This window comes from Dorea sp. AF36-15AT, assembly GCF_003477705.1.
Taxonomy (GTDB): Bacteria; Bacillota; Clostridia; order Lachnospirales; family Lachnospiraceae; genus Claveliimonas; species Claveliimonas ammoniilytica.
In genome coordinates, this window is the sequence record NZ_QUDV01000007.1 from 114915 (window position 1) to 162537 (window position 47623).

Annotated in this window: 52 protein-coding genes and 2 tRNA genes (1 of these 54 running past the window's edge); 12 read left to right on the forward strand and 42 right to left on the reverse strand. The window is 44.0% G+C overall.

The window, feature by feature from the left end; genetic code table 11:
• On the reverse strand, window positions 1-826 hold the 5' portion of the coding sequence (locus DWZ93_RS10955) for a DUF1848 domain-containing protein (RefSeq protein ID WP_118452960.1). 101 nt of this gene lie to the left of the window's left edge; the window shows 826 of its 927 coding nt (coding positions 1-826); its start codon is at window positions 824-826; its stop codon lies beyond the left edge, outside the window.
• A gap of 12 nt (window positions 827-838) precedes the next feature.
• Complete coding sequence (locus tag DWZ93_RS10960; protein WP_118383374.1) at window positions 839-1378, reverse strand: HD domain-containing protein; 540 nt, start codon at window positions 1376-1378, stop codon at window positions 839-841.
• 183 nt (window positions 1379-1561) lie between these two features.
• On the opposite strand from DWZ93_RS10960, the gene ymfI reads away from it, so the two are divergent.
• Complete coding sequence (gene ymfI, locus DWZ93_RS10965) at window positions 1562-2296, forward strand: elongation factor P 5-aminopentanone reductase (protein ID WP_118452961.1); 735 nt, start codon at window positions 1562-1564, stop codon at window positions 2294-2296.
• Between the two features lie 47 nt (window positions 2297-2343).
• Here the strand turns inward: ymfI and DWZ93_RS10970 are convergent, their stop codons facing one another.
• The 12 genes from DWZ93_RS10970 to DWZ93_RS11025 all read right to left on the reverse strand — a co-directional run bounded on the left by DWZ93_RS10970 (window position 2344) and on the right by DWZ93_RS11025 (window position 10649).
• Window positions 2344-2874: an isochorismatase family protein gene (locus DWZ93_RS10970; protein WP_118452962.1), complete on the reverse strand. Its 531-nt coding sequence runs from the start codon at window positions 2872-2874 to the stop codon at window positions 2344-2346.
• Between the two features lies 1 nt (window position 2875).
• Entirely contained in the window at window positions 2876-3628 is a 753-nt protein-coding gene (locus DWZ93_RS10975; protein ID WP_118383371.1) for an exodeoxyribonuclease III, read from the reverse strand.
• Window positions 3629-3648: 20 nt separating this feature from the next.
• Window positions 3649-4383, reverse strand: a complete 735-nt coding sequence (gene truA, locus DWZ93_RS10980; RefSeq protein ID WP_118452963.1) for a tRNA pseudouridine(38-40) synthase TruA — start codon at window positions 4381-4383, stop codon at window positions 3649-3651.
• 12 nt (window positions 4384-4395) lie between these two features.
• Entirely contained in the window at window positions 4396-4866 is a 471-nt protein-coding gene (gene nrdR / locus DWZ93_RS10985) for a transcriptional regulator NrdR (protein ID WP_118383369.1), read from the reverse strand.
• Between the two features lie 33 nt (window positions 4867-4899).
• Entirely contained in the window at window positions 4900-5145 is a 246-nt protein-coding gene (locus DWZ93_RS10990; RefSeq protein ID WP_118383368.1) for a PRC-barrel domain-containing protein, read from the reverse strand.
• 59 nt (window positions 5146-5204) lie between these two features.
• Window positions 5205-6134 carry a carbamate kinase gene (gene arcC / locus DWZ93_RS10995; protein WP_118383367.1) on the reverse strand — a complete coding sequence of 310 codons (930 nt, stop codon included), beginning with the start codon at window positions 6132-6134 and terminating at the stop codon, window positions 5205-5207.
• A gap of 81 nt (window positions 6135-6215) precedes the next feature.
• Window positions 6216-7013: a 4-hydroxy-tetrahydrodipicolinate reductase gene (dapB, locus tag DWZ93_RS11000; RefSeq protein WP_118452964.1), complete on the reverse strand. Its 798-nt coding sequence runs from the start codon at window positions 7011-7013 to the stop codon at window positions 6216-6218.
• Between the two features lie 114 nt (window positions 7014-7127).
• On the reverse strand, window positions 7128-8348 hold the full coding sequence (locus tag DWZ93_RS11005) for a ComEC/Rec2 family competence protein (protein WP_243061274.1): 1221 nt from the start codon (window positions 8346-8348) through the stop codon (window positions 7128-7130).
• 156 nt (window positions 8349-8504) lie between these two features.
• Window positions 8505-8575, reverse strand: a tRNA-Gly gene (locus tag DWZ93_RS11010).
• A gap of 60 nt (window positions 8576-8635) precedes the next feature.
• Window positions 8636-9082 carry a D-aminoacyl-tRNA deacylase gene (gene dtd / locus DWZ93_RS11015; RefSeq protein ID WP_118383365.1) on the reverse strand — a complete coding sequence of 149 codons (447 nt, stop codon included), beginning with the start codon at window positions 9080-9082 and terminating at the stop codon, window positions 8636-8638.
• The gene (locus tag DWZ93_RS11020) at window positions 9083-9586 is read right to left on the reverse strand and encodes a CarD family transcriptional regulator (protein WP_118383364.1); all 504 of its coding nucleotides are present in this window, start codon (window positions 9584-9586) and stop codon (window positions 9083-9085) included.
• Between the two features lie 139 nt (window positions 9587-9725).
• The gene (locus DWZ93_RS11025) at window positions 9726-10649 is read right to left on the reverse strand and encodes a DMT family transporter (RefSeq protein ID WP_118452965.1); all 924 of its coding nucleotides are present in this window, start codon (window positions 10647-10649) and stop codon (window positions 9726-9728) included.
• Window positions 10650-10791: 142 nt separating this feature from the next.
• On the opposite strand from DWZ93_RS11025, the gene DWZ93_RS11030 reads away from it, so the two are divergent.
• The gene (locus tag DWZ93_RS11030) at window positions 10792-13011 is read left to right on the forward strand and encodes an alpha-galactosidase (protein WP_118452966.1); all 2220 of its coding nucleotides are present in this window, start codon (window positions 10792-10794) and stop codon (window positions 13009-13011) included.
• An 81-nt stretch (window positions 13012-13092) separates the two neighbouring features.
• On the opposite strand, the gene nrdG is transcribed toward DWZ93_RS11030, so the two are convergent.
• The 12 genes from nrdG to nrdD form a co-directional block, all read right to left on the reverse strand.
• Entirely contained in the window at window positions 13093-13617 is a 525-nt protein-coding gene (gene nrdG, locus DWZ93_RS11035) for an anaerobic ribonucleoside-triphosphate reductase activating protein (RefSeq protein WP_118452967.1), read from the reverse strand.
• Between the two features lie 131 nt (window positions 13618-13748).
• Complete coding sequence (locus DWZ93_RS11040) at window positions 13749-14906, reverse strand: MalY/PatB family protein (protein WP_118452968.1); 1158 nt, start codon at window positions 14904-14906, stop codon at window positions 13749-13751.
• Window positions 14906-15997 (reverse strand): NAD(P)/FAD-dependent oxidoreductase, encoded by a 1092-nt coding sequence (locus DWZ93_RS11045; protein WP_118452969.1) that lies wholly within the window; start codon window positions 15995-15997, stop codon window positions 14906-14908. The genes DWZ93_RS11040 and DWZ93_RS11045 overlap by 1 nt, the downstream gene beginning before the upstream one ends.
• Before the next feature lie 3 nt (window positions 15998-16000).
• Window positions 16001-16270, reverse strand: coding sequence for a (2Fe-2S)-binding protein (locus tag DWZ93_RS11050; protein WP_118452970.1), 270 nt, complete (start codon window positions 16268-16270; stop codon window positions 16001-16003).
• A complete protein-coding gene (locus DWZ93_RS15010) occupies window positions 16271-16702 on the reverse strand; it encodes a 4Fe-4S dicluster domain-containing protein (RefSeq protein WP_118452971.1) in 432 nt (143 codons plus the stop codon).
• Window positions 16675-17802, reverse strand: coding sequence for an NAD(P)/FAD-dependent oxidoreductase (locus tag DWZ93_RS11060; RefSeq protein ID WP_118452972.1), 1128 nt, complete (start codon window positions 17800-17802; stop codon window positions 16675-16677). The genes DWZ93_RS15010 and DWZ93_RS11060 overlap by 28 nt, the downstream gene beginning before the upstream one ends.
• Window positions 17793-18101: a (2Fe-2S)-binding protein gene (locus DWZ93_RS11065; protein WP_118452973.1), complete on the reverse strand. Its 309-nt coding sequence runs from the start codon at window positions 18099-18101 to the stop codon at window positions 17793-17795. Before DWZ93_RS11065 ends, DWZ93_RS11060 begins: the two co-directional genes overlap by 10 nt.
• A 1-nt stretch (window position 18102) precedes the next feature.
• Window positions 18103-19344 carry an LL-diaminopimelate aminotransferase gene (locus DWZ93_RS11070; protein WP_118452974.1) on the reverse strand — a complete coding sequence of 414 codons (1242 nt, stop codon included), beginning with the start codon at window positions 19342-19344 and terminating at the stop codon, window positions 18103-18105.
• 93 nt (window positions 19345-19437) lie between these two features.
• Entirely contained in the window at window positions 19438-20319 is an 882-nt protein-coding gene (locus tag DWZ93_RS11075) for a MetQ/NlpA family ABC transporter substrate-binding protein (RefSeq protein WP_118452975.1), read from the reverse strand.
• 48 nt (window positions 20320-20367) lie between these two features.
• A complete protein-coding gene (locus DWZ93_RS11080) occupies window positions 20368-21030 on the reverse strand; it encodes a methionine ABC transporter permease (RefSeq protein ID WP_118452976.1) in 663 nt (220 codons plus the stop codon).
• Window positions 21024-22052 (reverse strand): methionine ABC transporter ATP-binding protein, encoded by a 1029-nt coding sequence (locus DWZ93_RS11085; RefSeq protein ID WP_118452977.1) that lies wholly within the window; start codon window positions 22050-22052, stop codon window positions 21024-21026. Before DWZ93_RS11085 ends, DWZ93_RS11080 begins: the two co-directional genes overlap by 7 nt.
• 222 nt (window positions 22053-22274) lie before the next feature.
• Window positions 22275-24464 (reverse strand): anaerobic ribonucleoside-triphosphate reductase, encoded by a 2190-nt coding sequence (gene nrdD / locus DWZ93_RS11090; protein WP_118452978.1) that lies wholly within the window; start codon window positions 24462-24464, stop codon window positions 22275-22277.
• 303 nt (window positions 24465-24767) lie between these two features.
• Here nrdD and DWZ93_RS11095 point away from each other — a divergent pair, with 303 nt between their 5' ends.
• The 4 genes from DWZ93_RS11095 (at window position 24768) to DWZ93_RS11110 (ending at window position 26870) form a co-directional block, all read left to right on the forward strand.
• Window positions 24768-25106, forward strand: coding sequence for a hypothetical protein (locus tag DWZ93_RS11095; RefSeq protein ID WP_118384318.1), 339 nt, complete (start codon window positions 24768-24770; stop codon window positions 25104-25106).
• Window positions 25099-25815, forward strand: coding sequence for a TMEM164 family acyltransferase (locus DWZ93_RS11100; RefSeq protein WP_158574312.1), 717 nt, complete (start codon window positions 25099-25101; stop codon window positions 25813-25815). Before DWZ93_RS11095 ends, DWZ93_RS11100 begins: the two co-directional genes overlap by 8 nt.
• Window positions 25816-25975: 160 nt before the next feature.
• Window positions 25976-26046, forward strand: a tRNA-Trp gene (locus DWZ93_RS11105).
• An 86-nt stretch (window positions 26047-26132) separates the two neighbouring features.
• Window positions 26133-26870 carry a Fic family protein gene (locus DWZ93_RS11110; RefSeq protein WP_118452980.1) on the forward strand — a complete coding sequence of 246 codons (738 nt, stop codon included), beginning with the start codon at window positions 26133-26135 and terminating at the stop codon, window positions 26868-26870.
• Between the two features lie 64 nt (window positions 26871-26934).
• Here DWZ93_RS11110 and DWZ93_RS11115 read toward each other — a convergent pair whose 3' ends face one another.
• From DWZ93_RS11115 to DWZ93_RS11150, 8 genes are all read right to left on the reverse strand, one after another.
• Complete coding sequence (locus DWZ93_RS11115) at window positions 26935-28434, reverse strand: hypothetical protein (protein WP_118452981.1); 1500 nt, start codon at window positions 28432-28434, stop codon at window positions 26935-26937.
• A 62-nt stretch (window positions 28435-28496) separates the two neighbouring features.
• Window positions 28497-29048, reverse strand: coding sequence for a nuclear transport factor 2 family protein (locus DWZ93_RS11120; RefSeq protein WP_118452982.1), 552 nt, complete (start codon window positions 29046-29048; stop codon window positions 28497-28499).
• A 64-nt stretch (window positions 29049-29112) separates the two neighbouring features.
• Window positions 29113-29715: a hypothetical protein gene (locus DWZ93_RS11125; RefSeq protein ID WP_243061275.1), complete on the reverse strand. Its 603-nt coding sequence runs from the start codon at window positions 29713-29715 to the stop codon at window positions 29113-29115.
• Window positions 29716-29720: 5 nt separating this feature from the next.
• Complete coding sequence (locus DWZ93_RS11130) at window positions 29721-30554, reverse strand: metal ABC transporter permease (protein ID WP_199665940.1); 834 nt, start codon at window positions 30552-30554, stop codon at window positions 29721-29723.
• A complete protein-coding gene (locus DWZ93_RS11135) occupies window positions 30554-31261 on the reverse strand; it encodes a metal ABC transporter ATP-binding protein (protein ID WP_118452985.1) in 708 nt (235 codons plus the stop codon). Before DWZ93_RS11135 ends, DWZ93_RS11130 begins: the two co-directional genes overlap by 1 nt.
• A gap of 11 nt (window positions 31262-31272) precedes the next feature.
• Window positions 31273-32271, reverse strand: coding sequence for a metal ABC transporter substrate-binding protein (locus DWZ93_RS11140; RefSeq protein ID WP_118452986.1), 999 nt, complete (start codon window positions 32269-32271; stop codon window positions 31273-31275).
• Window positions 32272-32386: 115 nt separating this feature from the next.
• Window positions 32387-32686 carry a hypothetical protein gene (locus DWZ93_RS11145; RefSeq protein WP_118452987.1) on the reverse strand — a complete coding sequence of 100 codons (300 nt, stop codon included), beginning with the start codon at window positions 32684-32686 and terminating at the stop codon, window positions 32387-32389.
• Between the two features lie 22 nt (window positions 32687-32708).
• Window positions 32709-33137 carry a Fur family transcriptional regulator gene (locus DWZ93_RS11150; protein WP_243061276.1) on the reverse strand — a complete coding sequence of 143 codons (429 nt, stop codon included), beginning with the start codon at window positions 33135-33137 and terminating at the stop codon, window positions 32709-32711.
• Between the two features lie 169 nt (window positions 33138-33306).
• Here DWZ93_RS11150 and DWZ93_RS11155 point away from each other — a divergent pair, with 169 nt between their 5' ends.
• Window positions 33307-34014, forward strand: a complete 708-nt coding sequence (locus DWZ93_RS11155) for a phosphatase (protein ID WP_118452988.1) — start codon at window positions 33307-33309, stop codon at window positions 34012-34014.
• A 23-nt stretch (window positions 34015-34037) separates the two neighbouring features.
• On the opposite strand, the gene DWZ93_RS11160 is transcribed toward DWZ93_RS11155, so the two are convergent.
• From DWZ93_RS11160 to DWZ93_RS11170, 3 genes are read right to left on the reverse strand one after another with little or no spacing between them, the layout of a single operon-like run.
• The gene (locus DWZ93_RS11160; protein ID WP_118452989.1) at window positions 34038-34856 is read right to left on the reverse strand and encodes a DUF4097 family beta strand repeat-containing protein; all 819 of its coding nucleotides are present in this window, start codon (window positions 34854-34856) and stop codon (window positions 34038-34040) included.
• A gap of 4 nt (window positions 34857-34860) precedes the next feature.
• On the reverse strand, window positions 34861-35472 hold the full coding sequence (locus DWZ93_RS11165) for a DUF1700 domain-containing protein (RefSeq protein WP_118384333.1): 612 nt from the start codon (window positions 35470-35472) through the stop codon (window positions 34861-34863).
• Complete coding sequence (locus tag DWZ93_RS11170) at window positions 35469-35786, reverse strand: PadR family transcriptional regulator (protein WP_118452990.1); 318 nt, start codon at window positions 35784-35786, stop codon at window positions 35469-35471. Before DWZ93_RS11170 ends, DWZ93_RS11165 begins: the two co-directional genes overlap by 4 nt.
• Window positions 35787-35993: 207 nt before the next feature.
• Between DWZ93_RS11170 and DWZ93_RS11175 the strand changes: the two genes are divergently transcribed.
• The gene (locus DWZ93_RS11175; protein WP_118452991.1) at window positions 35994-36980 is read left to right on the forward strand and encodes a Gfo/Idh/MocA family protein; all 987 of its coding nucleotides are present in this window, start codon (window positions 35994-35996) and stop codon (window positions 36978-36980) included.
• A 133-nt stretch (window positions 36981-37113) separates the two neighbouring features.
• On the opposite strand, the gene DWZ93_RS11180 is transcribed toward DWZ93_RS11175, so the two are convergent.
• From DWZ93_RS11180 to DWZ93_RS11190, 3 genes are read right to left on the reverse strand one after another with little or no spacing between them, the layout of a single operon-like run.
• Entirely contained in the window at window positions 37114-37677 is a 564-nt protein-coding gene (locus DWZ93_RS11180) for an NUDIX hydrolase (RefSeq protein ID WP_118452992.1), read from the reverse strand.
• A 2-nt stretch (window positions 37678-37679) separates the two neighbouring features.
• Complete coding sequence (locus tag DWZ93_RS11185; protein WP_243061277.1) at window positions 37680-38339, reverse strand: DUF4125 family protein; 660 nt, start codon at window positions 38337-38339, stop codon at window positions 37680-37682.
• Window positions 38329-40083: a DUF4037 domain-containing protein gene (locus tag DWZ93_RS11190; protein ID WP_118452993.1), complete on the reverse strand. Its 1755-nt coding sequence runs from the start codon at window positions 40081-40083 to the stop codon at window positions 38329-38331. Before DWZ93_RS11190 ends, DWZ93_RS11185 begins: the two co-directional genes overlap by 11 nt.
• Before the next feature lie 318 nt (window positions 40084-40401).
• Here DWZ93_RS11190 and DWZ93_RS11195 point away from each other — a divergent pair, with 318 nt between their 5' ends.
• Complete coding sequence (locus DWZ93_RS11195) at window positions 40402-43419, forward strand: InlB B-repeat-containing protein (protein WP_118452994.1); 3018 nt, start codon at window positions 40402-40404, stop codon at window positions 43417-43419.
• Between the two features lie 85 nt (window positions 43420-43504).
• On the opposite strand, the gene DWZ93_RS11200 is transcribed toward DWZ93_RS11195, so the two are convergent.
• The gene (locus DWZ93_RS11200; protein WP_416810583.1) at window positions 43505-44197 is read right to left on the reverse strand and encodes an LrgB family protein; all 693 of its coding nucleotides are present in this window, start codon (window positions 44195-44197) and stop codon (window positions 43505-43507) included.
• Complete coding sequence (locus DWZ93_RS11205; RefSeq protein ID WP_118452996.1) at window positions 44194-44556, reverse strand: CidA/LrgA family protein; 363 nt, start codon at window positions 44554-44556, stop codon at window positions 44194-44196. Before DWZ93_RS11205 ends, DWZ93_RS11200 begins: the two co-directional genes overlap by 4 nt.
• A gap of 121 nt (window positions 44557-44677) precedes the next feature.
• On the opposite strand from DWZ93_RS11205, the gene DWZ93_RS11210 reads away from it, so the two are divergent.
• From DWZ93_RS11210 to DWZ93_RS11220, 3 genes are all read left to right on the forward strand, one after another.
• Window positions 44678-45529, forward strand: a complete 852-nt coding sequence (locus DWZ93_RS11210; RefSeq protein ID WP_118452997.1) for a delta-lactam-biosynthetic de-N-acetylase — start codon at window positions 44678-44680, stop codon at window positions 45527-45529.
• A 92-nt stretch (window positions 45530-45621) separates the two neighbouring features.
• Window positions 45622-46281 (forward strand): trimeric intracellular cation channel family protein, encoded by a 660-nt coding sequence (locus tag DWZ93_RS11215; protein WP_118452998.1) that lies wholly within the window; start codon window positions 45622-45624, stop codon window positions 46279-46281.
• 22 nt (window positions 46282-46303) lie between these two features.
• Window positions 46304-47323: an alpha-hydroxy-acid oxidizing protein gene (locus tag DWZ93_RS11220; protein WP_118452999.1), complete on the forward strand. Its 1020-nt coding sequence runs from the start codon at window positions 46304-46306 to the stop codon at window positions 47321-47323.
• The last annotated feature ends 300 nt before the right edge of the window (window positions 47324-47623 follow it).

Sequence of the window (47623 nt, forward strand, 5' to 3'; positions counted from 1 at the left end):
ACTGCGGATCATGCATACTGTGCTTCTTAACTGCGCTATCAAGACTTCCCGTGGCATAGCAATAGCCACACCCATGAATGCAGGTGTCATACATGCCAATATCTATGCTCTCTACGCACTTGCACACTTTCCGCTGTCCCTTATCCTTTTTCACATCCAGAGAATATCCGGCGATCCTCTCGACCTTCTCTCTGTCAATACATGCACCCGGATAAATGCCATACGGGATCAGATCTACTGCTTCCGCACAGGTATAAATAGGAAGATTATATGTTTTCGCAATAGCACCCAGTTTCTCTGCCAACCGAACGATTTCTTCCTGTTCCGGTTCCACAAATGGACAGCCTCTGTATTGATCCACAAAGCTGATAATACACCTTTCTGTATATTTATGCAACCACTCACACATCATCTCAAACTTCTCTGTATGATACTGCAGCGTATAAACATCATTTAAAATAATCGGGTCAAACCTCCAGTCTACCCGATCTCTTCCTATTCTTTCACTCAGCAAAAGAAACGTAGCCATACTCTCTTCCATAGTCGGAAGATTCGGCTCCAGATCTTTGCCATAATCTGTAATTGTCATTTCAAAATAATAAGGGAAGCCAAGCAGATCGATCATCTTGAGATAAGGCAGCATCGGCTCAGGGTTCTTCGTCCAGAACACAAAACAGTCCACCGTCTCCGGGGACAGTTCAATCCTGCTGACCTTTTTTCTGTTGTACGGATTCGGAACAAGTACTTCTCCTCCCACCAGTCGGTTCATAAACCACTCCGGATACAGGGCAGGAATATCTGTCCGTCTGCTAGCACTTATAATCATCTCTGGCTCTCCCTATTTACCAAAATTCGCTTCTACCAACCTGCAATATTCTTCATAAGCAGGCTCTCCGGCAAATACATCGCGAAGCGCATCCCGCACTCCTTTATAATACCAGCCAATCATACTCTTATCCTTCATTCGGAATCGATTCCAAAGTTCTTCCCCATATACCGGATAATCACGGTTAATGTCTCTCATATTAGACAACTTATCTGCCAGCGCAATCTTCTGTACATCCGGATCAGCTTCCTTAATGTGACATACTGTTCGGTTCTTACGCTCGATCCAGGTCTTGGACTTGTCCTCGCTCTCCTGCGCTACCAGCTTAGCCACCCGTTCTGAAAACTCTCTGGAAATGACCTCTTCCGTCACACCTTCGCAGTCTTCTATGGTATCGTGAAGATAAGCTGCACTGATGACTTCTTCATCTGTCGTCATAGAGCAGACGATATCTCCCACTTCAATCGGATGTACGATGTAAGGTCGTCTGGTTCCCTTTCGAAATTGTCCTCTGTGTGCCCTGGTTGCAAATTCGATTGCCTTATCGATCATGCTTTTGTACCTTCTCCTTGTATTCGCTTCTGATAGTTTCTGATAATTTCTGTTTTTATTATCCGGCAATTTTCTACTGTCGTCAACCCCCTCATTCCGTATGTTCACTATTCATTGCTTTTATTTTCATTCTGGATACGGTATACTATACTTACATCATTGTGATTGGAGCGCAATAATTCTATGAATCAGAAATATATACTAGTAACAGGTGCTTCCCGCGGAATCGGGCGGAGCATCGCCTTAAAATTCGCCAGAGAAGGATATCATGTTTTCTTAAACTGCCGAACTTCTCTGAATGAACTTGAAGAAGTACAAAATAAAATCCTGAGTATGCCCGGCGGAAGCTGTACTATAACTACCGGTGATGTAGGTGATCCGGATCAGGTGCGCCGGATGTTTCAGGAAATTCATAAAATATGTCCCGGCTTAGATGTACTGGTCAACAATGCCGGTATCAGCCATATCGGACTTCTGATCGACATGACTGATAACGAATGGGATCGTCTGCTGGCTTCCAATCTGTCGTCTGCATTCTACTGCTCCCGCGAAGCACTGAGAGATATGGTCTCTGCCAAATCCGGACGGATCCTGAATATCTCTTCCATGTGGGGAACTGTCGGTGCTTCCTGTGAAGCTGCTTACTCTGCTGTCAAATCCGGCATGAACGGACTGACCAAAGCACTTGCAAAAGAGTATGCTCCCAGCCATATTGCGGTAAATGCACTTGCATGCGGTGTTATTGATACAGAGATGAATCATCAGTTATCCGCCGAAGAACGCGCTGCACTTGCTGAAGACATTCCGGCAGGACGATTTGCTGACCCAGATGAAGTTGCAGATCTTGCATGGCAGATTATTAACAGTCCGGAATACATGACCGGACAAGTCATAGGAATAGACGGAGGGTATATCTGACAAACGTTAGATATACCCTCTTACTTTTCTTTTATGCTTCTTCTCTACTACTTTACAATCTTTAATATCTCTTTGCTGAGCGGCGTTCCCGCTTCTTTTAATAACTCAAATAATATCGCTTCACTGCTCGTAAGAACAGCACCTTCCTGTTCTGCTCTGCGGATCGCCATCTCGCGGTCACTCTCTCTTCTGCTTCCAATGCAGTCTGTCACAAGTACAGGCACATACCCTGCCCCCGCCAAATCGATCACCGTCTGCAATACACAACAATGTGCTTCCATTCCGCACACCAGAATATACTTCTTATCATGAATCTTCGGCTCTGCCACTTCCAGTGCACTGAAAGAAATCTTATCCAGATATTCTGTCTCTCCGGATGCTTCCCAGACCTCCGGCACAGACATCCCCAGTCCCTTTGTATACTGCTGTGTTACAGTCATCGGAATCTCTAATGCTTTTAAGCCCTGAAGCAGAATCCGCACGCGCTCCATCAATGCCTCATGGTCTGCAATCGCAGGAACCAGTCTCTCCTGAAAATCTACGATCAATGCTGCCGTATGTTCTCGTTCTATTCTCATATCACTTCATCTCCAGCACGACAGGACAATGATCCGAACCCATCACATCTGTCAGGATCTTCGCATCTACCAGTCTGTCTTTTAATGCCTCGGATACACAAAAATAGTCAATTCTCCATCCGGCATTCTTTGCTCTGGCACTGAACCGATATGACCACCAGGAATAGATGCCCTCTGCATCCGGATAGAAATAACGAAATGTATCGATAAATCCCGCATCCAACAGTTCGCCAAACTTGCCACGTTCTTCATCGGTAAAGCCTGCATTCTTACGGTTGGTCTTCGGATTCTTGAGGTCGATCTCTCTGTGAGCGACATTAAGATCTCCACAGAACACCACTGGCTTCGTCTCTTCCAGTTTCTTCAGATACGCCAGAAAATCCTCTTCCCATCTCATACGGTAATCCAGTCTCGCCAGCTCACTCTGTGAATTTGGCGTATACACAGTGATAAAATAATAATCTTCAAATTCCAGTGTGATCACTCGGCCTTCCTGGTCATGCTCCTCAATCCCAATGCCATAAGATACACTAAGCGGTTCTTTTTTTGTAAATATTGCTGTTCCTGAATACCCTTTCTTTACAGCGTAATTCCAGTACTGATGGTACCCCGGCATATCCAGCTCCAGCTGCCCCGCCTGCAGCTTGCTTTCCTGAATACAGAATACATCCGCATCCAGTTCCTGAAATACATCCACAAATCCCTTTTTCACGCAGGCACGGATTCCATTTACATTCCATGAAACAAACTTCATGTCTCATCCTCCATCTGTCTTTAGTAATATACTTTTCTGAGGAAAAGTCCTCTGGCCGGTGCAAGAAATCCCGCCATGCTTCTGTCTTTTGCTTCCAGCACAAGCGGAAGATTCGACGCTTCTCTCTTACCTGCCCCCACTTCGATCAGTGTACCGGTAAGAATTCTTGCCATATGATACATGAATCCCGATCCATAATAAGTTATGCGCACTTTATCTCCTGCCCGCACTACCTTGATACTGTAAATCCGTCTTATTGTATCTCTCGTCTCACGGTTATCTGTAAAGCTTGTAAAATCCTTCGTTCCGATCAGATAATCCGCCGCATCACGCATTGCCTCAATATCCAGCTTGACCGGATAATGGTAACAATACTTCCGGGAAAATACATCAGGTTTTTCCCGGCAGTCTATATAATATTCATACTTCTTTCCCTTGGCACTCTTTCTGGCGTGGAATCCATTGCGCACCAGTTCCACCCGGATGATACGTATATCTTCCGGCAGCGAACGGTTCAATGCATCCTTCAGGTCTTCCACATCGTACAGCTTCGACAGCTTCACGCTGGCCACCTGACCACGTGCATGCACGCCACTGTCCGTACGTCCGGAACCGTCTACCTGTACACGGTATCCTACCATACGTCCGATGGTCCATTCCAGGATATGCTGGATCGTATTGTCCGTCATAGCCTGGCGCTGCCATCCCTGATAACGTGTGCCGTCATAGGAAATGGTCATCTTATATGTTCTCATACATTACTCCGTCTATTTATCCCCCTTTGAACGATCCAACATCATCTTCTTAATCTCGTCCATAAAGGTGTTCACATCCTTAAACTCTCTGTATACAGAAGCGAAACGTACATATGCCACTTCGTCCAGTTCTTTCAGCTCATCCATAACGATCTCACCGACATCTGTACTGGAGACCTCTTTTGCTTCCAGATTAAAGATCTTAATCTCAATCCGCTCTACTGCCTTCTGGATCGCCTCAGCAGATACCGGACGTTTATAGCACGCACGGATAATGCCTCGTTCAATCTTGCTTCTGTTATACTGTTCTCGATTGTTATCTTTCTTAATAATGATAAGCGGAATCGTCTCTACCTTTTCATAAGTTGTGAAACGTTTTCCACATTCATCGCAGGATCTTCTTCTGCGAATCGCACTGCCATCCTCCGCTGGTCTGGAGTCAATCACTCTGGTGTCAGGGTGGTTACAATATGGGCACTTCATTATAAGTCTCTCCTCTTCTCAGTCTGCTGTACCTCAACACGGTTTCTTCTCATGCATTTCTACCAATATAATATCCGGGCCGATCCTTTTGATACACTGAAATGGTATCACAAGCTCTGTATCTTCTCCAAACAGGAAACAGAACCTGCCGCCCTTAGGCACTATGATTGCTTCGATACAGCCACTGCATTCATCAAATATCAAATCAGTCACATATCCGATCTTACTGCAATCACAGGAATTGATGACTTCCTTTTTCTGAAATTCACATAGTCGCATACGATCACCTCTCTACAGTATATGCAGTAAAAAGGTGATCGGCGCATCAGCTTCTTTAATTATCGGATAATAGTTCCTGTCTTTCCTTTCAACCCTTCCATCAATTTATCGTAAGATGTAATGATGGCTTCTCTTCCTTCCCGCTGCTCGATAAATTCTACCGATGCACGGAACTTCGGAAGCATGTTGTAGACACCAAAATGTCCCTCTTCCATGTACTGCTTTGCTTCCTCTACGGTAATCTCTCCGAGTTCTTCTTCATTCTCTTTACCCAGATTGATACATACCTTTTCAACGCTGGTCAGAATGATCAGTTCATCTGCGTCCAGTTCTTCTGCAAGCTTACCCGCTGCCAGGTCTTTTTCAATTACAGCACTGGCGCCTTTCAGACGGTGATCCTGTTCCAGTACCGGAATACCACCGCCTCCGCATGCGATAACTACCTGATCTGCATTGACCAGGGCCTTAATTGCCTCAATCTCAACAATACTGACCGGATTCGGTGCAGATACAACTCTTCGGAATCCCTTACCCGGTTCTTCTACTACATAATTACCTTTCTTACGTTCTGCTGCGGCATCCTCCGCCGACATATATCTTCCAAGCACCTTAGTCGGTGTATAAAATGCTTCATCATAAGGATCTACCGTTACCTGTGTCAGGATCGTACTGACAGTACGGAAAATGCCTCTGTCCAAAAGCTCTGTGCGGATTGCATTCTGAAGGTCATATCCGATATATCCCTGGCTCATAGCCGAACATACGGACATTGGGGCCTGTGTGTAATCGGTATGGCTTTTGCCAAACTCATTCAATGCTGTATGGATCATGCCCAGCTGCGGTGCATTACTATGTGTGATCGCTACCTGATATCCTTCTTCGATCAGATCTGCGATCATGCCTGCTGAGCGCTTAACTGCTTCCTTCTGCTCTGGAAGTGTTGTTCCCAGTGCTCTGTGTCCTAATGCTACAACCACTTTCTTCTTCATCTATCTGTCTCCTTTATCTTCATTAAAATCTATGCATTATGTATGTAGTAATAATAATATCTGCGATTATGAAATGCAAGCCTAAAGATTCAGCACATCCTGTACGCTATAGAGTCCAGGACCTTTATCTTCCAGATATGCCGCACAGTCGCAGGCTCCTCTTGCAAAACATTCCCAGTTATAGGTGTGATGTGTGATCTCCAGGCGTTCACCCATGCATCCGAAAAATACGGTATGGCTGCTCGGAATATTACCGGCTCTCAAAGAATGATATCCAATGGTTCCCTTCTCTCTCGGCGACTCACCTTCGCGTCCGTATACTGCGATATCAGAAAGCTCTTTGCCCATAGCATGTGCCATAATCTCTCCCATCTCTTTGGAAGTTCCGCTCGGAGCATCCTTCTTCCACTGATCATGCATTTCCAGAATCTCAATATCTGCATCTTCACCCAGTGTCTTAGTTACCATCTCCAGCAGCTTATTCATAATATTCACAAGCTTGGAAGTGTTCGCTGCATAAAGCATCGGGATTGTCTTCGCTGCTTCTTTAAATCTTGCAAATTCCTCTTCGCTGAAGCCTGTCGTACCACATACCAATGCCTTGCCATGCTTCACTGCCAGATCCAATACCTTCAGGGCATTCTCCCTGGTAGAAAAATCTATGATCACATCACAATCATCGATTACAGCCGCCAGATCATCTACTACCGGGACGCCGAGATTACGTCCGATCAATGCGACCATCCCCAGATCCTGTCCCACATAATCTCTGCCTGCCGGTGCAACCCCAGCCACCAGCTCCATATCGTCACGTTCAGCTGCCACCTGTGTGATCAGCTTTCCCATCTTACCTCTAGGTCCAATTACTATCACTTTCATAATACAGACTCCTTTCACATTAAATGAAACACCATATCTGGTATCTATCGATTCTCATGCGTTCAGTATAACACAAAAGAGTTGGTTTTGGGCAGTCTGAGACAGACTTTTTATTTAATAACACTTCTTACAAGGTGCTAATCCCTTTGCTTCTGCCTCCGAACGGGACATCTGTGTTGCCGCATCCGGGTTCATGGTGCCACAATTATTCCGGCTGTGGTACTTGCTGCCTGTAGCAGATACCCATACCTGATCTTCAGTACCTACATCCTGCGTATCTGCTGTCTGACTCTGTACTGCCTGACTTTGTGCCGATTCGCTGCTTTCCGCTTTGCTTTCTGATCCCACGGCCTGAGTTCCCTGATCCTCTGCATCTCCCGGCGTGTAATCATTACACGGCTCTGTACTCCATGTCAGATTTGTACCATCACTTGTGACTGTAATAGTTCCCTGTTTGTCTGTACGATACACCTGGATATCCATGCTTTCCAGTTTATCCATAGTATCTTTATCCGGATGCCCATACTGATTATCCTGTCCACAGCTTATGACTGCATATTCCGGAACTGTCTTCTGCAGAAAATTCCAGGACGTTGCTGTCGCTGATCCATGATGTCCCGGGACCAGCACATCACAGTCCAGATCAATCCCAGAATTACACATTGCTGCCTCACTGGATGCTTCCGCATCTCCTGTAAATATAAAGCTGTTGCTTCCATTTGTCAGCTTGATTGCTACCGAATTATTATTACTTCCATTCGGATCGGTTTCTGCCGGTGCCAGTATCTGGAATGAACCACTTCCAAAGGAAAATGTAGTTCCGACTTCCGGATGCTCCATTTCCAGTCCCTTCTCGTCCACCGTATTTACAAAAGAAGTATATAATTTACTGTCATGTACATAATCACTGGATATCACATGATCGACTTCAAATGCATTCAAACAACCAATTAATCCCGCCATGTGATCCGAATCATAATGCGAAGAGATCAGATAATCAATCTTGGATACATTCTGCTCCTTCAGATATGAAACCACAAAGCTTGACGTCGAACGGTCACCGCCATCATAGATCATCGTCTGTCCCTCTGACTGTACCAATATCGACAGACCTTGTCCTACATCCAGAAAATGTACCGTCATATCCCCTGCTTCGCTGTCATCCACAGACTTGTCTTCTGATGTATCATCCTGAGTTGATGAACTATCGGTCTCCTTACTTTCTTTTTGATATAGCTTCGTATCAGCTTTATCTGTGCCGCATGCGCCAAGCAGACACATCATAACCAGTGCCAGAATTGAAGCCATACATCTCTTTTTCATTCTGTTTTTCACATCTATTCCTCCCCAAATGAATATATACTGGTGTTTCAGGGTCTTGCATCCACTTATGCGCAGACTCATGTGGATTCAGGCCTTTTACCCATTACCATATATTATAACACTTTGACCGAATAGCGGAAATATCACAGATTTTTTTGCATATAAAAAAGCAGATAACGGGAGTCGAACCCGCCTCTCCGGCTTGGGAAGCCGGCGTTCTACCGATGAACCATATCTGCATGTGCCGTCTGTGCAGCACTTATATTCTTTATGAATTTGTTTGAAACTTTATGTCTAATCTATAACCGATCCGAATCCAACACAATCGTGAATGGTCCGTCATTGGTCAGGCTGACTTTCATGTCCGCGCCAAAGCTCCCTTTTTCTACTGTCTCTACGGATTCTTTACATTTGGCAATGATGTATTCATACATCTCATTAGCCATATCCGGCTTACCTGCTTCGATGAAGCTTGGACGGTTACCCTTTTTACAGTTAGCATACAATGTAAACTGTGATATCAGAAGCAGGCTTCCGCCTACCGCATCCAGCGACAGGTTGGTCTTGCCCTCCTCATCTTCAAATATACGCAGACCGATCATCTTCTTGATCATCTTATCTGCAATCTCCTTAGTATCGGAGTCAGCCACTCCGATCAATACCATGAACCCTTTCCCGATCTCACCAATCGTCTCTCCGTCTACTTTTACATCTGCATGTGTTACTCTCTGAATTACAAATCTCATTTACTGAACCTCTATCTTATCTATAATGTAGCCTTCCACCGCTTTGCGGTCAATACCGAGAGAGATTGCCAGTTCGCCGTAAAGATTGTCCTCCGCAGTGCGCAGGAAACGCTCATCACTTGCTGTAACCTTCTTTCCCTTCGACAGCCGCAGCTGCTTTCTGGCATACAGAGCCTTGAGTATCTTTACCCATTCTCTGTTGTCACAGGTCTTAAATGCCTGTTTAAATATATCGTCCTTACGCTTTTCATTGTCTATCTGAATCGGATCGATCTCTGTCATATGGGCGATCAGATCTTCTGCTTCCTCTTTCGTAATAACCGGACGCATGATAATCTTATCACTGTCAGCCGGAACATACAATACGCCTCCGCGAGAATACACCTGAGATAACGTATAATAATCCTTATTGCCTGAAGCCTCTGACAATTTTAGTTTCCCAATGTCTTCCACTCTGCACACACCATGCTGACCACATACAATATACGTTCCTATCTCAAACATTCTAATTCTCCTTTCTGCTATGTTTCGACTGATATCCTTTCTATATGTCCATTAGTTTCAGACAGGAAATTCCAGTTCCCGCCTTTATATACTATATTAGCAGATTTTTGTTTGTTTTGTAAGAACTTTTTTTCTTTTTTTATATTTCAACGCAATTGTCTATACATTTTCTTTCTGTATTTTTGGTCGGAATCTGTGCAAGTATGATTGCCACAAACATCAACACACAGCCAATTCCTTCTCTTGCTGTCAGCGTCTGTCCGAGGAGCACCCATCCTGAAAGTACGGAAATGCTGGATTCCAGGCTTAAGATCAATGACGCCACTGCCGGATTCATACCTTTCTGTCCAATGATCTGAACTGTATATGCAACACCACTGGACATAACACCGGCATAAAGGATCGGTCCCGCCGTTTTGATCACTGCATCAAAAGTCACGGTTTCCAGTATCAGCATAAATGGTACCGACAGCACACCTACTACCATAAACTGGATACAGGACATTTTCACATTGTCCGTCTTTGGTGCAAAATGGTCAATAACCAAAATATGCATCGTATATACTACTGCGCACAAAAAGATATAGATATCACCTTTTCCTAATGAGAATCCGTCAGTGATACATAAAAAATACAGTCCCACCACTGCAAGCGCTACTGCCATCCAGACTTTCCATCCAACTTTCTTCTTTAAAAAAATACCAAATACCGGCACAAGTACAATATAAAAAGCGGTAATGAATCCACATTTTCCCACACTGGTATACTGCATACCAATCTGCTGCAGGGTACTTGCCACAAACAGGCACAACCCACAGCAAATCCCTCCGATCCACAATACTTTTCTGTCTCTCTGCTGTTCGTTCTGTTCTACTGCTTCTGATCTGCGATTGATTTTATTTAATAAGAAAATGCACGGAAGCAGTGCCAGACTTCCGACAAAATTACGGATTCCGTTGAAGCCAAACGGTCCGAGATATTCCATGCCTACGCTCTGCGCCACAAACGCAGTTCCCCATATAAATGCTGCTGTGAATAATAATACAGCATTCTTTGTCTTCATATCGTCTCATTCCTCCTGTTATTTCTTTAATCCAATGCCATTCGTTCTATCTTACCATATCTGTATAAAAATACAAAGTATTACATTCTTTTATTTACATATCAAATCAAGTATAATAAACCTACATATGGAGGACATGCTTATGAACATTACATTTCACAAATCAACAGGTATTTTTCACTTATATAACAACGACATCAGTTACCTTATGATGATTCTGCCAAATGGTCAGATAGGGCAGTTATATTTCGGTGCAGCAATCCGAGACCGGGAAGATTTCTCGCATCTCTTAGAGACTTGCTACCGCACCAATTCTGCATACTATTCCGAGGAACTGAACACCATGTGTCTGGAACATCTAAAGCAGGAATATCCGGTATACGGCACTTCTGATTTCCGTGAGCCGGCAGTAGAAGTGATCCAGGAAAATGGCAGTCATCTGTCAGATTTTCAATATAAGGGATACCGCATTGAACACGGCAAACCGCATCTTCCGGGACTTCCTGCCACTTACACCGAAGATGATTCCGAAGCAATGACTTTGTTTTTGGTATTAAAAGATCCGGTGACCGGACTGATGGCAGAACTTCTTTATACCATTTTCAATCAGGGTGGCATTATCGCCCGCAGTGTACATTTTGTCAATCAGGGGACGGAAATTCTGCACCTTGGCCGCGCCATGAGCCTTTCTCTGGATCTTCCTGATTCCAATTATCAGTGGATGCAGTTCTCCGGTGCATGGGGCAGAGAGCGTTATCTTCATACCCGCGAACTGGTTCCGGGCACCACTTCCATTGGCAGCACACGTGGTGCTTCTTCCCATGAGCACAATCCATTTGTGATCTTAAAACGACCGCATACCGATGAACTCCAGGGCGAAGCCATTGGATTCAGCCTGGTATACAGTGGTAATTTTCTTGCACAGGCAGAAGTAGATAACCAGAACATTACACGAATCCTGATGGGTATTCATCCGGATACTTTTGACTGGAAACTTTCCCCTGGTGCTGACTTTCAGACACCGGAAGCTGTCATGGTCTACACCTCCTGCGGATTAAACCACTTAAGCCAGACCTTCCATAAGCTGTATCAGAAACGCCTTGCCAGAGGATACTGGCGCGACAGACCGCGTCCGATCCTGATCAATAACTGGGAAGCCACTTATTTTGACTTTACGGAAGAGAAACTGTTGGATATTGCCAGACGTGCCAAAGACTGTGGTGTAGAACTGTTCGTACTGGATGATGGATGGTTCGGGGCACGGAGAAATTCCTTTGCCGGACTCGGGGACTGGACACCTAACAAAGAGCTGTTACCGGATGGTATCGCAGGATTGTCCGCAAAAGTAGCGGCGCTCGGCATGAAATTTGGTCTCTGGTTTGAGCCGGAAATGGTAAATGCAGACTCTGATCTGTACCGTTCGCACCCGGACTGGCTGCTTAAGACACCGCATCGGCATTCTTCCCTTACCAGACACCAGTATGTATTAGATTTTTCCAGAAATGATGTCGTGGAACATCTCTATCAACAGATGTCAGAACTCCTCCGGAATGCACATATTTCTTATATCAAATGGGATATGAACCGTTACATTACTGAATGCTATTCTGCGCTTCTCCCGGCAGACCGTCAGGGCGAAGTCTTCCATCGGTATATTCTCGGTGTATATGCACTGTATGAGAAGCTAACATTAGAATTCCGGGAAGTACTGTTTGAATCCTGCGCAAGCGGCGGTTCCCGCTTTGACCCGGGTATGCTCTACTATGCGCCACAGGGATGGACCAGCGACAATACCGATGCCGTTGACCGGCTGAAGATCCAATACGGAACTTCCTACTGCTATCCGATCAGTTCCATCGGAAGCCACGTATCAGCCGTTCCTAACCATCAGCTTTTCCGGATCACTCCATTGTCCACCCGTGCAAATGTGGCATATTTTGGAACATTCGGCTATGAACTGGATCTGAACACCCTGACCGATGAAGAACAGGCTGAAGTCCGCAGGCAGACTGCATTTATGAAAAAATGGAGACACTTGTTCCAGTTCGGTACTTTTTACCGGATTGCAAGTCCATTTGACGGTAATATCACAAGCTGGATGGTTGTAAGTGATGATCAGAAAACGGCAATTGTTGGCTGGTATAAGATACTTAATCAGACCAATGCTCCATTCAGCAGGATCCGTCTTTTGGGATTGAATCCCGATCTGTGTTACCATTTGAAAGACAGTACGCAATCATTCTACGGTGACGAGCTGATGCATGCAGGACTTTCAACTTCTGACTCTATGTGTGGTGAACTCATGGGACGGAAACCAAGCTGCGACTTCGACTCCAGACTTTTTATCCTGCAGGCAGAATAACGTTCCGCCTGGCGGCTTATTGCACAAACTGGCAGACAAGTCATCCAGACTTATCTGCCAGTGTTATTTTACATTTTCTTTTTATCTCTTTACAAGCTCATCGTAGCGTCCGACATCTTTGCCGTCTTTCAGGCAGATCAGCCGCTGGTTTCTGCTACCACGGAATAAAAGTGTAATATCCTTTAATTCCTCTACAAACTCTCCGTCAACCAGCACATCAATATACGACAAAATCTCATCCGTCACATCTGTATGGACTTTGCCTCCCGGCTGCATATCCACATCGTACAGATATCCGGAATAACACCAGATATCTTTATTGGGATAAGTCTCTTTTACCCGCTTCATCAATCTCGCCACTTCCGGCTGATTCTCCGGTTCAAAAGGTTCCCCGCCAAGAACACTTAGTCCCTGTATATAATCCGGCGCCAGGCTCTTAATCAGTACATCTTCTGTCTCTTGTATGTATGGCTGTCCGTAATCAAAATTCCACGTCTCCGCATTGAAACACCCCTTGCAATGGTGCCTGCATCCTGATACAAACAGGCTCACCCGAACGCCTGGTCCATCTGCAATATCATATGTTTTAATATTTCCATAGTACATGCCTGTCATCCTCCATCTGCCTCTGTGTCTATTCATTATATCGATGTCGGGAAGATTGTGCAAGGTCTATCCCGTCAGGATATTGACATCCTTTATAATGCCCACGGATTGTTACGTGCTACGCACTGGCATCATACGTTTTTGCAGATTGCCTCCACCGCGATCTGTACATTCTTGAGAGAGGTTGCCAGATTCATACGGATGAATCCCTTGAACTGATCTCCGCCGAACCATTCGCCAAAGTCTACCGCGAGACGGCATCTCTTTTGGATCAGCTCTTTTGTCTTTTCCGGATCAATGCATGCACGCAGGTCGATCCAGCACAAATACGTTCCTTCCAACGGAGATACCACTGCTCCCGGCAGCTTTTCAGCAAATGTATGTTTCAGATATTCGTAATTAGACCATATCTGTTTCTTCACATCCTGGTACCACTCTTCGCCACCTTCATATGCAGCTTCACATGCCACATATCCGAACGCATTGCCGAACAGCACACGGATGCCATTGGTATATATATCCCATTTCTTGCGCAAGCCTTCATCCGGAATTACTACTAATGAGTTCTGTCCGCCTGCCAAATTGAATGTCTTGGATGGTGCTGTTACCATGATGATATTATCCCAGTATTCATTTCTGCCGAGTGTCGGCACATGATGTACACCTTCTGCCAGCAGATCATGGTGGATCTCATCTGCGATAATAAATACATGGTGCTTCTTGCAGATTGCAATGATCTTATCCAATTCTTCTGCTGTCCACACGCGCCCAACCGGATTATGCGGGGAACACATGATAAATAATTTTGCCTGATTCTCCACTATCTTCTGCTCAAAATCCTCAAAATCAATGGTGTATATTCCATGGTCATTGATTAGTTCTGACGTTACCAATGTGCGGTCATTATTTTCAACCGCGCGGAAGAATGGATAATATACCGGAGTCATAACGATCACCGCATCCTTTTTCTCTGTCATAAACTGAATGATCCAGTTAAATGCAGCGATTACGCCAGGCGAAAACCGGATCCAGTCTTTCTTTACTTCCAGACCGTGATGATTCTTTTCCCAGTTGATGAATGCCTGATAATAGTTATCACGAATGCTCATGTAACCAAATGCACCCATATCTACATACTCATGCAATGCCTTCTGTACACATACCGGCACTTTAAAATCCATATCTGCAACCCACATTGCATGCAGGCCTTCCTCACCAAATGATGGTGTCTGCTCATCCCATTTTTCACAGTCGGTTCCCCGTCTGTCAATATATTCTAATGTACTCATTATTTATCAAACCTTTCGTATCTGAATGTTTCGATTGCTTCTGTATCCATATCTCCACAGAGAATCTCTGCCAGTCTCCAGGAAAGCTCCGGTGACGAAGAAAATGCGCTGTGCATCTCATAGATCCACAGGTTCTCGTATCTGCCAGGCTGTCCCACGATCGGCAGACCATCTTCCGGCAATACACGAAGTCCGGAATAGGTGCGGATTACCTTCACACTGCGAAGCTTCGGTGCCAGGAATCCGATATCATCACACACTTCCTGTAACTCATCGTAATACACCCGGTTATCGGATGTTCCACTTTCCACTATTCGGAAATTTGCGCCCATCAGAAGGTTGCCTTCTGCGGACTGCCGCATCTCTGCATAAGTAGAGTGCAGTACCTTTGGCAGTTTTTCCGACACCATGATCAGTCCTCTGGTATTGTGGATATGCGGATCAAAGCCCAGTTCTTTACCAATGCGGAAATTACCATTTCCTGCGGTCGAAATGATCTGTCCGGCTTCGTAGTCACCCTTATTGGTATGAATTGTCGTAATCCGGTGATTCTTAACCTCAAATCCACGTACTTCAGTAAATGTATGCACCTGTGCCCCATTTCTCTTTGCGGCCTGGATATATGCATTCACCAGTAAAAATGGATTCAGGTTGCCGCCTTCTGCACAGTATACGCCACCACAGAATGCCTCCGGATTCAGGATCGGTTCTCGCTCGCAGATTTCTTCCGGTGTCAGCCACTGCAGCGTCTTACCATTTTCCTTATTTACTTCAATCGTTGCTTTCATGCCGTCCATCTTCTCCGGTGCCCGGCACAGCATCGTAGAACCGGTGATCTGCAGTCCGATATCAGCTCCCAGTTCTTCCTCAAGTGCAAGAAAACGTTCATAACCCTTCCACGCTAACTGGTTATATACCGCCGGAGTCTTTGGACTCGGAAGCACCAGTGCAGCTGTCGTAGACGATACGCCGTCACAGATCTCACCTCGTTCCAGTACGATCACATCTCTTCCCTTTTTCGTCAGGTAGTAGGCGAGGCTTGATCCCAGAACCCCCGCTCCTATGATTATATAATCTGCTTTCTTCTGCATAGCCTACTCCTTCTCACTCATCATATTCTCAATACTGATCGGGCGGACCGGCGGTCTCATAGAAGAACATTCATTGCCTTCCGGTGCCCTTCCGAGTTCCTGATTCAATATCTGTGTGATCAGCGTCCGGCAGGTACGCCCCTGGCAGAGCCCTTTGCCGGCTCTGGTCACGCGCTTAATTCCATCCAGCGTCGTTGCGCCGTCCCGGATCGCCTGTTTGATCTCTCCGTATGTGATCTCCTCACACCGGCAAATGATTACATGATCTTCCATCTATCTGTCCTCCCTGAATCGAAATCCGCGCACGGTATCTTCTTTTCCAAGTGGCACTTTCAATGTCACTACCGTTGTGTGGTCAAAATTCTTTGCTATCATTACCTTCAAAATCTCGCCCTGACATACCGTCTGTCCTTCCCGGTCGGTTCCATCCACGATCATGCCTTTTTCCGGTAATGGTAACATTTCATACGGAAATGACACCACTCCATAATCCTGTTCCTGTCCCACTACAAAGATTGCCTGTCCGGAACATCTTGCCACACAGATGCCGCATCCCACACACAACTCCGGCTTCAGCTGCGGAATGTGATGAATTCCGCCTTCGATCACGATCGCATGATGTGGGCAGGCACTCATACAGGGATTGCATGGAATCTCTTCGCAGCACTCGATCACTGCTATTGGTCTTGATTCTTTCTTTTCCATTCTTCATATCTCCTGACTATTTCCTGATTGCCTGCGCGTCTGCCTTCGCCACCCTTACCGCTGCGAAGTGCTAACAGGCTCTCTCTGATTTCCTGCATTCTGCTCTGCTGTTCTTCTTCCGTCAGATGTCCGGTTGCTCCTGCGATACAGACGCCTGCAAGCTTGCCTTCCTCCATTGCACTGCTAGCTTCCTCAATACCCGAAGAATCTCCGGCTACATAGACATCCGGATCACTCGTCTGCATATATTCGTTATGAAGCGGGATAAATCCTCCCATTTTCGGAAGAAATGTCATCTCCACTCCTGCCATTTTCAGCAACTCGATTGAAGGTGTCAGACCGACTGCCACGCAGACCGTATCCGCATCCAACAGCTCTTCTGTTCCTTCAATGATCTGAAAATGCTCATCAACTTTGGCAATCTCTACTTTTTCCACAGAAGATTCACCAAGTACCCTTTTTACGGTATGGGAAGTCAGAATCTTCACGCCCTGACGTTTCAGCTTATTCGCATGTACGCTGTAACCATTGACTGCCGGAGCAGCCTCAATCACAGCCTCTACTTTACCGCCTGCCTGCAGGATCTGATAAGCAACAACCAGTCCCACATTACCGGAACCAATCATTACAACCTTCTGTCCCGGAAGCACATAATTGACATTCATCATCGTCTGAAATGCACCTGCGCCCATCACGCCCGGCTTGTCCCATCCGTCAAATGCCAGTGCTTTCTCAGTCGCTCCTGTCGCGATCAGCACCTTTTTTGCTTTTACGCGCACACTGTGGCCATCAATGATCACGCCCAGCTCAGCATCTGGGAAAATGCCATATACCACCGCATTCAGATGGATCTCTACGCCAGCCTCTTCACAATCTGCCAGCAATTTACTTCCAATATGGATTCCACGCACACCTGCGCCATGTCTGGAAGATCCAAAAAACTTATGTATCTGTTTAAACAGCTGACCGCCCGGCCGCTCATTTTCATCAAAAATCGCGACCTCACCGCCTGCTTTTGCAATCTCATACGCCGCAGACAGTCCCGCCGGACCTGCTCCGACGATGGCAACCTCTGTCTCTATCTCTCTTGTTATTCCCATGTTCCCAGTCCATCCTGTATCATAATCTGCATACCATCTTCTACCGGAGTCACACAGCTGCGCACATTCGGCACGCCGTTAATCGTCAGCGCACAGTCTGTACATCTTCCGATCGCACAGAAAATGCCTCTCGGTCTGTGGTATTTTGGAGTTTTCCGAAATGTCTTATATCCGGCTGCCAGAAGTGCTGCTGCCACCACTTCTCCTTTTACCGCTTCTATCGGTTCTCCATTCACATATATCGTTACCTTTTCCCGATTCTCCGGAATATCAAGAATCGGATGTCTCTCTATTCTCATGTTATCGCTCCTCGAACACGAACTCGCAGTCTGCCAGCCGCACTCTTACTTCATCCATAATTTCTTTTTCAATTTCTGCTGTCGGTGCATGGAACGTCAGCGAGAATCGTACATAATGTCCCGCATCATCCCACGGTACGACAGATATCATTTTTTCACGGATCATATACTGCGAAAAATCTTCCGCTGTCGCAAATGTCTTGCCATCTGCCATTCCTGTCGGAGCTTTTACATACAGATAGAAAGTCCCCTTGGACGGCGTTACACAGAATCCCTTTTCCGCAAGCAGCTCGCACAGGAGTTTCTGTCTTCTTTTATACACTGTATTCATCTGTTCCGTTAGTTCCGGATGTGCCAGTGCATAGCTTCCTGCCAGCTGGATTGGCTTAAACTGTCCGGCATCAAAATTATCTTTGACCGTAGCAAGTGCCGCAATAATCTTCGCATTACCCACTGCAAATCCCAGCCTCCATCCGGTCATATTGTAAGACTTGCTGAGCGAATGAATTTCCACCGCAATATCCTTTGCCCCATCAATGCTCAGAATACTGAGCGGCTTCTGACCGTCCAGACAAATTGCCGCATAAGCTGCATCCTGTACGATGATAATATGATTCTTCTTCGCAAATGCAACCAGCTTCTCAAAAAATTCTCTGGTTGCCGCCTGTCCGGTCGGATTATTTGGATAATTTACATAGATTAATTTCGCACGCTTGCAGATATTCTCCGGAATCGCATCCAGATCCGGATAGAAATCATGTTCCTCTTTTAATGGAAGTTCGTATTTCTCACCACCAAGCCACTCCGTAATCGTACCCATTACCGGATATCCCGGCACTGTGATCAGTGTCACGTCGCCCGGATTGATAAATGCCTGCGGCAGGATCGTAAGTCCCGCCTTGGATCCGATCATATGAAGGGTCTCTGTCTCGTAATCAATATCTTTTACTCCAAAGACCTGATCCATGTATTTTGCTGCAGCCTTCTTAAATTCATCAATACCATTATCCGCATAACCACGGTTCTCCCATTTAGCGGATTCTTCCGACAACACGCGAATGACATCTCCGTCTGCCATATAATCTGGCTGTCCAACGCCCAAATCAATCAGTTCCATATCCGGATGAAGCTCTGCAGCCTCGCGCTTGCTTCTTTTTATCTTCTCAAACTTATAGATTACATCTGACATTCCGAACCGGCTGCCACCAATCCGTTCTGCAAACATCTCCTGAATATAATCCATCTGCTGCCTCCCTCTTGCGCTTTGTATGTATTAACCAGAAAAGAGATTACACTAGAGGTGCAATCTCCTTCTTATTTCCTCTTGTGTGATTAATTACTGTAAGTCTTCCGGAATGATCCAGCTGTAATCAGCCTGATGTTCTTTCATATAATCCTTGAACTCGTCAGATTTGTAAGCTGCCTCAATGTCTTTTACCCACTGAGCATCCTTATCTTCCTCACGGACTGCAAGGCGGATCTCTCCATCTTTAGAAATAGACTTTTCACAGATAAATGCCTCTTTTGCATCCAGTTTTGCATTTACCAGGTTAGATCCTGTAACCAATCCGAAATCTACATCATCCAGCACAGTCGGGATCGTAGATGTATCCATCTCATTCCACTCAATATCGTAATCAGATCCTGTAATATCGTCATATCCCACTTCATCACGGCTCTTGCTGTCATCCAGTATGATCAGTCCTGCATCTGCACACAGTGCCAGAGCTCTTGGAAGGTTAGATCCATCATTCGGTACTGCAATTACAAGCTTAGCACCTTTTTCGATATCATCCAGCGATTTGTATTTGTTAGAGAACAGGTAATATGGCAGCGTCGGCAAATGCAGATCTGTCGCATATAACTTAGCTCCGTCGTAATCTGAAGAATATCCTTCATTAAATGTGTCCACATATGGTCCATGCTGCTCTACATTAAAATCAATATCTCCGTCCATGATGCCGATATCATTCTGGATAACATCATCTACATCAACTTTCTCAAATGAATATCCCTGATCTTCAAGGATCGGCATAACTGCATCTTCAAATAATGGTGTGTAAACTCCATAAGAACTTCCGTAAGTCAGTTCTTTTTTGTCTTCCGTAGCTTCCTTTTTGTCATCCTTGCTGTCTGATGAGCTGTTGCTTCCGCATCCAACTACCATTGCAGAAACTACCGTAACTGCCAACAGTGCTGAAAGAATTCTTTTTTTCATAATATTTTGTCCTCCTATTGTTCTAAATCTTGTATGCAAAATCAGTCATTAGTGGTTCCTGATTTTATCCGATAATTTGTTACCGATCGTCTGCATTACCTGTACAAATACAATCAATACGATAACCGCGAATGTCATAAGCGGTCGATTAAATCTGCGATATCCATAGCTGATAGCCAGATCACCGATACCACCTCCGCCGATAGCACCTGCCATTGCTGTAGCTCCCAGAAGACCTACAATAGCAGTTGTAGCTGACAGAATGATCGATCCCAATGATTCCGGAAACAGAAAATAACGGATAATCTGTCCATTCGTCGCTCCCATTGCCTGTGCCGCTTCGATAATTCCATGATCCACATCCAGGAATGAATTCTCAAAAAGTCTTACCATCATCGGCACAATATAAAATACCAGTGGTACAATTGCTGCCTTTGTTCCGATACGCGTTCCGACAATCATCTTAGTCAATGGTCCAATATACACCAGAAGGATAATAAATGGAATGCTTCGAACAATATTGGTAACCGTATCTAATACCGCAAATATCACACGATTCTCCATCAGACCGCCGGTTCTTGTCAAAATCAAGATCAATGCAATAATCATAGCAATCACGGCTCCGATCACAGCCGATGTTACCAGCATCTGGAGTGTCTCTGTCAGAGATTCTATAAGCTGATCACTTCCAATTCCTAAAAAATCTAACATTCGTATTCCTTCCTTTCCAGCAGTACCTGATATGGTATCATTGTCTCTGCTACTTTTTCCGCAATATCTTCCTTCGTATCTATCAATACAATCAGAATATTCAGAGTATGTTCCTGAAGCAGGCTAGTTGTCACATATGCGATCCGCACATTTTTGCCAAATGTCTTTTCCAGACTCTCTACGATTTCTACGGTCTGATTAGCTCCCCAGTACTTGATACTCCAGATCTGTGAAGTCTCCGGTGAATACTGAAGATTTTTCAGAATGCCTTCCGGTACATCCTCCTTCACAACCATATTGATAAAGTCCTTAGTAATTGCCTGCTGCGGTGCGCTGAATACATCCTGCACCTTGCCGGTCTCAATTACAGATCCTTTTTCCATAACTGCTACATGATCACAGATCTTCTCGATCACATGCATCTCATGTGTAATGATTATGATCGTAATTCCCAGATCATCATTAATCTTCTTCAGCAGATCAAGGATCGAATCCGTTGTTTTCGGATCCAGTGCGCTGGTCGCCTCATCACAGAGCAGAATCTTCGGATTCATTGCCAGTGCTCTTGCAATACCTACACGCTGCTTCTGTCCACCGGATAACTGATCCGGATAAGACTGTAATTTGTCCGACAGTTCCACAAATGCGAGCATCTCCTTTACCCGCTTATCGATCATCTGCTTATCTTCTTTGTTCAAAATTAATGGCATTGCCACATTTTCATATACCGTTTTGGAATTCAACAGATTGAACTGCTGGAATACCATACCGATCTGTTTCCGCATCGCCCGCAATTCTTTTTTATTTAATTTTCCCGGATCATTGCCATCTACTAACACCTGTCCGCTGCTTGGTTTCTCCAGACCATTGATCATACGAACCAAAGTAGACTTACCTGCTCCTGAAAATCCTACGATACCGAAAATCTCTCCATCATCAATTTGAAAACTCACATCATTCAGCGCATGAACTGAATTCTTCTTCGTAAGGAAATGTTTGGTTATATTCTTAAACTCTATCATATGTGCATCCTCTCTCTATAGCTTCATAAATAGTTTTCATATAAACCTACTTTTTTGATATGTTTTATATTCTACCATCAGATTCTTTTTGCGTGAAATTGTTTTTCTTTATAATCACTTATAGTTTCAGACTATACCAAAAGTTTCATCTAAAAGAAAAGAGACGAATCACCCTGACGGCCATTCGTCTCTTTTACTCTCATTCTGTAAACATCTATAAAATTATAAGTGTAATACTCGATCTTTGATCTCCTGGGTTCTTCCCTGATTCCAGAACTGGGTTCCGATATAACCACAGGTTCTTCTGGCTACTGCCATCTTGTTCTGATCTGTATTACCGCAGTTCGGGCATTCCCAGACCAGCTTGCCAGACTCGTCTTCCTTAATCTGGATCTCTCCGTCATAACCGCAGCACTCACAGTAATCACTCTTGGTATTCAGTTCTGCATACATGATGTTCTCATAAATAAACTTCATAACAGAAAGTACTGCCGGGATATTCTGCTGCATATCCGGTACTTCAATGTAGCTGATCGCACCTCCCGGAGACAGCTTCTGAAAATCTGCTTCAAATTTCAGTTTGTCAAATGCATTAATTTCCTCAGTTACATGAACGTGATAACTGTTCGTAATATAGTTCTTATCAGTTACACCCTTGATGATACCGAATCTCTTCTGTAAGCATTTGGCGAATTTGTATGTGGTAGACTCCATCGGAGTACCATATACTGAATAGCTGATATGCTCTGCTTCTTTCCATTCTTTACATTTATCATTCAGCTTCTGCATAACACTGACCGCAAATGCTCTTCCGTCCGGGTCTGTGTGTGACTTACCCGTCATGCGGACGCACATCTCATACAATCCGGCATATCCCAGTGAAATGGTAGAATATCCATTGTATAACAGCTTATCGATAGTCTCGCCCTTCTTCAGTCTGGACAGTGCTCCATACTGCCATAAAATCGGAGCCACATCAGAAATTGTGCCAAGCAGTCTCTCATGACGATAACGAAGTGCACGATGACACAGTTCCAGTCTCTCTTCCAGGATTGCCCAGAAACGATCCATATTCCCCTCTGCAGAACAGGCCACATCCACCAGATTGATTGTAACCACGCCCTGATTAAAACGGCCATAAAACTTGTGACTTCCATCAGGATTGCGCTGAGCATCCTCTACTGTCAGGAATGAACGGCATCCCATACAAGGATATACATTGCCCTGTTTCAGCTCCTTCATAACCTTGGCAGAAATATAATCCGGTACCATACGCTTAGCTGTACATCTTGCAGCCAGTTCTGTCAGATACCAGTACTTGGAATCTTCTGTAATATTATCTTCGTCCAGTACATAGATCAGCTTCGGGAATGCAGGTGTGATCCATACACCTTTTTCATTCTTGACGCCCTGCATTCTCTGTTTCATTACTTCTTCAATGATCATCGCAAGGTCATCTCTGGTCTTGCCTTCCGGTACTTCATCCAAATACATGAACATAGTTACAAACGGTGCCTGACCGTTACAGGTCATCAATGTGATCAACTGATACTGAATGGTCTGGATACCACTCTTAATCTCATCCTTCAGTCGGCTCTCAGTAAGCTTCTCGATAATCTTCTCATCCAGGCTTTCACCACATTCCTTGCGCTCGCGGATCACGATATTTTTCAATTTCTGACGACTGATATCCACAAACGGTGCCAGGTGTGCCAGTGTAAATGACTGTCCGCCATACTGATTACTTGCTACCTGTGCCACGATCTGTGTCGTAACATTACATGCAGTAAAGAAGCTGTGCGGCTTCTCAATCAATGTCTCACTGATAACGGTACCATTCTGAAGCATGTCCTCCAGATTGATCAGATCACAGTTGTGTTCCTTCTGTGCAAAATAATCCGAATCATGGAAATGGATCACGCCCTGCTCATGCGCCTGTACGATATCTTCCGGAAGCAAAACTCGCTTGGTCAGATCCTTGCTGACCTCCCCTGCCATATAATCACGCTGTGTAGAGTTGATCACCGGGTTTTTATTAGAATTCTCCTGGTTCACTTCCTCATTCACATGCTCGATCAACGCAAGAATTCCATTATCTGTTGTATTCGACTTACGAGCAAGTTCTCTCTTATAACGGTAACGGACATACTTCTGTGCCACTTCGTATCCACGCATCCCCATGATGCTGGTCTCTACCATATCCTGAATATCTTCCACATGAACTGCATGGCGCATCTCACTTACCTGCTGTGCGATATCATCAGCGATGGCTCGGATCTGATACTCGTTCATCTTGTAAATATTGTCAACCTCGTCATTCGCTTTATTGATCGCATTTTCAATCTTGGTAAGATCAAAATTCACCTCTTCTCCATTACGTTTGATGACCTTTGTCTTAACCTGAATATCCATGATACAATGCTCCTCCCCTTTGAATCCTTTATGTTATATCTTATGTAACGAAATACTGTTTTACGTCAATAAACACAATATCTTGTGTTGTCTTAAAGAATCTTACCACAAAATGTATAGAAAAGGAAGTCCTTATTTGGAGTTTTTAAAATTAATTTTTGCATGATTTCCTGCAAGTCTTCGCAACCCGCATATTTACTGGGGAAACTGAATTTCCATCCCCTGAAATGCTCAAAATGTGGTATTCTTAATATAATTATAGGACATACTATTTTTTATGAATATTCAGGAGGGTTTTCAAAAATGATTGAACAATTACTTTCTCAGCCGGGATTTATCTATGAGATTAATGGGAAGTATTATTTTCTTGGCAAATGGATCTGCAAGGAATGCACAGAGGTTGATGCATGCGATTGTGTGATGATGTATAATATGTGCCGCAGCTCAAACGAAAAGAACGAAACAGCCATGTATTTTCAGAAAATGCGTGCCTACAGCGATTTTGCACTGGAAATTCCATATAATCCGACTCAGATACGCTCTGATATGAAAGCTCTTCTTGACTCTCTGTCAGAATCTGCTCTCAGCAGGCTTCAGGCACAATATGACGCTTTCGCAGAGGATCTGGAGCGTTATGCATAAAGCCGGATCTAATTTCAAATGTAGCACAAGCCCTGTCTCACCAATCTATGGTCTGGCAGGGTTTGTGATGCTTGCAAGTGAGCTCTGGAAGCAGTGGACGCTGACCTATGCAATCAACGACGGACACTATATCTGGTGGTATCTGCCATTTCAGCTATGTAGTATTCCCATGTATATCTGTCTGACACTCGGCATACTCTTTCTTTTAAGCTGTTATACAGACTCATCTGCACGTCGAACTACCTACTGCCATATAAGTTCCAGACTTCAAAGCTTTCTCATGGATTTCGGACTGTTAGGAGGTATCTTCGCCTTCTTTGACACCAGCGGCATGCACTATGGATATCTCCCGCTGACGATCCATTCCTATGCATGGCATATCCTGCTAATCACCCTTGGCTTCATCAGCGGACTGGATCACCACACCGACCATACCAAAAAAGGCTTACAGTTCAGCGTATGCCTATATCTCGGCTGCTGTCTGATCGCAACAGTACTGAATCTTACGCTGTATCCTCTCGGTACCATTAATATGTTCTATATCAGTCCCCGCTATACTATGCAACAGAAAGTATTCTGCGAAATTGCAAAAGCACTGGGGAACGGCTGGGGCATCGGAAGTTATATTGCGATGTCGGTTGTTGGAGCAGGAGTATTGCATAAGGGTTGGAATTTGTTATACCGCAGACATAGCCCGGTACTATTATAAATAGTCTTTTTTATAACTTTTGTATTTATAAATGATATATTCATATGATAAAATGACAATATAAATATAACTTTGACAAATAATAGCCATTATTTTCTTGACAACTGTATAGATTCTGTGGTATAAATATTTAGTCGGTTGTAACCGATGACAACAATATAGGGGATTGGTCAAATGGTATGACAGGAGTCTCCAAAACTCTTAGCGGGAGTTCGATTCTCTCATCCCCTGTCACAAAAGACATTTATCACAGTGATAAATGTCTTTTTATTATATGCTAACAAAATTATACATCTACCAAGAGGAAAGGAACCTCTATGAACACAGCAGATTTTATCCGCAATTTATTAGAACGTTTCAAAATCGAACATACTAAGCGTGACCGTTCCGGTGTTTACGGCTTCACGCAGCGTCTGTTAGCATACAATTCCAATAAAATCGAAGGCAGCACGCTCACCGAAGAACAGACCGCCTCGCTTTTTGATACCGGTATCTTACCTAAAACTGACAATTATTACCGTGCCAAAGATGTCGAAGAAATGAATGGACATTTTTTAATGTTCAACAAAATGTTAGACATCTTAGATGCCGATCTTGATCAACAAATAATTAAAAGCTTCCATTTTGAATTGAAAAGTGGCGTATTCGAGGATCGTGCCAACGGCTATGCCATTGGTGATTACAAAAAGCGTCCAAATATGATTGGTATCCATCAGACCACTCTGCCATCGCAGGTTCCTGATGCAATGACCGAATTACTGAACTGGTATCATGCGCAAGATGTCTCTTTAAAAACACTGGCAGAATTTCATGCACGCTACGAAATCATTCATCCATTTCAAGATGGGAACGGACGTACAGGGCGTATCATTCTCTTCCGTGAATGTCTGCGTCACAATATCTCTCCATTTATTATCGAGGACGCCAATCGCCCGGAATATCTGGAAGCATTGAAAGCATATCGTCAGAATGGTACTGTAACTGCATTGACCACTCTTTTCCAGAAGGAACAGGAATTCTATTTTAATCAATGTGAATACTTTTTTGCCGAATAAAACGAAACATTACTAGTTAGCAAAAGGATACTTCCGCCACGGAAATATCCTTTTTTAGTACCTTCTACCACGTATTCTTCTGTTCGTCTGTCACCTGCATCGTATCCGCATTTACCAGATAAAAATCCACCAATTCAGTCTCGTAATTACCGTCCGGAAATACTTTTTCCAGCACCAATTCTTCGCAGGAATTACCATCTGCATCTGTCTTGGAACCATTATCGTACAGACAGTATCTCACATTTACCGTATTGCCGTCTTTTGTTTCCTGCATTTCACTGACAATAGCATAAACTTCTCCTTTTGCATTTGCTGTGTAACTGAATGCCATATTTTGAAGAGTATTCTGCTCCTGCAGATAATTATAGACTGCCAGCATTGCATTCTGAATCATCAGACCATCATGCTGTCCTTCCATCTCGTAATCTTCTACCGTATCCTCGCTCTGACTATCTTCTGTCTCTGATGAATTCCCTGTATTCGTATCCAGCGATTCTTCATTATTCTCATCAGCATCCGTTGTATCTGAAGACAACCACAAGCTATCCATACTCTGCATGACAAATGGATTATTGGTTCGGTACCTCCGCTCGCCACCGTAATCCTCCTGTACGGTTATATACGTATATTTGCTGTCATGATCTGTTACTGTCTCTATCCCATCCATTCCCAGTACTACACTCAGACTACTCATTCCAAGGATCAAAAGTGCAAATATCGCTGCAGCACCATAGATGATTATCAATGCCACTCTGCTTTTACCCGACTGCACAGCTAATTCCTGGCAATTGTGTATGTATAAACTCACAATTCCCCAGATTATAAGAACTGCCAGACCGATTCCAACAACAACGATTGATATTTCCGCGAAATGATATCTCACTTCATATCCCATATCACGGTTAATGCCATACCACAGACCATAGAAAAATGTACTATACGCAAGAATCACAGTAATGATACCAATCCGTATCGGATGCTCTTTCTTATCTGCTACCGCCTTTTTAAGCGCTTCAGCCATCTGTACTATATCTCTTTGCTCTATCCACATAGCAAGCTCTGATTCAGACGGATATGCACCTTTTACATCCGGGATACCGGCAAAACGAGTCAGATTCTCCTGTACACTATCCACATCTTCTGTCGCCTGTGCTGTTACAATCCTCAGATAATAATAGAGTTTCAACTGCACCGGATTGCATTTATCCGTACGAATATCTACAAGTTCTTCTCCTGCGCGCTCATAATTACCAAGAAGCACACTCATTCTCGCCATAACAAAAAGCATCTGATTCGCAACTGCAGGATAACGCCGATACTGCTTTTCATATAAATACTTCGCATACTCATGCCGTTCCTCCGGTGCTAACTGATAGGACTTCTTTCTGTTCTGTGCCAGCATCGCGATTCGTAGACCATAAGCCAATTCCAAAATTGCAATCAGCTGGCAGATAAATGCACCAAATCCCCAGATATCCGTTGTGCGCTCCACATAGGTCACCAGAACAACACCGAGCATTGCCGGAAGCACAATCAACCATTTCACTTTATCTGATTTCCCCATAAAAAATCCTCCTGAATTGATACCATTTTAGCACCAACTCAGGAGAATTCAAGTACTTTATCTTACACTTCCATATGGCAGTTCCATTCTTCCCATTTCTTCGGTTCCCAGTCCTTCGGCACATCGTAATCATCCAGCGCGCCGTTCATCTTGCGATAGCCGATCCGCATCTTGCTGATGCGCCATACGCCGTCTTCGCATTTACGGAAATCATTACAGTACATGGAGAAGCCTTCTACCGTATGATCTTTGTAGGAGTTGTTATCCTCATACAGGAAAATACCTCTCGCATGTGTCTCGTCGATCAACCAGATCAGCGGATTGTGGCTCATATGCATCGTCATCATATTACGGTTCACATACTTCGAACGCATTGCCTGATCCTTCGGCTCTGTCGGGCTCTCGGTAAAGCACCGGTATGTAAAATCCTCTGTAAAAAGGTCGCAGACATACTCTTCTTTTTTCATGTCCATAGACCAATAATAGAAATACTGTGCATCCAATATACGCTGACGCTCACACAACTGCTCCGGTGTGTAGGTCTGCTGCCGCACATGCTTCATCACCTCAATGACAAGTTTCTGAATCTTTACATCCTGTTTCATAATCTTCATACTGCATTCCTCCTGTCGTCATTATCTACAGTATAACACAGTTGGAGTAGATTATGTCTGCAAATTAGAAATAGAAATCCGCATTTTCCAGTCTGCAATATCTGCTGTCATTTTCCATATATAGTTCAAAAGTGCCATCCACGATTACTTCCGTGCCATCGGTCGGATATTCATCCGGATAAATGTGTGAGCCATCTCCCCATACGAATTCCAGTCCCTGTGCACAGCACTCTGTTGCATCCTTAATCACACAATAATAATACTGATTTTTTGTCATTTCATCATATGTTACGTAAAACTTCCCCTCAATCCGGAATGTCTTACCCACATACTGTTCCGGATCAGACATCATCTGATAAACCGTTGCATAGATCATATCACTGTCCATTACCGAAAGATCCACATCCACTGCCGCCTCTGGCGCATTGACCGTTCCCTGTACGCTCTCTGGCGTCTGCGTATCTGTATTCTGTTGATTATTTTTCTGAGTATCTTCTTTGGTCGATTCTTCTGTTTTCTTTTGTTCTTCTTTTTTTACCTGACTTTCTATAACTTTATCTACCGTTTCTCCACTATTAATACCTTTTCCATTGTCCGCCCGCTTTCCACAGCCTGATATCAACACCACTGCTGCCAGCAGCCAGATCCCTATTCCTGTTCTTTTCACGGACATTACCTCCCTGTCAATCTAGCCATTACACTAAATACGCCAAATGCCACCATATCTGTCACTACAATCGTAGACCCTACCGGTGTTCCTGCCAGAATAGACAATAACAATCCCAGAACTGCGCATATGACAGACAATACCACGGAACAGATTGTTACAGATAAAAATGACTTAAATATCCGCATCGCTGACAATGCCGGAAAAATAATCAATGCTGAGATCAGTAGTGATCCCACCAGGTTCATTGCCAGTACAATGATCACTGCCGTAATCACTGCAATCAACAGATTATAGCAATCTGTTTTCATTCCCGTTGCCTTCGCAAATGATTCATCGAAGGTTACACAGAATATCTTATGATAAAAAAACACAAATAATATTACAACTAATACAGACAATATTACACATACTTTTACCTGTGCCGAAGTAAGGGTTAATATGGATGTCGAACCAAACAGGGTACTGCACACATCACCGGACACGTTCGGTCCTGTTGAAAATATATTCATCAGCATGTATCCGATTGCCAGCGCACTTACCGATATCATGGCAACTGCCGCATCTCCTTTGATTTTTGTATTCTGCCCGGTTCTTAACAACAGAATCGCACACACAATCGTAATCGGAAGAATAAACAACATATTATTTGTAAAATTCAACACTGCCGCCACTGCCATCGCTCCAAATGCCACATGGGAAAGTCCGTCTCCGATAAATGAAAAACGTTTCAGAACCAGTGTGACACCAAGCAGCGAAGAACACATCGCAATCAGCACGCCAACCATCATTGCATACCGCACAAATGGATACTGAAAATACAGAATTAATTTATCCATCACTTTATACCTCCTGCTGCTTTTATATATTCTTTGTGCCTTGCGTGTCTGATATATTCTTCTTTTGTTCCAAAGAATACATGTTTGCCAGTATGAAGAATATGACTCGAGTAAGTGAGTGATGCTCTCAGATCATGTGAGATCATCACAATCGTCAGTTTATCTCTCTGATTCAGTTCATAGATTAACTGATACATTTCTTTTGTCACCTTAGGATCCAGACCTGCTGTCGGTTCATCCAGCAAAAGTATTTTTCTGGTAGCGCAGAGTGCCCTTGCAAGCAGGACCCTCTGTTGCTGACCCCCGGATAATTCACGGTAACATCGTTTTTCCAGATGTGTGATCTGCATTTTCTCCATCATCTGATACGCATACTCTTTTTCCTCACGGTTATAAAATGGTCTCAGCCCACAGCGATTCTGACATCCTGAGAGAACAATTTCTCTCACGGATGCCGGGAAGTCTTTCTGGATGACAGTCTGTTGCGGCAGATACCCTATCTCTTTTCTGTTCAGACCATTTCCCAATATTACTTCTCCACTTAATGGCTGTTGAAGCCGGAGCAGGGTACGCATCAATGTCGATTTCCCTGATCCATTTTCACCTACTATACTTAAATACTCTCCCTCTTCAACTGAAAAATTAATATTTTTCAAAATTGCCTTACCATCATATCCTACCGTCAGATTTCTACATCCAAGCTGCATCTTCTTCCCTCCTACTGTAATGCTTCTTTTAATACTTCCAGGTTATCTTCCATAACAGACAGATAAGTCGTTCCTGCTTTCACATCATCCGATGTCGCGGACTGCATGGAATCCAACGTCAGGATCTTCTGATTCTTATCTTTCGTATTTTCAATAATGGCTTTGGCAATCTTCTGGTCAGATTTTTCAATCGTCATCACATTCTTAAGTCCCAGTTCATCTACTTTTCCAGCCAGAAATGTGATCGTTTCAAAACTTGCTTCCGTCTCTGCCGAGCATCCCACAAATGCTGCATAATAATCCAGACCATAATCATCTACCATATAGCGGAACGGGAATCTGTCTCCAAATAATAACGTCTTCTGCGATGCCTCATCCACTGTTTTCTGGTAGTTCTGATCCAGTTCATCTAATTTTGCCGCATAATTCTCTTCATTCTTCTGATAAGTCTCCGCGTGATCTTTATCAATTTCGCTCAGATCATCTGCAATTGCCTTACAAAAGACCTTTGCATTTTTCAATGAAAGCCACACATGCTCATCATACTCCGGTTCTTCCTCCTCTTCAGATTTCTCCTCCGACTCTTCTTCCTCAGCTTCCATGCCTTCTACAACCTCTTCTTCCTTTGCAGAATTGCCCAGAACATCCAGTAGATTAATGACTTTCATGTCTTTGTTTACTGCCTCTTTCAGTGCGTCTTCTACCCATGCATCGGATTCTCCACCCACGTAAATGAACAGATCGCAGTCCGATATCTTCATGATGTCTTCCGATGTCGGCTGGTAGCTGTGAAGATCCACTCCGTTATCCAGTAACATCGTCAGATCTACATGATCGCTTGCGTCACCTGCTATTTCACGTACCCAGTCATATTCCGGGAAGATGGTTGTTACTACCTTAATCTGTTTTTCGTCTTTTTCTGTTGTCTGATTGGAATCTGCCTGACCGCAGGCTGAAAGACCGCAGATCGATAATACTACGGCTAGAATGATAGAAATATATTTTTTCATGATATGATAAAACCTCCATTGTAAATTCTGTTATAGATTGTGCCAAAAATAAGTACACAAATAAAAGGGTATTCTTTCATCTCTTATACCCATTCTGCTCCAATGAAGATTTTATTTAACTGTCTAGTCTTACCTTTTGACTCACCAGCGTAATGCACAAAACGCACAGACATCCTGTTTCCAATATCCGTGATCTCTGTACAAAAATAAGACCTGCTGTGACCGAATCATTTACAGCGGTTCCTACATTTTTTACAATCTGCTTAGCCTGATGGATGCAGGCACAGATTGGGCAGTCTTCACCTGTACACTGATGATTTTCTTCTTTTGCGATATAAAACAGAGAAGCCAATGTCACAAACACAAATAACACACATGCTATCACTGCTATATTCTTTTTTCTATTTGCGTTCATTGCGCTTCTCCTTTCCCAGGGATTATTCTGCGCAGCCAGCTTCCTTCTGCCTGCATTCACTGCAGACACCATAAAAAACGGTACGCATTGCATTCAGTTCAAAGCTGTGATGTTCCATCATATGCTGACTCAATTCCTCAACCTCATGACAATGCAAATGAATCAGCTTTCCACATTTCTCACATTTACAGTGATAACAATGATGACCTTCGTCCTGTCCGCCAATATATTCAAAGCAGGCACTGCTTTTCTCATCCACTACATATTTGGCAACAATTCCTTCTTTCACCATCTTATCCAACTGACGATATACCGTTGTGGTTCCAACTGCTATCCCCTGCTCTTGAAAATGCCTCCGGATATCATTCACTGTTACATGCTGTCCCTGAACAGATTTCAAATAGGTAAGTATCTCGGTCATTTGTTTTGTTTTATATTGTGCTTTTGACAAATGAACCGCCCCTTTCTAATCTGGAAATCGTTTTCATTTTACCATATTTTATAATCGTGTCAATATAATTTGAAAATGTTTTCCATTTTACATTTTGTGATTGCGTTCCGTCTGATGGCTTATTATAATTAACACGAATATACTTATAGCATTGGCAGGAGGTATACACATGAAGAAATTATTGGCAGACATGCATATGCATACATTGGTCAGCGGTCATGCCTATGGCACCATCCGCGAGATGGCAGCTGCGGCTGCGGAAAAAGAATTATCTCTGATTGGAATTACAGAACATGCACCGGGAATCCCGGGCACGGTAGATCCATTTTATTATCTGAACCTGGAAGTTATCCCACGCACAATCCACGGTGTGGAAGTACTGCACGGAAGCGAGATCAATGTCCTGAATGACGGTACCTTATCTCTTGGCCAGCGTTATATCAATCATCTGGATTACGCTATCGCAGGCATCCATATGCAGTGCTATGAAAATGCAGGACGCGACCAGAATACGACGAACCTAATTGAATGCATGAAGCACGACAAGGTGCGCTTTGTCTCTCATCCGGACGATGACCGAACACCGTTAGATTATGACAGACTGGTTCAGGCTGCCCGTGATTATCATGTTGCATTGGAAGTGAATAACAGTTCCTTAATCAAGAAGGAAAAACGTGTGAATTGTTACGATAATTATAGAACGATGTTAGATCTCTGCCAGCAGTACCGGGTGCCGATCACCGTCAGCTCGGATGCACACGATCCAAGCGGTGTCGGTAATTTCACCCTGGCACTTGAACTGCTGGAAGAGATTGGATTTGATGAAGATCTGATCCTGACCAATGATATAGATAAACTCAAATCATTTATCAGGTAACGTAACGATATGATCAGCGTTTGTTATCTGCAATCCAGGCTGACATCTCCGCTGTCGGTCTGGATCACCAGATTTCCACCCTTTCCTTTCTGTGTATAAGACAGAGCACAATCATCCTCGTCTTCCTTCACTTTACCGCCGAGTGCATCATCCACATCGACATCTCCCATATCTGTATCTATCTGAATATTCCATGCCCCTATTACATCTTCTGTTCCAACAAAGTGGATATCTCCCATATCAGAATCTATCTTCAGATTATCAAAATCACAGTTTTTGAAGTAAATATCTCCGGAATTGCTCTGCACTGTACCATTCTCGATCTTGCATCCATTTAACATGATGTTACTCATGTCCGTCTTAATATCAGCCATCTTCCATTCCTGTTCTTCCGGAATGTAAAGCGTCACCACATTTTCATCCGTTGTGACCGGTCCTCCTCCCAAAAGTCCTGACAAGAATCCGATATCCACATGGTAATAAAACTTACCTGTATTATCATTTTCCCGAATCGTTAATTTGCCGTCCTTCACCTGATAACTCATCGGATCTTTCGTCTGGTCAGATGCCTGATAAGAAATATAACAGAACCGGTCATCGGAAGGAACCACCTGCAGATTCATATCCGTCATGGAAATATCTACCGAATCGAAATCATCCAGTTTTGTCTTCTCAAGAAGAACCTCATTGTCTCCTTTTTTTGCAGCTCCATCCATCTTGTTCAGATCGGCCGCTTTCACATATTTACCACCGCCACTTGCGACACCGATTCCTGTCAAAATTGCACCACATACACAACATCCGACTCCTGCCACAAGCCATGCTTTTACCCAACTTTTCATCGCTCTAACCTCTCTTTCTGTCTGTAATCCGACGCACCAGCTTTGCGATCAGTACGCTGCTCCATTTACACAGATATACGCACAACAATACACCTAAAATGCCAGCTCCTATAGCAAACAGCCCGCTTCCTGTAATCATTGCGAAGCCGCCCATAGAGAATGGAACAGCCAGTATACCACGAGCAATAATCTTACCGCCAAGAATGACCATAGCTGCCGCAAACAAAACTACACATAGCAAAACAGCCAGTGCACACACAACCAAGGCCAGCACGACTGCCGCAAGTGCCACGAGAAGCGGTACTCCCACCGGCGCTGCAAACAACACCAGTAGGGCGATCCATACCACATGCTTGCCGGAGCCCTTCTGCTCCGCTCTGGTCTGTCCGTCTGCCTCATAGCTCTGATGATCCTCAATCTTCTTATCTAGCAGATTTGCCATCAATTCTCTGGCTGCCTCCTTCGGTGTACCAAGTTCCTTCATCAGTTCTGCTGCCTCTTCCTCATCTGTCTCCTGAAAATACTCGGTAAAATATTCCATCGCATCTTCATAATCCTGTCTTGGAAGCTTCCGCAAATGTTTATGCAATTGATTCAAATATTCTTCTCTGCTCAACCTCTTATCCTCCCTTCGATAATACCGTCTACCGTATCCTTGTAGACCTGCCACTCATTGCTCAGATATGTAATCTGTGCCCTTCCTTCCTCTGTAATTGAATAATATTTTCTCTTTCGTCCCTGATACTCCTGTGAGTAAGTAGTCAGATATCCTGCTTTCTGCAGTTTCTTCAATATCGGATACAATGTAGATTCTTTAATATCAGCAGCTTTCTTAACTGTCTGACTGATTTCATAACCATAGGAATCCTTGCTTTCTACCACTGTCAGGATCATGTATTCAATTAGTAATGCAGATACCGGAAAATACATCGAACCACCTCCTTGTATATGTGTAAAATATTTATATATATAAATTTTATATATAATATACCTCTCTCCAATCCGCATGTCAATGCATATATAAAAATTTTATATATTCTTTTTTCATGGGATTCATTTTAGTATGAAAATACGCAATACGTACATAGGAATTGTAAATACACATGAAATTCATGAAAAGAACTGGAGGGATTCTCTATGAAAACATACAACTGGGCAACCTACGGCACAGGAGTCATCGCCAATCAGCTTGCACAGACTATGGCAAGCCAGGGACGCAAACTCTATTCTGTTTCTAACCGCACCTATGCCAAAGGTGTTGCATTTGCAAAAAAATACAACATTTCCAAAATATACGATAACCCGGAAGATATATTTACCGATGAAAATGTAGACATCATCTACATTTCCACACCACACAATACCCATCTTCCCTTGCTGCTCAAGGCTCTGGCAAACGGGAAGCATGTACTCTGCGAGAAATCCATCACATTAAATTCTGACGAACTTGCTCAGGCTATAGCAGCTGCTGAATCCGGTCATGCTATTCTCGCCGAGGCAATGACCATTTACCATATGCCATTATATAAAAAATTACATGAGATTGCCGTATCCGGAGAACTCGGACCGTTAAGAATGATCCAGATGAATTTTGGAAGTTATAAAGAATATGATATGGCGAACCGTTTCTTCAACCGTAATCTGGCAGGAGGTGCTATGCTGGATATCGGCGTATATGCTTTATCATTTGTCCGTTGGTTCATGTCATCAGCGCCGGATCAGATCCTGTCGCAGGTAAAGCTTGCTCCTACCGGTGTCGACGAACAGGCAACCATTCTTCTCAGCAACCAGGAACAGGAAATGGCAACCGTCACCCTGTCTCTTCACGCCAAACAGCCGAAGCGCGGACTGGTTATATTTGAAAAAGGGTATATAGAAGTATATGAATATCCCCGCGCAGAAAAAGCCGTGATCACCTACACCGAATCCGGCAAAAAGGAAACTATTGAAGCTGGTTCTACCGCCGATGCTCTTCTCTATGAAGTGTTGGATATGGAAGCTGCTGTAAGCGGTGAAAAAGATGTGACCGAGACCCTGCATCTGGATTACACCAAAGACGTTATGCAGGTCATGACCAGGTGCAGGGAAGACTGGGGAATGAAATATCCGGAAGAAGAAAAGTAAACCAATTGTTCCAGAATCCTTTTGACATTATCAACATTACATGCTAATATATCTATAGAAAAAGAGTGCTACCGATAGACGGTTAGCCCACATTTGTTGATTAAAAAATAACCGTTCAGTGAGGCTGGGGCGGTTATTTTTGTGTCTTATGATTATCTTTACCAACCATTTCCAGCTCTTCTACATAAATACAGTTCGGAATTGTTCCGTTTTTCACATCTTCTATGCACTCTTCAAAGTCAAACCAGCGCACCTCGCTGAGTTCTTCTTTCTGTATCTGGAATTCTTCTGCTTCTCTGTCCATCCACAACAGGTATACATTGCTGATCTGATTATCTTTGAACCTCTCTCCATGGAAGATCTCTTCGAAATGAAACTTTCTCTGACCACAGTACACCAGATCTTCTGCCTGTACTTCCACGCCCAGCTCTTCTTTTAATTCCCGCAGTGCTGACGGTACAAAGTCCACACCCGCCGGAATATGTCCTGCACTGGAAATGTCATAGCATCCCGGATAAGAATCTTTCTCCTCACTCCGCTTCTGCAGAAGCACCTGCAATCTGCTGTCTTTCATCCTCACCAGCCACACATGAGATGTCCTGTGTAGGATACCTTCCCTGTGTGCCGTCACACGGTCGATCACCTCTCCGGTCGGCTGACCATTATCATCTACAATATCCAGAATCTCTTTCGCCATATCTATCTCTCCAATCTCGCGCGTTGCTGTTTTTCTGCTTCCTCCAGGGATTCATAACCGTAAAGAACTGTCATATTGCGCAGCGTCTTCTCCGACAAGTTCTCGTGATCTGCAGCCATCTGATCATACAGCTTCTTAAGCAGGCCCACCGTCCGGTCAGAATACGTACTGATCTCACCTCGGGCATATGTCTCTATCGAAGTATCCCACGGCGTATCTTCTGATGTATGGATCACACGTCCTGTGCTTGCAACCCCTGGAAATTTCGCCGCAAAATCTTCTTCCCATCGTATCTGCTGTGCAATCATCTCTTCCTGCATCTGGATACGCTCTTTGCTCCGCTTCGGAAGAATATCTGCCAATTCCGCATACCGCTCCGGTGCGGTACTCTCCATCATGCGGGCATATTTTTCCGTCAGCAGGTTCCAGTGTGCTGCCTCTGCTTCAATCAGATCCTGTCTATAGCTCTCCAGCAGTTCCTGCGTCCAGTTCATAAACTGACTCTTCCGCATGATGACAAATGTCTCATGGTCATCCTGACAGCTCGCACGACCGCCTTCATTCTGCACATTCTGAAACTGTTCCCATTCCCGCTCGATCACTTCATCTATTAACGCTTCCCGTTCTTCCATTTTATCCTGCATCTCCTTTTTATCTTGCATCACTCTGCAGCCTCCTTATGATCTCCTGTTTCTGGATTTCCAGAAATGCTTCTTTCGTCTCCGTCAGTCCCTGGCGGTTTAACTCTTTTACTACTCCTACGCAGATGTCCTCGATCTGACTCTGCACGCTGCTTTGTCCGTCATTCTCCGAATCTACGCCTGACATCTGCATCAGTTGCGTCAGCTTTTCTTTCAGATTTGTTAATACATGAAATGCATCCATGCCCCGCATCTTCCATTTATAAAATGGCTGATACATCTGATTCAGATGATACCCAGTTTCAATCGCCGCATTTACAAATTCACTGACACACAACCACGCTGCCGCCTGATCGCCTCGTTTGCGCATCCGTCCATAATTATACTGACCTGCCTGCGCCATCACACCAAGTGACATGGCAAGCTTCCGCAGACGCACATCTTTCGGATACGCTGCAAAGGTCTCTCTTCTTCTGGTAAATTCACCCAGCGGATCGGTAAATATCTCACCATTTGTTACGGTTCTAAGTGCAGGTATCGGAATCGACATCCAACGCGCAAGTCCGTTTCGTGTTTCTCTGTCCGGTGCCTGTTCGTATCCTGTATATCTCCGAAAGAACTCATCCATACAGAGCACCCCCACACGGTCACCACCCTGCGCAGTCACATTTCTTGCCGGGAATCCCATATACTCTCCCGGAAGTTCTGTATAGGCTCTCTGCATCTCCTGTCCCACAGCTTCATAATCTTCCCTGGTAAGCCACAGGCAGAATCCCGGGCCAAAATCATGATCTGCTGACGTCACATCATCATATCCCAGACACTCTGATCCTTCGCCCACAAGTCCTGCTGCCACCCGGTCCACATACTCTGGAAATTTTTCTTCCAGCATCGGCTTTCCATATTCTTCATAGTATCTTCTGGCAATATCCATGCCTTTCATCTTCTGATTCCGAACCGCTTCCGCACGCTTCTTCGTATCCCGTACCAATTCCAGATTACGAACCGTTACACGGTAATAATCATTCTCTCCGTAATTTGTCAGAATCTCCTCCAATGCCTTTTCGTACGTTTTAATCGACTTGTCCAGTTCTCCTTTTCGAAAATACCCTTCCCCAAGTCCTGACAATGCCGATGCATAATGCGGATCCTTCTTTCCTTCCTGACATTCAAAGATTTCTGCTGCCTGCTGCATATGCTGCAGTCCTTCGTCAAGTTCCTGTAATGCAAAACAGAGATTACCGATATTTGCATGTGTAATCGCAATCTCCACATCCGACTGCTCCAGCCTCTGAATCAGCCCCATCGCCATCTGCAGATCCTCTTTTGCTTCCTTAAGGCGGCCGGTGTTTGCATACAAAATACTTCTATTGTTATATAATGTCGCCATCCGATAATCCGGTTCATGTAACTTTTCCTTAAATATCGCATAGGCTTCTTCATAATTAGATTCTGCCTTATCCATCTGCCCCATCACGCGCTGCGCCGTACCAATATTCAGCAGCATCGTAGCATAGTCCGTTGTTCCTTGGATGCCAAGTTTCTCTGCGATTCTCACAGCTTTCTCAATGCACCACTCACACTCCGTCGGCTTGCTCATCACACGGTAATATCCCATCAGTTCATTTAATATCGTCAGCATCGCCGGAGCATCCAGACATTTCCCTGCTTCCTCCAGACCGGATTTCAAATACGCCTCTACCCCTTTCGGATTCGTCGCATACATATGATCTAATTCCAGTAAAAATTCATTTAAGTCAAACATATTCTCTCCTTTTCAGGTTCCGTACTCTTCTGATTTCTTAATGATTATTGTATCAACTCTTCCCTATATCGACTAGTACCATATCCACAAAATCACCTGCTTTTTCCACAAAATAGTATCAAATCACTACATTCTCCCGTCTCATAATTGAAAAATTTTTACCTTTTAGCAAATGATTATCTTTCTCATTTACTCTAATTGACAATTGCTGGTCTAAATGGTAAATTCTTCTATAGGCATAATTAGTTAAAACTAACTATGCCTATTCTTTTGACAAACCTTAACACCCATAACACAAAGGAAGGAGAACCACACATTATGAAAAAGTTATGGCGTCGTCTTGGCGCACTCTTAATCGCAGCAGTCATGGTGCTGTCCGTTACTGTCCGGGAGGCAGGCACGGTGTACGCTGCTGGCACATTGCCAACGCAGGTGACCAATTGTGAAAACAGTTCTTTTAACGGACTTTTAACACTTGGATTTGGCGATGATACAGCTGCCACCAATTACGTAAAAGCCATTAACAAAGTAACGGTTAATAACACAGAATTTACCAAAGGTACTTTCAGCTACTGGGGTAATACCGGAACAATCTGGAACACAGAAAGCGCAATGGGAGCTTACGGTAATTATCAGGCTCTCAAAATCTGCAACGAAAAAATCACATTTCCTGCTAAGATCGTAATTTCCGCAGACGGATACGATGATATGACCGTATCTGTAAAATATGAAAAATACGAATACTCCGCAGAAATCGTCCAGAATGATAACAAACCATCAACAGGTTCTGACTACAAAGTCGTTCTGAAAGCATCTGCTAACGGAACCGTAAATGTAGACAAGGTAACCGCTAAAGAAGGTGAAAAAGTCACTGTAACCGCTTCTCCTGCTGATGGATATGTACTGGATACTATCTCAGTGAAGGATTCTAAGAATGCAGAAATAACCGTAACAGGCAATACATTTGCCATGCCTGCATCTGATGTAACGGTAAGCGCAGTCTTCAAAGCAAACGTTCCTGCTGAAGATGGCACTGTAAGTATCGACAGCATCAAGATGGAGACTGATTTCTTTAGTCAGAACTGGTATTTCACATTCCCAGAAAATGTGGACTATGTATCTAAAATCACAGGCGTATCTGTAAATGGAACTGCCTGGAACGCCATTTCATATAATCCATCCTCTGGTGGTTTCTATCGTGCAGACACATCCAATAGCCGTCTTACATTTGCGGCAAAAGACTTTAGCTCTTCATCGACAGTTCCTGTACTAAAAAGCGGAGATGTGATTACCATTACCGCCGACGGATACAAAGATCTCACCTTTAAGATTCTGATTGACACTAACGGTAAGATGACAGCCACAGCTGATGACGGTCAGGGCGACAATATGCAGCTCTATGTAAAGTTAGAAGGCAACTTTGAATGCGCCATTGTCGGTCAGAAAGATTACGACGGCGTATCTAGTGCTACCGGTGCTGCAAGCTCCAATAACAACAGCAATGTAACTGTATATGGCGCATTAGTAGAAAAAGGCAAAGAGCCTGCCGACAGTGACTGGAAAGAATTGGATAATGATTCTGACATTAATATTGTCGGAAGTAAGAGTAAGGTAAATATCGTACCGGATACCTCAAAAGGCACCAGCAAAGATGCTGACAGTGGTATGGAAGGTGTATACCTGACCATCAGCAGTGCACTTACTCTGAATGGAACACCAAAGGATGCCGGCGATTATCTCATTTCTGTCAGCGTAACGGATGACCAAGGACGTACAGCCGAAAGTAATGCACTTCCATTTACCATATACACCGGAAATGAAAAGCTTGCTGACCGTCTTGTCCTGGATAATCTGACGCAGACTCAGGATGGCAAATATATGTGGAATATCATGGAGCCATGGGCTATCAGAGATTTTGGTTCCAACACAGGTGAAGCAGAAAGTGTTCGTGTACCAAAGGATGTAAAAGCATGGTATGGTTCCAATGAGTCCGGAACTTACGGATATCTGGGGTATGACATTGCCTGGAAAGATGTTCAGAGTGGTAATATTCCACAGACCTTATACATTCCAAGCGGATGCAACCTGACATTTGTTAATATGAAAATTCTCAGCAGCGTCCACATCATCGTAGAAGATGGTGGTACTCTGAACCTGATGGATTCCACCGTACAGGGTATCATCGATGTTCAGAGTGGTGGTACATTCTCCATGAACTATGACAGCTTTAACAAAACATTTGTAACAGGTGCTTCTGTATGCGGACAGGTTCGCATGGCAGACGGTTCTATCCTGGAAAATGCAGCCATTTACTCTCATGCTAATTACCTTGCCAACGGTGATCTTACCGACCGTTCTACTTCAGATCCGGTTGTGACCACTACCGGCAATGTAACTGTAAAAGGTAATGTATTTATTCAGGGCGACTCCGCCGGAACAGAAATCGGTCAGACCGCTCTTCAAGTAAAAGACGGTACACTTACCCTTGAAGACGGTGCTACACTTGCTGCTTTCGGTGGTGATGGAAATACCCTGCTCTATTCTCAGGGTGGTACAGCTATCAAACTAGACAATGGTAAAATCACCGGCTCCGGTAAATTAATCGCAATCGGCGGAGATGTCCTCTTCGGAGATGGCGGCAATGCCGTAGAAGGAAATGGAACAATCTCTACTACAGAAGCATTCCTTCAGGGTTCAACCGCATATGGTGAAAAAACTCCAGGGAAAGCAACCGACGGTACGATCAAAATCTCAAGCCCGAAACAGTCTGTCAAAGACGGTGAACAGCTTGATACAGGTTCTGACGATCCACTTGCAGATCTCTACTGGAAAACAGGTATTGATCCAATGCCTCCACTGGATAAATATATAACAGAAGAAGTGCCGATCATTACTTATACCGTAACTTACACAGACGGTGTAGACGATGAAGTGATTTTTGAAGACCAGGTAACCACAAATCTGTCAGATGGCGATGCTACTCCGGCATTCAATGGCACCCCTGCCCGCGACGGATATACTTTCAAAGGCTGGAACCCGGCAGTTGCAGAGACTGTATCCGGTGATATTACTTACACCGCACAATGGGAAAAGAAAGATACATCAGATCCTAAAGATCCAACAAAACCGTCCTTCGAAAAACCTTCTAACAGCGGTAACTCAGGAAATGGTAATGCTACAGGTAATACCTCTGCTGACAACAAGAACACTAAAACTTCTAATGCCAAGAAAACACCAAAAACCGGCGATGAAAGCCATATGATGCTGTGGATCGTGCTGATGCTCGCAGCCGTAGCAATGAGTGGTGTAGTCGTATATAAAAGAAAACGTTCTTAAATTATAATTTAACTATTTCACTAAAAATGTCACCAGGCAAAGCGCCCGGTGACATTTTTAATCATCTCTATTTATCGTATACTTCTTATATAAACTGTGCAAATATCGATGCGCCTACTACAGTCAAAAGTCCCGATACCACAATTGACAGACTGCTCATCGCTCCTTCGATCTCGCCCATTTCCATAGCTTTGGAAGTACCGATCGCATGGGACGCTGTACCGATTGCAATTCCTCTGGCAATCGGATCCTGAATACGGAATGCCTTACACACAAACGGTGCAATAATATTGCCCAGTACTCCGGTAATAATAATGATTGCAACGGTAATCGTTACGTATCCGCCAAGTTCTTCCGATACGCCCATTCCAATCGCCGTAGTAATAGACTTCGGCAAAAATGTTACATATTCTTCATGACTGAATCCGAAGATCAGGCTCATTGCCAGTACACAGAGCAATGTAGTCAGCACGCCAGACAAGATGCCTGCCACAATTGCTTTCCAATGCTCTTTCAACAATTCTATCTTCTCATATAATGGCACAGCAAGACATACTGTAGCCGGAGTCAACAGATAACTCAGATACTGTGCTCCGGAATAATATACATCATAATCGATATGTGCACATGCCAATACTGCGATTACTGCCACAATTGATATTAATACCGGGTTAAATATATCCATTTTCAATTTATCTTTCAATATACACCCAACACCATATGCCACGATGCTGATCGTCACGCCGAAGAATACCGAATTTTCAAAAAAACTCATTATTTATCCTCTCCTTTCTTTTCGCCCTTCAGCATCCAGTCTGTTACATATCCGGATACCAGCATTACCAAAAGGGTAGATATAACTGTAATTGCTGCATAAGCCAGCAGCTTCGGACGGATAATGTCCCATGAAGTAATCAGTCCCACTGCCGCCGGTATAAACATTAATGGCATGATCTCGATTAAAAATACAGCCGTTTCTTTCACATCTTCCAGTTTGATCCATTTCATACACAGGCATACAAACATCAGTACAAGCCCGTATATACTTGCAGGAATCGATAACGGAATCGCATAATTCAGCAATTCTCCGACAAATGACACCGCAAGGATTATTCCAAATTGTTGTAAATATTTCATAATGTCCTCCTAAAAAATCAACGTTTTCCATTATAATCCTGCCATTTTAAAAAGTCAATTTAACAGAGTACTTTTTATCCATGTTTGTGAATAAATTAATCAAAAAGGATTAGATATCTCTATGAATCTTCACTCTGATCATCTTATCATCAAAAAAGCTCTTTCCATTTTGTTCCTGTTCTCTCTGGCATTTCTCGTAGGACATTTTGCTGGCTTCCTAAGCACATATTTCTTTTCAGTTCCAGATCAGGCTGCCATAACTCCGACAGATGCCCGGATACACTCTTCTGCTGAAGGGAACTGGGGACTCAGCTTTCAAGAAGACGGCAAAACTCCAGTTGGTAATGCAACTATGACTGAGCTTGCCGAATATGACGCCTATTATGCGCAGGATACAACCGACAAAGTTATTTACCTGACCTTCGATGCCGGATATGAAAATGGTAATACTGCCCCGATTCTGGATGCTCTGAAAAAACATAACGCTCCCGCCACATTTTTTGTAGTCGGTACATTTGTCAAAGAAAACCCTGATCTGGTCAGGCGGATGAACGAAGAGGGGCACATTGTCGGTAATCACACCTACAGCCATCCCGATATGTCCAAGATTGCAGATAAAGAATCATTTCAAAATGAATTAAAACAGGTGGAGGATCTGTATGAACAGACTGTTGGATCGCCGATGACGCACTTCTACCGACCACCTCAGGGCAAATACAGCACATCCAATCTGGCTATGGCAAAAGAACTTGGCTACAAAACATTTTTCTGGAGTCTTGCCTATGTGGACTGGTATCAGGATAATCAGCCTACGAAAGATGAGGCCTTTGAAAAATTACTGAAACGCATCCATCCAGGTGCCATCGTGCTGCTTCACAGCACCTCTTCAACGAATGCTCAGATCCTAGATGAATTACTTACCAAATGGGAAGAATTGGGATATGAATTTCGTGCTCTGGATGAGTTGAAATAACAGATGTTTTTTCTTATAATGGATATAGTGCTCTATTCACTGTCAAGTGATCACTTGCACAATACGAAGTATGTTATAGGGGGACTTGTATTATGCCAGGAAATATTTCGGTTCTATTCATTATGGAGCTCATTGGAACTGCAGCATTTTCCTGTTCAGGAGCTATGGTTGCAATTAAAAAAAACCTGGATCTGTTGGGAATTGTAGTGCTCGGTGTTATTACCGCAGTGGGAGGCGGAATGATACGAGATGTACTGCTTGGCATTCACCCGCCGACGCTTTTTCTAAAGCCGGTATATGTAACAGTTGCCGTCATCGCAGCAATCATTATCTTCCTGCTCATGCGTTCTAAAAACATTTCCAGATTTCTGCTGACCGCAGAATATTATGACTGGACAATGAATCTTCTGGACGCAATCGGATTGGGGGCTTTTACTGTAGTTGGTGTCAATACTTCCATCTCTGCCGGACAGGGGAATTTTCAGTTCTTAACCATTTTCCTCGGTGTGATTACCGGAGTCGGCGGCGGTCTTCTGCGGGATATGATGGCATGCGAAGTACCAGCAATCCTGCGCAAGCATGTATATGCCTGTGCCTCAATTGCCGGAGCGGTTTTCTATGCATACATAGGCAGCCGTATCTCTCAGGATATGGCACTGATTCTCAGTGCAACCCTGGTAGTTGTAATCCGTCTGCTCGCCAGACATTACGAGTGGAATCTCCCAAAATGCAATATGAATCATTTAAACTAACCATACAATAAGGAGGAAAACCATGAATTATTCAGAATGTATCGAACAGGCAAGAAAGCGAATCGGAAACTACTGTAAAGCCTGTCCGGAATGCAATGGAAAAGCCTGTCGTAACCAGATGCCGGGACCTGGTTCTAAAGGAATCGGCGATACTGCCATCCGCAACTATGACAAATGGAAAGAAATCCGCTTACAGATGGATACAATCGCAGAGAACAAACCAGTTGATACCAGTCTGGAACTGTTTGACAAGACATTTCAGTATCCATTTTTTGCCGGACCGGTCGGTGCCGTACAGCTGCACTACGGTGATTGCCAGACTGATGTAACCTATAATGACATTCTCGTATCTGCATGTGCCGAATACGGAATTGCAGCATTCACTGGCGACGGCATAGACAGCAATGTCATGGTCGCCGCGACCAAAGCTATTCAAAAAACAGATGGTATCGGCATTCCTACGGTAAAACCATGGAATCTTGACACGATCAAAGAAAAAATGGATCTGGTGCACGCATCAAAAGCATTTGCCGTAGCAATGGATATCGATGCAGCGGGTCTTCCATTCCTGAAGAATCTTGACCCACCTGCCGGAAGCAAAACGGTCGAAGAACTCCGCCAGATTATTAAGCTTGCCGGTACTCCATTCATTGTAAAAGGTATAATGACCGTCAAAGGTGCACTCAAAGCTAAAGAAGCCGGTGCAGATGCAATCATCGTATCCAATCATGGCGGTCGCGTATTAGATCAGTGCCCGGCAACAGCTGAAGTTCTGGAGACTATTGCAAATGCAGTCGGCGATTCCATGAAGATTCTGGTAGACGGCGGTATCCGCAGTGGTGCTGATGTGTTCAAAGCTCTTGCACTTGGTGCTGATGGAGTTGTTATTGCCAGACCGTTTGTAACTGCCGTATATGGTGGTGAAAAAGAAGGTGTCCGCTCTTATATTGAAAAGATCGGTAGTGAACTGGAAGATACCATGAAGATGTGTGGCGTATCCAGTCTGAATGAAATTAACAGAGACTGCGTGTTTGTAGGTTAATATTTATTATAGAACTAAAAGTGCCCGCTTTTATGCGGGCATTTATTTTGTCTTTCTTTACGTTTGAAGTATCAATTGCTCTCTACCAGATTCTCAATAGAACAAAGAATGTGCCTTGGCACATTCTCGCGCCTGCGGCGGTCGCTTGCGACATCTACCTTATCCGCCGCAGTGCGCATCCTCGCGGAGCGTTTTTTGCTTTACAGGAAAGCAATTTCCTGTAAAGCAAAAAAAAGACTGTAAACCTTATGGTCTACAGCCTCATCATATATACCTTCAAAACCGTATACAAGAAACTCT

Bases quoted from the DNA above. Each gene is read 5' to 3' on its own strand.
- DWZ93_RS11160 (WP_118452989.1), bottom strand. From the start codon at position 34,856: ATGAAAAGTTGGGTAAAAGCATGGCTTGTGGCAGGAGTCGGATGTTGT.
- DWZ93_RS11095 (WP_118384318.1), top strand. From the start codon at position 24,768: ATGATTGAACAATTACTTTCTCAGCCGGGATTTATCTATGAGATTAAT.
- DWZ93_RS10990 (WP_118383368.1), bottom strand. From the start codon at position 5,145: ATGCGACTATGTGAATTTCAGAAAAAGGAAGTCATCAATTCCTGTGAT.
- DWZ93_RS11180 (WP_118452992.1), bottom strand. From the start codon at position 37,677: ATGGCGAAAGAGATTCTGGATATTGTAGATGATAATGGTCAGCCGACC.
- dapB (WP_118452964.1), bottom strand. From the start codon at position 7,013: ATGAAAGTGATAGTAATTGGACCTAGAGGTAAGATGGGAAAGCTGATC.
- DWZ93_RS11065 (WP_118452973.1), bottom strand. From the start codon at position 18,101: ATGAGAATAGAGAGACATCCGATTCTTGATATTCCGGAGAATCGGGAA.
- DWZ93_RS11075 (WP_118452975.1), bottom strand. From the start codon at position 20,319: ATGAAAAAAAGAATTCTTTCAGCACTGTTGGCAGTTACGGTAGTTTCT.
- DWZ93_RS11100 (WP_158574312.1), top strand. From the start codon at position 25,099: ATGCATAAAGCCGGATCTAATTTCAAATGTAGCACAAGCCCTGTCTCA.
- DWZ93_RS11045 (WP_118452969.1), bottom strand. From the start codon at position 15,997: ATGCAGAAGAAAGCAGATTATATAATCATAGGAGCGGGGGTTCTGGGA.
- DWZ93_RS11175 (WP_118452991.1), top strand. From the start codon at position 35,994: ATGAAAACATACAACTGGGCAACCTACGGCACAGGAGTCATCGCCAAT.
- DWZ93_RS10975 (WP_118383371.1), bottom strand. From the start codon at position 3,628: ATGAAGTTTGTTTCATGGAATGTAAATGGAATCCGTGCCTGCGTGAAA.
- DWZ93_RS11190 (WP_118452993.1), bottom strand. From the start codon at position 40,083: ATGTTTGACTTAAATGAATTTTTACTGGAATTAGATCATATGTATGCG.
- DWZ93_RS11110 (WP_118452980.1), top strand. From the start codon at position 26,133: ATGAACACAGCAGATTTTATCCGCAATTTATTAGAACGTTTCAAAATC.
- DWZ93_RS10970 (WP_118452962.1), bottom strand. From the start codon at position 2,874: ATGAGAATAGAACGAGAACATACGGCAGCATTGATCGTAGATTTTCAG.
- DWZ93_RS11060 (WP_118452972.1), bottom strand. From the start codon at position 17,802: ATGGGAATAACAAGAGAGATAGAGACAGAGGTTGCCATCGTCGGAGCA.
- arcC (WP_118383367.1), bottom strand. From the start codon at position 6,134: ATGAAGAAGAAAGTGGTTGTAGCATTAGGACACAGAGCACTGGGAACA.
- DWZ93_RS11145 (WP_118452987.1), bottom strand. From the start codon at position 32,686: ATGAACGCAAATAGAAAAAAGAATATAGCAGTGATAGCATGTGTGTTA.
- DWZ93_RS11205 (WP_118452996.1), bottom strand. From the start codon at position 44,556: ATGAAATATTTACAACAATTTGGAATAATCCTTGCGGTGTCATTTGTC.
- DWZ93_RS11085 (WP_118452977.1), bottom strand. From the start codon at position 22,052: ATGATAGAGTTTAAGAATATAACCAAACATTTCCTTACGAAGAAGAAT.
- DWZ93_RS10960 (WP_118383374.1), bottom strand. From the start codon at position 1,378: ATGATCGATAAGGCAATCGAATTTGCAACCAGGGCACACAGAGGACAA.
- truA (WP_118452963.1), bottom strand. From the start codon at position 4,383: ATGAGAACATATAAGATGACCATTTCCTATGACGGCACACGTTATCAG.
- DWZ93_RS11080 (WP_118452976.1), bottom strand. From the start codon at position 21,030: ATGTTAGATTTTTTAGGAATTGGAAGTGATCAGCTTATAGAATCTCTG.
- DWZ93_RS11040 (WP_118452968.1), bottom strand. From the start codon at position 14,906: ATGAGTACATTAGAATATATTGACAGACGGGGAACCGACTGTGAAAAA.
- DWZ93_RS11020 (WP_118383364.1), bottom strand. From the start codon at position 9,586: ATGTTTGAGATAGGAACGTATATTGTATGTGGTCAGCATGGTGTGTGC.
- nrdR (WP_118383369.1), bottom strand. From the start codon at position 4,866: ATGAAGTGCCCATATTGTAACCACCCTGACACCAGAGTGATTGACTCC.
- DWZ93_RS11210 (WP_118452997.1), top strand. From the start codon at position 44,678: ATGAATCTTCACTCTGATCATCTTATCATCAAAAAAGCTCTTTCCATT.
- DWZ93_RS11155 (WP_118452988.1), top strand. From the start codon at position 33,307: ATGAAGAAATTATTGGCAGACATGCATATGCATACATTGGTCAGCGGT.
- nrdG (WP_118452967.1), bottom strand. From the start codon at position 13,617: ATGTACTATGGAAATATTAAAACATATGATATTGCAGATGGACCAGGC.
- DWZ93_RS11185 (WP_243061277.1), bottom strand. From the start codon at position 38,339: ATGCAAGATAAAAAGGAGATGCAGGATAAAATGGAAGAACGGGAAGCG.
- DWZ93_RS11140 (WP_118452986.1), bottom strand. From the start codon at position 32,271: ATGAAAAAATATATTTCTATCATTCTAGCCGTAGTATTATCGATCTGC.
- DWZ93_RS11170 (WP_118452990.1), bottom strand. From the start codon at position 35,786: ATGTATTTTCCGGTATCTGCATTACTAATTGAATACATGATCCTGACA.
- DWZ93_RS11215 (WP_118452998.1), top strand. From the start codon at position 45,622: ATGCCAGGAAATATTTCGGTTCTATTCATTATGGAGCTCATTGGAACT.
- DWZ93_RS11120 (WP_118452982.1), bottom strand. From the start codon at position 29,048: ATGAAGATTATGAAACAGGATGTAAAGATTCAGAAACTTGTCATTGAG.
- dtd (WP_118383365.1), bottom strand. From the start codon at position 9,082: ATGAGATTTGTAATTCAGAGAGTAACACATGCAGATGTAAAAGTAGAC.
- DWZ93_RS11050 (WP_118452970.1), bottom strand. From the start codon at position 16,270: ATGGAAGATCATGTAATCATTTGCCGGTGTGAGGAGATCACATACGGA.
- DWZ93_RS11195 (WP_118452994.1), top strand. From the start codon at position 40,402: ATGAAAAAGTTATGGCGTCGTCTTGGCGCACTCTTAATCGCAGCAGTC.
- DWZ93_RS11220 (WP_118452999.1), top strand. From the start codon at position 46,304: ATGAATTATTCAGAATGTATCGAACAGGCAAGAAAGCGAATCGGAAAC.
- nrdD (WP_118452978.1), bottom strand. From the start codon at position 24,464: ATGGATATTCAGGTTAAGACAAAGGTCATCAAACGTAATGGAGAAGAG.
- DWZ93_RS11135 (WP_118452985.1), bottom strand. From the start codon at position 31,261: ATGCAGCTTGGATGTAGAAATCTGACGGTAGGATATGATGGTAAGGCA.
- DWZ93_RS11130 (WP_199665940.1), bottom strand. From the start codon at position 30,554: ATGGATAAATTAATTCTGTATTTTCAGTATCCATTTGTGCGGTATGCA.
- ymfI (WP_118452961.1), top strand. From the start codon at position 1,562: ATGAATCAGAAATATATACTAGTAACAGGTGCTTCCCGCGGAATCGGG.
- DWZ93_RS11030 (WP_118452966.1), top strand. From the start codon at position 10,792: ATGAACATTACATTTCACAAATCAACAGGTATTTTTCACTTATATAAC.
- DWZ93_RS11025 (WP_118452965.1), bottom strand. From the start codon at position 10,649: ATGAAGACAAAGAATGCTGTATTATTATTCACAGCAGCATTTATATGG.
- DWZ93_RS11070 (WP_118452974.1), bottom strand. From the start codon at position 19,344: ATGGATTATATTCAGGAGATGTTTGCAGAACGGATTGGTGGCAGCCGG.
- DWZ93_RS11115 (WP_118452981.1), bottom strand. From the start codon at position 28,434: ATGGGGAAATCAGATAAAGTGAAATGGTTGATTGTGCTTCCGGCAATG.
- DWZ93_RS15010 (WP_118452971.1), bottom strand. From the start codon at position 16,702: ATGGAAAAGAAAGAATCAAGACCAATAGCAGTGATCGAGTGCTGCGAA.